The following is a 57,671-nucleotide window of genomic DNA, read 5'->3' on the forward strand; positions in this document are numbered from 1 at the left end:
GATCACCCTCTCAGGTCGGCTACGCATCGTCGCCTTGGTGAGCCGTTACCTCACCAACTAGCTAATGCGCCGCGGGCCCATCCTGTAGTGACAGCGAGATGCCGTCTTTTAACATTCCTTCATGTGAAGAAATGGATTATTCGGTATTAGCCCCGGTTTCCCGGAGTTATCCCAATCTACAGGGCAGGTTGCCCACGTGTTACTCACCCGTCCGCCGCTAAATCAGAAGAAGCAAGCTTCTTCATCATTCGCTCGACTTGCATGTATTAGGCACGCCGCCAGCGTTCGTCCTGAGCCAGGATCAAACTCTCCATAATAGAGAACTTAAAAAGCTCATTTTGTTTTGCTGGCATCATCATTAAATGATGTCAAAATTGTTTTGCTGTCGGACTAACTAAAGCTAGTCTTTCAAGCTATATGTCTTAACGTTTTGCATGTTCAGTTTTCAATGTTCATGGTTTTAATTAATGGAGCGGGTGAAGAGAATCGAACTCTCATCATCAGCTTGGAAGGCTGAGGTTTTACCACTAAACTACACCCGCATATATAAAATTCAAATGTTGTTGTTTTTTTGGCGCGCCCGGCAGGAGTCGAACCCACAACCTTCTGATCCGTAGTCAGACGCTCTATCCAATTGAGCTACGGGCGCATTATGTGCTTTGGTGCGGCCGAGAGGACTTGAACCTCCACGGGGTTATCCCCCACTAGGCCCTCAACCTAGCGCGTCTGCCGTTCCGCCACGACCGCGTAGTTATTAATTAGGACAAGACTTAGTATACTCTCATCAACAAAGTTTGTCAACAACAAATTGATGAGCCATGAAGGACTCGAACCTTCGACCCTCTGATTAAAAGTCAGATGCTCTACCAACTGAGCTAATGGCTCGCAATAAAAGTGGCTGGGGTACCTGGATTCGAACCAGGGCATGACGGAATCAAAATCCGTTGCCTTACCGCTTGGCTATACCCCAACATGGCGGTCCCGACCGGGATCGAACCGGCGATCTCCTGCGTGACAGGCAGGCATGTTAACCGCTACACCACGGGACCTTGGAAATATAAAATTGAAATGACCCCTACGGGATTCGAACCCGTGTTACCGCCGTGAAAGGGCGGTGTCTTAACCGCTTGACCAAGGGGCCATATAAATGGCTCCGAAGGTAGGACTCGAACCTACGACCAATCGGTTAACAGCCGATTGCTCTACCACTGAGCTACTTCGGAATAATTTTTGTCGTTTTGTTCTTCTCGACTTTTTCTATTATAAAGAGCCTTTTGCGAAACGTCAACTACTTTTATGAAATTTATTTAAGTTTTTTTGAAGATACTAAAATGAGGTCTCCCAAACACTTGCCACATCTATATTTGCGTGTATTTAAACGAATTTTCCGATTATATAACAAGGAGCATTTTGTACATTGATAAGTATAGTTTTTACTCCTTACGCGCTCATTACGTTCCACAAGAGTGGAGCAAAACCTTGGAGAATTAGTCCTTTTTAAAAGCTCTCTAAAATCTGCATCTCGATGTTTGTAACCTTTTCCTTCTATATGTAAATGATAATGACAAAGCTCATGCTTGATTACCCCGATTAATTCATCCATTCCGTGCTTTTCAAAGACAAGGGGATTAATTTCTATATGGTGTGTTCTTAACATATATCTCCCACCTGTAGTGCGAAGACGTTTATTGAAATAAGCTTCATGGCGAAAGCCTTTCCTAAAAACTTCTTTTGATACACTACAAACTAATTCAGTCAATTTTTCATCTGTCATTCTACTCACTCCCATTAAAAAGAAGTTGTCCAACGACTTAGCACTGGACAACTTTTCATTTATCACACCTGTTGCTCTGGAGGAAGCATTGTAAGTGCGATTCTTCCTTTATTTGCATCAAACTGATCTACCCATACTGTTACTATATCTCCTAATGAGACAACATCTAGTGGGTGTTTCACAAAACCTTTTTTCAATTTGGAAATATGAACAAGTCCATCTTGTTTGACACCGACATCGACGAAGGCCCCAAAGTCAACTACGTTACGAACAGTTCCTTGGAGCTCCATTCCTGCTTTTAGATCTTCCAATTTAAGTACGTCCGTTTTCAAAATAGGTTGTGGGAAAGCTTCTCGCGGATCACGTGCTGGTTTGACCAATGTGTCGACGATATCTTTTAAAGTGATTTCGCCAATTTCTAATTCTTTACTTACTTCTCCTAGAGAAATGCTCTTTAAAGCCTCTTCCGCTTCCTTTGAACCGATCTGTTCTTTTTTTAGCCCTGCTATCGCTAAAACTTGTTCTGCTGCCTTATAACTTTCCGGGTGAATTCCTGTTGCGTCGAATGGATTTTTTGCATCTGGTACTCGTAAAAATCCGATTGCTTGTTCATATGTTTTCGCACCTAGACGTGGGATTTTCTTTAACTGTGCTCTTGATGTAAATCTTCCTTGTTCGTTTCGTAAATTCACTACGTTTTCTGCAACAGTTTTGGATAACCCCGAAACATATTGCAAAAGGGATGCAGATGCAGTATTTACGTTTACTCCTACTTGGTTAACGGCAGTTTCTACTATAAAAGAGAGCGACTCGGATAATTTTTTCTGCGATACGTCATGTTGGTATTGGCCTACCCCTACCGCTTTTGGATCTATTTTTACTAGTTCTGCTAGTGGGTCTTGTAATCTTCTTGCAATCGATACTGCACTTCGTTGCTCTACTTGTAAATCAGGAAACTCATGTCTTGCTGTTTCAGATGCAGAATATACACTTGCCCCTGCTTCATTGACAATAACGTATGCAATGTCACCATCTACTTCTTTCAGACAATCTACTATAAATTGCTCTGTTTCACGAGAGGCAGTACCGTTCCCAATAGCGATTAACGAAATTGGATACTTCTTAATATAAGAAAGAACTTTCTTTTTCGATCCTTCTACATCCATTTTTGGTGCATGTGGATATATTGCAGAAACCTCTAGCAGTTTACCTGTGTCATCAACTACCGCTAATTTACATCCTGTGCGGTACGCAGGATCGACTCCAAGAACTACTTTTCCTTTTAAAGGTTGTTGCAATAAAAGGTTTCGTAAGTTTTCCGAGAAAATATGAATTGCTTGTGCTTCTGCTTTTTCTGTAAGTTCCGTTCGGATTTCACGCTCTACAGAAGGTTGTATTAAGCGTTTGTACGAGTCCTCTATTGCTAGCTTTACATGTTCTATCGCATCACTTGATGAATGAGTAGGTATCCATTCTGTTTGCATGACGGTCGTTACCTTATTTATTGGAACTTGAATACTTACTTTTAGTACATCCTCTTTTTCTCCACGGTTAAGCGCTAAAATACGATGAGGCACGATCTTTTTCACTGGTTCCTGGTATTCGTAATACATTTCGAACACGTCTTTCTCGTCTAGTTCAGCTTTTTTCACCGCACTATGAACCATTCCATCTGCTCTTGAGATATTACGGATTTGCTCTCGTATTTTTGCGTCATCCGCAAATTGCTCTGCTAGAATGTCTCTTGCCCCTTGTAAGGCTTCTTCTATTGTAAGCACTTCTAGTTCTTCATTCAAAAATCCTTCTGCTAAAACAGCTAGAGACTCTTTTGGAAAAGTCATCAATAAGCTTGCAAGCGGTTCTAGTCCTTTTTCTTTGGCAATCGTCGCTTTTGTTCTACGTTTTTGCTTGAAAGGACGATATAAATCTTCTACTCGTTGCAGAACCGTTGCATTTTGGATAGCTACACTCAACTCTTCTGTCAGTTTCCCTTGTTCCTCAATAAGTCGAGTCACTTCTTCTTTTCGCTGTTCTAACTGTTGTATGTAATTGTAGCGATCTTCAATTGCTTTTATTTGAACTTCATCTAACGATCCTGTTTGTTCTTTTCGATAACGTGCGATAAAAGGAACTGTATTTCCTTCTTCTAATAATTTGATAACTTGTTCCGCTTGTGATGATTTTACGCCTGTTTCTTTAGAAACGAGCTGGAGCATTTTCTTATTTTCCAAAAACAAACACACCCTTTCCTTATAAAGTTCATTTTAACATAAAAAGCTTACTCTAATGCTTTCTAGAGTAAGCTTCCTACTATAAATGTAGCGTCATCGCCATGTTCAATTGTTTTCAATACAGAATGATAAAGACATTTAGCATTAGGTGCGTTTTTAATTATGTTTTTGGGACTTTTCATATTCACGCCATCAGAATGTAATAAGAATAAATCATTCTTCTTACATGCATAAGTTTGTGTTTTTACCTTTTGTTTCCTCCCTGATAAATAGCCCATTACTGGTAGGGGATATAACATTTTATCCGTTTCCTTTTGGTACATATAAAATTTGATGTTCCCTATACAGCTGTAGGAGATAGTTTGGAGTTTGTAATCTATTTTTACGATTGCGACAGCTGCGCCTCTCTTCTGGACCATTCGTTCGTTACATCGTAATAATAATTCATCTAACGTTTCTTCGGGATATTTCTCCAATATTTCTGGAATGATATCCGCAGATTCTTTAGCAATAGGTCCATTTCCTAAGCCATCTGCAATGGCGCACAGCATGAAGTTCTCATTTTTAGATACATAGTAAGCATCTCCAGACTCTAAATTACCCGGCTTGGCTTCTTGAAATACTAACAAATCTACTTTTTCATCTGAAAGATTTTTCACTTTACTACTCCACCTGACGCTAATATTGCCTCTTGCAATTTTTTAATCGCTTTTCGCTGTATTCTCGAAACGTGCATTTGAGAAATCCCAAGTCGATCTCCTGCTTCTTTTTGGCTCAGTTGCTCCATGTATGTAAGTTGAATTACTTCCTTTTCACGTTCAGATAACACGCCAAGAGCGTTAGCTACAAGTAAACGCTGATCGGTCTTTTCAAATTCCCTATCCGCTTTTCCAATTACATCAAATAACGTAATCGTACTTCCGTCTGAATCTGATTCAAGTGAGTGATCCATTGATAATGCTTGATAACTTTTTCCCATTTCCATTGCTTCTAATACATCTTCTACTTCTACATTTAAGTATTCGGCAATTTCCGGAACTAAAGGAGAGCGTTGGAATTCGATTGTTAATGTTTCCACTGCAACCCTAATTCGAGGTCCAAGTTCTTTTATTCTCCTTGGTACGTGCACTGCCCACGTTTTGTCTCGAAGAAAACGTTTAATCTCCCCTATGATTGTTGGAATAGCGAATGCTTCAAAATTTTTGCCGAATGCCGGATCATATCTACGTATTGCACCAAGCAGCCCTACCATCCCAACTTGCACAATATCCTCATGATGGGATTTTCCATTTGAATACTTTCTCGAGATAGACTCAACCAATCTCGTATAATTTAAGACTAAATTGGTCTGGGCTTCTTCACTCTCAGTCTTTTGGTATTCACTTATCCATTCAAGAATTTTTTCCTTGGATTCTTTTTTAGGAAGAGATGTGTTTGACATTACCATCCACCTGCTCTATTCCGACATACTTCGTCATAAATACAGTTACGCCTTCCTGTTGGTGGACTTTTACTTCGTCCATTAATGTCTCGATTAAGTATAATCCAAGGCCACCTTCTCTTAAAAAGGATACTTCCTCCAATTCATTATAAGGTCCAACTTGCGCTTTTGTTTCTTCGAAATCAAAGCTCTTTCCATGATCCGCTACCATGATTTCCATTTTTCCTTCGTACAATGCGCACCCAATTACAACCTCGCCGTCTTCACCCTCTGCATAAGCATGTTGGACTGCATTTGTGATTGCTTCGCTCGCAGCTATTTTTAGGTCTTCTATATCGTCATATGTAAATCCAATACGATTTGCTAAACCAGAAATTGTTAAACGAGCTACACTTACATATTGCGGCTTCGCAGGTATACGAATTTCAACATAATCAAACGGTTTCATCTATTTTCACCTCTCCATTGCTCGCTTGAATATCCATTATTTCCCCTAACCCAGTAATATCAAACAATCGTTTCAAACGAGATGAAAGCCCAACTAACTCCATATGACCATTTGATGCATTTATACTTTTATAAAAACCAACAAATACTCCTAAACCTGTACTATCCATATAAGATACATCCGTTAAGTCTATGATTACTTGAAGATTTTCTTTTAAGTCAATCTCTGTTAGTTTTTCTCTTAAAAATGGTGCTGTAAAGGCATCAATTTCTCCTTTTATGATTCCGTTAATTTTTAGTAAGTCATTTTGTTGTAGTTCAACTGAAATATTCATGTATTTTATCCCCCGTTTATCTATATAGTGTTTTAATACCACAATTCAACTAAAGTTAAACATTTTTACGTAAAAAGACTATACTTTCTTGAAAATCACAAGGGTGAAATCGTCGCGTTGTTCAAAGTCTTGTAATTCCTCTAACTTATGAAACACATACTCTACCATTTCTTGAGCAGATTGATCTCTAACACTTTCAATAATATTCATGATGGTTTTTTGTTCAATAAAGCCCTCTTTTGAACGACATTCTGTTACTCCGTCCGTCATCATTACAACAAAATCACCTTTGTTTAGTATGATGGAATGTTGTTCATATTTTACATTTGGAACAACGCCTAATAGTAAACCTTTTGCTTGTAACTCGGAAAAACTAGATGATTCCGAGCAGTAAAAAAGTGGCGGTTCATGTCCAGCCGAAGCATACGTAAATTCACTTTTCGATGTATCATATTTCCCGTAAAACATGGAAATAAACATAGAGTCGCTTACACTTTTCTCCACGATACGGTTGATCACATCTAAAACAATTACTGGATTTGTTTCTGCACCGTCCAAACTGTCCATTCCATATTTGATCATGGACATACATAGTGCAGCAGGAATACCTTTTCCAATAACATCTGCTACTGCTATACCTACATGTGTGTTATCATGCAAAAAATGTGTATAATCTCCGTTCATTTCTTTTGCCGGAACTGTAATAATACCGATGTCCAAATCTGTTACTGCCGGTACTTTTGTTTTTAACAATGTTTGTTGCACATTCGCAGCAAGTTCCATTTCCATCTTCATATTTTGCTGTTTTTGAATCAAAGTCTGATGCTCTTTAAGTGCCAATCCATAACGAACCATCACTTCAATGAGTAAATCAAAAGAATGCCGTACATCGCCATCTAAATCAGACATAATCTCTTCTAACGATGCCTTATGTATACTAATTACTTCCTCAGGAGAGATATTCTTCTGAATAAGTTGCCTACTAATATTTTGACCTTCATACAAATTATGTTCCGTCTGTTTTAATATATACTGTTCTAAAATTCGTTTATATTGCTTTTTAAATTCCTGCATTATTTACCCTCCTTACCTCATCCACTTTGTTGCACTTATCACCGTACCTTCTCCTAAACTTGTTTCAATCTTAAAGTCATCCATGAGCCGCTTTACGCCAGGGAGTCCAGCTCCTAATCCACCAGATGTTGTAAATCCATCTTCCATCACTTTCCGAACATCTGCTATCCCCGGTCCTTTGTCAGATGCAATAACTATTAATCCTTTAAGATTGCCTTCTGTAATTTGTTTTATTTCTATGGTTCCTTTTCCTGCATATAAATAAATATTACGAGCAAGTTCACTAATCGCTGTTGTAATTCTAGCTTGGTCAACTGTACCGAAACCCACATCCCTAGCTTCGTTTCTTCCAAGCTGCCTAGCAGCAACGATGTCCCACTCCGTGATAATATCAACAGAAGACCTTAAGTTCATAATGGATTAGTCCTCCAATTCTCGTTCTAATTTTTCCAATCCATTTTCTAAATCTAGTGCTGTTACAACGTTTTCTAGTCTAATACCAAGTTCGATCAATGTGATAGCAACAGCAGGCTGAATACCTGTAATCACTACTTTTGCCCCCATCAAACCGGACATATTAATGACATCTCCAAGTACTTTTGCGATGAACGAATCAATAAAGTCAATTGGAGTCAAATCAAGTACTACTCCCCTTGCTGCAGTTGTATGCAATTTCGCCAGTAAATCCTCTTGAAATGCTAGCGCTGTTTGATCATCTAATTCCCATTGGATGGAGACGATTAAACAATCTCTTAGTTTTAAAATCGGAATTCTTGTTATCATTTTACGTTCACCTCTACAATCGCTCGATTTGTTAAGGCTAGAGCTTGCTCCATTCCTCTTTGTAACGTACTTGTCGTCGTAAAATCAGTCAAATTTATACCGAGGGTTACTATTGTTTGGGCTATTTCTGGACGAATTCCGACTAGCATACATTTAGCACCTACTAAACGAACAGCGTCCGCCGCTTGAATAATATGATGAGCAACCATTGTATCTACAACCGGAACACCAGTAATATCAAGCAATACAACCTCTGCACGATGCTTCACAACACCTTGAAGTAAGTTTTCCATAATGAGCTTTGCACGTTCCGTGTCAATCGTACCTACTAATGGCATGACCGAAATTTTATCAAATATAGGAATAAGGGATGCTGACAATTCTTGCAAAGCAATCTTTTGTAGGCTCACAGTCTTCTCCCATACTTTTGAATATGCATCTACCACACTATGATTAAGCGGTGTAATCCAATTTGTCAATATTTCTCTAAATGATTTATAATTACTTTCATTTAACGATCCCGCTTCTTCCATTTCCTCATAGATTACTTCCGTGAAATTGGTAAGTGCTCTTAATACAAAAGTAACCGACCAGCCATAACGAACAATTTGTACAGAAAAATCCTTCAGCTTCTCATCGTAGGTTTCTTCACTTGCGGTCAAACTAGAAACCATCAGTTCTCCAAATTCGCGAACGGTAGTATCAATTACTTGATCAGACATGATTTGAAAGAATCGATCGTCCTGATCGTCCTCCATTCTCACTTTCCATCTTTCTAAAATTTTATCAATATTTGCTTGGATGTAACTTGCAATTTGTTTATCCATATTGTATATTACCTCTCTTATTTTAAATATTCGTAATTATATTCTAACGAAAAGTGGGTTATTTTACATCTTTTAAACGAAAAATAAAAAACACAATGCGTATTTGTCGGCTACACATTGCGTTTTGTCTATGTATTAAAATTTTACAATTCCTAAGCTAATACCTAATGCATGATCAACTTCACACATGACGTCTTCATCCAAATGTGTGATTTTATCTGTAAGCCTAGATTTGTCTATCGTACGCAATTGTTCTAGCAATATAACCGAATCTCGTTCAAAATCATACTGTTTCGCATTGATTTCCACATGTGTTGGTAATTTTGCTTTTTGAATCTGCGCGGTAATTGCTGCAATGATAACAGTAGGACTGAATCGATTTCCTATATCATTTTGTATCACCAAAACGGGTCTGGTTCCACCTTGCTCAGACCCGATTACAGGTGATAAATCTGCAAAAAAAACGTCCCCACGTTTTACGATCAAGTTTTCATCCTCCACTTACGAGTCGCTCTGTCGTATGTTGCGCTTCATATTCTGCATGTAAACATTCCGAACTTATGGATAAATTTATATGAGACATTTCAACATAACCTTTCATCATCGCTTCTCTTATAAGATTTGCCTGGCCTTTCTTAATGTATTCATTTGCTTGGACACGAACAATATTTTCACTAGTAGCTAATGATTGTTTAACAATCTTTACTCCTTCATTAACTATTTGCTTTGGAAGCTCTATAACTGCTTCCTTTTTCTTTTTTCCACTTACCACAGCAAACACCTCCGACAAAACATTTCCCTTTATGACAATATACTTAATCTTACCATTACTAGAGGCATAATAAAAGACATTATAAGAAATGGTTAGACAAATCATGCATTAAGTTCGAGTTTTGTCGAAGAGTTATTCACTATATAATCTAGGGATTCTATTGGAAAATGTGCAGCAAATTTCATATGGTATTGTCTGCAAAGCGTTTGCCCATTCTTCAATTCTAATCTCTTCATTCATTTGTTTCCCTAGCAACACTACTTTTTCACCAATATTCACTTGTTCATCAAGTCGGACCATACACTGATCCATGCAAATCTTTCCTACGATCGGCATTCTTTTTCCCTTTATTAAAACGAATTGGTTATGCAACTTTCGCAACAATCCATCTGCATAACCAATCGGAAGCGTTGCAATCCATTCATCCGATAGAGCTGTATATGCTGCACCGTAGCCAATCGTAGCACCTTTTTTCACTTTCTTCACATGCACTACTTCGGTATGTAGCGATAGTGCTCTTTCCAATGGAAATGGAAGATTTTCTTCTATCCAAGGGGATGGTGCAATTCCATACATCGAGATTCCAAAACGCACAGCATCCCAATGTTGACTAGGAATTCTTAGTGTAGCAGCACTATTGGAAGTGTGTATAATTGCTGGTCGTTGTTCAAATAAATGAAGCATCCGCTCGAATTCTGTAATTTGTTTCTTTAAATGATTCTCGTCTTTTTCGTCTGCTGTCGAAAAGTGGGTATACACACCTGTTACTTCTATCCACTTTCTTTCTCGAATAAAAGCAAGGGCTTTAAGTAATTCTTCCTCTTCTACAATGCCAATTCGGCCCATCCCACTGTCAATTTTCAAATGGACTTTAAAAGGTTTTGTAAAATGATGTGTAGCAAATAACCACTCAAACGAATATGCTGTTAAAGTAATGTTGCGTTCTGATGCAATTGGTAAAAAGGAAACCGGAGAAGCTCCGAGAACAAGTATATCAGCAGTAATTCCTGCATCTCTTAACTGCAAAGCTTCCTCCGGAGAAGCAACGGCTAATTGAGTAGCACCTGCTTGTAATGCAGCTTTTGTGACTTCAATGGCACCGTGCCCGTATGCATTTGCTTTTACAACAGCTATTATATTCGTATGTTGTGGAAGTCTTTCTTTTAAGCGCTTAATATTAGAATGGATTGCTTGTAAATTTACTTGGATAGTTGTTGGACGGTAGTATGGCTGATGCATTGGACTTCCCTCTTTTTCCGTTTGTTTCTCTAATTATCCTACTAGTGAGAAGAAGTCGTCAAATATCAATTACTTCATTCCAGCTATCGTCATAGATGAGGCTACTTCAATCATTTCTTCTTTAGTTAAAGACGTGGATGCGATGAAGAATGACATACCATCTTGTTCCCAAGTAAGGGATTGAGCCGTTATCGCCCCAACAGCTACCCCTAAATCTACAGGGTCACCTGGTGCAAATACTGGGATTGTAGAAGATATACTTGGATCACTAAGTTGCTGAATAATCGTAAATTCTTTTTCACCACTAAATGTTAAGATAACTCGTTTATCGTCTTCCACTTTCATCTCTTTTTCATCGATTAAGTGAACACCATCCCATTTAATCATTGGATAATGTGTTTCAAATTCTTTATTTTCCATTTCTGCCGACGCTTCTACTGTACCCGCTTCCACTTTCCCTGTTGGTGTTTGATCAATTTTATATTCTCCTGCTGCATGCGTTTTACCAAGAGAAACTTGTTTGAACTTAATATGAATTTGTTCTTCCTTATTTTCATTTAATATCGCAACGTCTTTTGGTAATAAAGTCTTTTTGTCAATGTAAATTCTTTGAGTTGGCAGCATGTTTTTATGATTGTTCGAAGTTTTCGTTTCAAATACATAGTTATTTCCTTCTTCTTTAAATGTAGAAGATTTATCTTTTTTAATATCTTGCGCTAGAGAACCTATTAAATAAGCTTGGCTATTTTCCGCTGGCCAGTTACTTTGAAACTTATACGTTTTGTTAAGCGCTGGTGTTACAACAAAAACTCCCTCTGTATTGCGTACAATCATTTGCGTATTTTCAGCATTCTTATCTGATACTTTAACTCGGTAAAAATCAGGCTTTGTATGCCAAACTACCACGTCATACACTCTAGGCTCTTGACCAGTCAGAATACTCATCTCCGCAGTTAACTCATATCCTTTTGCGTCCACCCACTTATTAGTCAGTTTTTTCAATACATCTTCTTTTGACGCTGTCCCACATGCAGATAGTACCAAGATCATCATTACTAATACAAACATCGCTTTAGCCACTCGGCTTTTCAATCAGTCCATCCTTTCTATTATCACTGCGTTCGTTCATTGTATGTAGTTGGACGACCGGTTATGATTGTAGAATTACTTGAGCAGCTGCATATTCTTTTGTGTGAGTAATGGAGACGAAGCCATTTACTTGGTTTCCTTTAAAATATAGACTTGGTTTCCCGTTATTTTCTTTGATAATTTCAATATCATGAAAGCTACATTCTTTTCCTATTCCAGTTCCTAACGCTTTAGAAAATGCTTCTTTTGCTGCAAATCGACCCGCTAAAAATTCTATTTGTCGTGAAGTCGATAACTTCTGCATCTGCGATATTTCTTTGGTCGTTAAAATACGCGCTTCAAATTTACTTGTTTTTTCTTTGATTTTTTTTATTCTTACTAATTCAGTTATATCTAAACCTATTCCAGTAATCATGAGCGTTTCTCCTTTTCAAATGTAGAGTATACAGGCTATACTAATAGTAGAAAACTTGAGGTGAAATAATGTTTACAAGAACAGAAAATTTTAAACAATACATGCAATTCTATCCGGTCGTTTCTACTTTACTTGCTTTAAACATTGCTATTTATATTTTAACAAATATCCCTATTCTCGGAGATGCAATATACTCCCGGGGCGTTCATTTTAACTTACTTATTAGCGAAGGTGAATATTGGCGTTTGGTTACCCCGATGTTTTTACACGCGACTTTTTTTCATCTGTTATTCAATATGTTTTCTCTCTTTCTATTCGGACCCGAACTGGAACAAATTGCAGGTAAGGCTCGTTTCTTAACCATTTATTTGTTATCTGGTTTAGTCGGCAATATTGCTACGTATTTAATACATGATTGGAATTATGTAAGTGTAGGTGCTAGTGGAGCAATTTACGGTATACTTGGTGCCTTTGGAGCTTTAGTTTATTATACGAGAAATTTCATGCCACAGCTAAAGCAAATCATTGTTCCTATTATCGTTATAGGCGTTATTATGACATTTCTTCAACCGCATATTAATGCTACTGCTCATATCGCAGGTCTCATCACCGGTTTTGTCTTCGGGATTATTTATTTTCACCCTAAAAGAATTGCTGCGTGGAGAAAACGTAAAAGTAGGCTTAAATCAGTGAAGTAAGAAACATAAATGTTCTTTATGTATAATCTGCCTTTTATGAGGCTCTTTTAAGTGTTCGCAAGGAATTTACGCTCCAAGCGGACACTTTGTTCAACTTGCTAAAACGCATTATCCCTAATACTTAATAATTTCCCGAAGTGTAAAAAAGAACAGCCTTAACCTATGGGCTGTTCTTTTTCTATAGTCGTTTTTCGTTGTGGTTCGTACCAATTTAATAACATCTCTGCATCTGCTTTTTCGATATGCGGGATTGTCGTAGATGCTCCCGTCACACCAGATTTAATCGTTGTAATTATAGACGAAACGTTTGCCCTTTTTTGAAAAAGAGTAGTGCGTTGCGTCATGGATTGAATTCTTCTTTTCTCCATCCATACCGTCACTTTACTAAACAGGCGATATTGTATAACTAGCTGACTTTCATTCAAATAATAGCCTGCTGTTTTTTGTTGCCACACACCAAGACCATAACTTAATGGGAATAATAGTAGCGAGAATAATCCAAAAGGATAAAAAAAGTAGCTAACTGCTAACGCAACTGGAATCATCCATACATAATCTAAACGATAAAAAAACTTTCTTGACCTTTTCGGTATTTTTGTAAGCTCTGGATTAAATGGAAGTTCAGGAAATATTTGATGTAAAATTGGCGTTATCTCTGTCTTTTTTATAAGTGGAAGTATGCGGATCTTTTCATCTTTCTCCGCTAAAGAACCTCCAGCACTATCAACAATTACGGTTGCATAACCTATTAGCTGGCGTAGTGGATTTTCAACTACTTGTACCCCTTGGATTCGGGATAGTGGAATCGTTATTTTTTTCTTTTCTAATAATCCCCTCGTAATAATAATCTCTTCGTCTTCTACTGTAATCGTAAATTCGTAGTAATTAATAAACGTAAGTACGACGGAAACGATCCAAGCGATTAACAATACAACAAAAACAGCTAACACCACAATAAGTGCTCCAAAACGAATGAACACAACTATTTCTTCATAAATCGCTCCATACGGAATTACATTTGAAAATTGAGAAGCAAAAACAGCTAGCCCTGAGAAAAACACGCCTACTCCTCCGGAAGTACTTGCAAGCACAAACAAGTCTTTTCCGGACATTTTAAAAATTGCTCTTCTTTCCTCTTTTACTAGTGGTTGTACTTCGATCGACTCATCTAATTCCTCTGAAAGTTTATTTTTCGCTCTTAGCATTTCTTGTTTAATCTGTTCCGCTGCCGCTTTTGTAATGGCCGTCAACTCTGCGTCCGCTTCCTTTGTCGCCCCACCGCCAGCTGTTTCCACCTTCACTTTTACTAATCCAAATGGTCTGTGGAAGATGCCTTCCGTATAATTCAAGCTTTGTATTCGTTCAAAAGGGATATATCTCTTTTTCTTTACGAACAAACCGTATTCAATCCGAAGCTCCTCTTCTTCAAACCAATATCTGAACCGTTTCCATTTAATAATGCCACTAATCAATAAAAAGATTAGAATAATTCCGTAAATGCCATTGATAATATAAGAGGACCAATCTCCAGAACCCTCACTTCCTCCAAAACCATTCACTACAATTACAACAATAAATGGGATAATCATTTCTTTTAATACTTTGACAAAATTTATAACTGCAGAAATAGGATGTAGTTTGTATTTTTCTTTAGACATCATCTTCCGCCACCCTTGCAAGTACGGAAATTCTACCACGTAGTTCATCCGCTTCTGCGGTAATTAGTGCGGGTATCGTGTGATTCGTAGCTGCTGTAGAGATTGTAATAGATGCTAAATCATATTTTCGTAGTATGGGTCCTTGTTCCGTGTCTACATGTTGTACACGAACCATTGGTACTAATGTCCGTTTTACAACGAATAAACCGTGCTGAAGTTCTATTTCTTGTTCTCTTACTTCATATCTCCATCTCATCCACCTAACTTTTGGAAACAAATAAATTAATAAATACGCAATTATTAGTACAATTACTACATCTACTATGTACAGCCAAATGAACTCGCCGGTAAACAGGTTTATTATCCACACTCCTATACCGAGTAGCAATGCAATGAGTGTTTGGAAAATACCATAGATTTGCCATACACGTAGTCCTTTTTTAGATATTCGATTAGTTGGCTCTGCTCTCATTTTCAACACCTCTTTCCTTGTATTGTATACGATTTTAGAGGGAAAATGTTTCAAAATTCCAAGAAAGAAAAAAAAGATGAATCCGCATCGAAATGCGAGATTCATCTTATAAACAAATATTGTTTTAACCTTCGTTACGTGGTGAACGAGTTCTAGTACTACGTTGTGTAGAGCCATCACGTGGACCACTGCTACGACGTCCAGCACTTGGACGGGAACCGCCGCCTGAACGTGAAGATCCGCGATCGCTTCCTCCACGACTAGATGAGCTACGTCCGCCGCTACGGTTACCTTTGTAACCACCGCCGGAACGAGATCCACCGCCGCTACGCTCTCTGCGAGCAGGTAGTGGACGCTCTTCAGATAGTGCGATTGGTGTAGCATCTGGTTCTTTTGTCATCGATTTAATAGCTGCAGCAATTACGTCTATTGCTTCAAATTTTTCAAGCATTTCTGAAGCTAATGTACGGTAATCGCCTAAATCATTCTTTTTCACGATTTCTGATAAATTTTCAATCGCAACACGTTGCTGACCGATTAACGCTTCATCAGAACTTGGTGGAGTAAGAGCTGTCATACGTTTTTTCGTAGTGTCTTCTACAATACGTAAGTAACCCATTTCTCTTGGTGTTACGAATGTTACAGCGACACCATTTTTCCCTGCACGGCCTGTACGACCGATACGGTGAACATAGCTTTCAGGATCTTGTGGTATATCAAAGTTATATACATGAGTTACACCAGAAATATCTAATCCACGTGCTGCCACATCTGTTGCAACAAGGATATCGATTTTATTTGATTTGAATTGTTTCAATACAGACATACGTTTCGCTTGGCTTAAATCTCCGTGAATTCCTTCCGCTAAGTAACCACGAATGCTTAGTGCTTGAGCTAATTCGTCAACACGACGTTTTGTACGACCGAAGACAATTGCAAGCTCAGGTTGGTGTACGTTTAAGATTCTTGATAAAACATCGAATTTCTCACGCTCATGCGCTTTTACGTAAAACTGTTCAATGTTTTCAACAGTCATTTCTTTAGACTTGATTTTTACTTCTACTGGATCTTTCATGAATTTTTCAGCAATTTTACGAATTGGTCCCGGCATTGTAGCTGAGAACAATAATGTTTGACGCTCTGGAGGAACGCTTTCTAAAATTTTGTTGATATCTTCAATGAATCCCATGTTAAGCATTTCATCAGCTTCGTCTAGAATAAGTGTTTGAACTTGATCAAGTTTTAACGTACGACGATTGATGTGGTCAAGAATACGACCAGGTGTACCAACGATTACTTGAGGTTTGTTTTTAAGTGCACGGATTTGACGACCAATTTCTTGACCACCATATACAGATAAAAGACGAACCTTTTTGTCGTAACCTAATTTATAAAGCTCTTCCGAAACTTGGATTGCAAGTTCACGAGTTGGAGCGATAATAAGTGATTGGATATTAGGGTTTTTTGTATCGATTTTCTCAATCATAGGGATACCAAAAGCAGCAGTTTTACCAGTACCAGTCTGTGCTTGACCGATAACGTCACGTCCACCCATAGCATGTGTAATAGTACCTTCTTGGATTGGGGTAGCTTCTTCAAATCCCATACGTTGAACGGATTTTAATGTAGAAGCGCTAATATTTAATTCTGAAAAATTTGTCAAAATTTTAATCTCCTTTTTCTTGTGTTTTGACAAATGGTTACATTTTCAGATGAAATTGCGGCAAATTCGAGCCTATACGAGGAACGTTTCCGTTACTTAAAATTCTCTGTGGTTTTTACAGTTCAGAGGGGTCTTTTATAAAGGGAAAGCCCGGTCTTTTGCCGAGCGGTTTGTTAATGAGTGATCTTATCCTACTACTTCAACAAACCGTTATGTTCAAAAAAAAGTACTCTTCATCAAATACTGAAGAGTCTTCACACAAAATGTATCCATTGCTCTAAACGTAGTATAGCATGCCTTATTATTAGTTGCAACGAAATAGCTACTGTTATAATTATTAGTTTAATCATCCGCTCCTTTTTCGCATAAAAATCTTAACGCTCGATCAAACCAGTCTTCGCAATCCTCACAATAACAAATATGGTGTTTTCCTGTTTCAGAAAAGATAAGCTCTTTTTGTTCTGAGCCAATTTGGTCGAATAAAAATTCAGCAGTTGTATAAGGAACAATACCATCTTTTTTACCTTGGACTAAACAGACTGGTATTTTAATGTGGCCGTAATATGGTTCGACTATACGTACTAATCGGACAAATTCGAGCGTTGCACGAATCGGTGTTTTTTTCAATTTAGAACTGTATCGCTTGTACAATATATTATCCTCTAGTTTTCCTTCCACTGCTTCTTTTGCCATTTCTTTAATATCTTGCAAGAGCTGTGTAGGATAAATATATTTAGCTGCTGCACTCAATAAAATAAGCTTGGAAATTGGATACCGCATTGCTAAGTACATCGCAATGATCCCACCCATTGAAAATCCAACTATGTAAACCTTGTCCACTTCTTTTAGAAGTTCTCTTAGCGCTAGTTCTGCTGCCATCAACCAATTTTCCGCAGTTACGTTTTTGAGGCTTAAGCGTTCTCCATGGCCAGGAAGTGTAGGGACAATAATTGTCCAGTCTGTCCTTTCCTGTAAAAATTCCACGAATGGCTGCACCTCATATGGTCCACCAGTAAAACCGTGAATACAAAGGACGCCTGTTTTCATATTGCCCTACCCCTTTCTGTTTTTATTTTTGGAAAGGTTCAATGATTCGTTCTAACTGCATTCCACGTGAGCCTTTTACTAATACAATGGACTCTTCATTTATTTTTTCATTTAAAAAAGAAATGATTTGTTCATGCTCATTTTCAACCCAAATTAGTTGTTCATCGTTAAATTGAGCTACTAGTTGTTTGTAAAGCCATTCCATTCTCGGTCCGAATAAACAAACACCTGTAAACACTTTATCCGAGATACATGCGCTCATATCTTCATGATATTGCTTTTCGTTTACACCGAGTTCCAACATATCTCCAAGTACGAGCCATTTTTCTGATTTAATCGTCGACTTTTCTACAAAAGAAATGGCTGCTTTCATTGATGTCGGTGCCGCATTATAAGCATCATTGATGAAAATCGCCCCATTTTTCGATTCCATTACTTGCATACGCATGTCAGTTAAAACGATTTCGTTTAAAGCCACACGCATTTGCTCAGCTGTCAGCCCCACTTCTTTAGCGATCAATAAAGCAGCCAACGTGTTTTTCACTTGATGCTCTCCAAGTATTGGAATAGACATCTCTTCAGTTATCAAGCCTTCTGTAAGGAACTTACTACCTTGTTCGGTAAATGACACTTCTGCAATACGCAGATCATTAGCTTCCTCTGTACCAAAAGATATTGATTGTAGGGAAGGGACATTTTCTACAAACGGGCGAAGTAAAGGCTCATCGCCATCATAAAAAAGTTTCCCTTTCTCCTGTAAGCCTGCAATAATTTCAAATTTTGCTTTTGCAATTCCTTCGCGTGAGCCAAGATCTTGCATATGCGCTTCGCCAATATTTGTAATTACTGCATACATTGGTTTTGCGAGCTTTGATAGAAACTCTATTTCGCCAAATGAACTCATACCCATTTCTAATACAGCAAATTCCGTATCTTCTTCGAGGGCAAGAATGGTTAAAGGCAATCCAAGTTCATTGTTAAAATTACCTTCCGTCTTTTTCACACGGAAATACGGAGAAAGGATGCCAGCTACTAAATCCTTCGTAGACGTTTTTCCATTCGACCCTGTAATTCCGATAAATGTAGCGTTCAATTCTTCGCGGTACGCTACCGCCATTTGCTGAAGTGCTTTTTCGCCACTGTCAACAAATAAAAGCGGAACGTCCTTTGGTGGATTCGGTTCATCTTTTAACCAAAGGGACGCAGCTGCTCCTTTATCAAAAGCATCTTGCACAAAGCGGTGCCCATTTACATTTTCCCCACGGAATGGGATAAATAAATCGCCGGGCTGCAACGTTCTAGTATTAATCGAAACACCTGTTACAAGTGGATTATTTTCAAGGGATACATCTTCCCCTAACCAGTTTGCGATTTCTGCTAAACTTTTCTTCAACTTGCTCACTCTCCGTCCTTTGAATGCTCAAGCTGTTGCTTTTCTTCGAAACGTTCTAGTGCAAGTGTGATTAGTTCCTCGATTAATCCAGGATAAGTCAAACCGGATTCCATCCAAAGCTTCGGATACATACTAATCGGCGTGAAACCTGGCATTGTATTTACTTCATTGATAATGACCTCTTCTTTATCTGTCACAAAAAAGTCTGCGCGAACAAGCCCGGAACAATCAAGTACTTTAAATGCACGAATCGCTGCGTCTTCCATTTTCTTCAATAACTCAGCAGAGACTACTGCAGGAATCGCATAGTTCGTCGTACCGTCTTCGTATTTTGCTTCGTAATCATAAAAGTCTTTCGTCGGCAATACTTCCCCCGCTATAGAGCATCTCGGATTATCATTGCCCAGCACACTCATCTCTAATTCGCGCGCGACGATTCCTTGTTCTACAATAATTTTACGATCGTATTTGAAAGCTAATTCTACTGCTTTAATTAGGTCTTCTCTGTTCGCTGCTTTTGTAATCCCTACACTCGATCCAAGATTAGCTGGCTTGACAAATAATGGCCATTTTAAGCTTTCTTCCATTTGTTGAAGAAGAGCTTCTTGATTACTTCTCCATACTTTACGAATGAAGTGTACGTATGGAACTTGGGATAATCCTGCTACTTCAAAAAGTTGCTTCATCACTACTTTATCCATCCCTGCAGCAGACGCGAGCACTCCATTTCCGACATACGGTAAATTCAACACTTCTAGTAGACCTTGCACCGTACCATCTTCTCCATTTGGTCCATGTAGAAGTGGAAAAATAACATCCAAGTCATTTCCTTCTATTGGTAAGAAACTTGAAATATTATTTGGTTTGCTAGCTGCTTCTCCAAACTTAAGTGTTTCAACGGTTTCAGCTGGACCTGCCAAAACACTCCCTTTTCTCCATTCACCAGTTTTTGTAATATATATTGGATATACTTCATATTTATCAAAATTTATCGCTTGTGTTACTGCTCTTGCTGTAAGTAAAGACACTTCATGCTCAGCAGATTTACCACCGTAAAGTAAGCCTAATTTTATTTTCATTTGTAAATAACCTCCACGTTTTGGGATAATACTATTTTATCACGGACAGCATAATTAGATGAATATTTATCCGAATAATTTCAAGCCTACCACACCAAAAATAATACAACTTAAAAACAATAATTTTTTCCAACTTTTCTTCTCATGAAAAAAGTACATGCCTATTAAGACACTTCCAGCTGCTCCAATTCCCGTCCACACTGCATAACCAGTTCCTACCGAAATATCCTTCAAAGCTAGTGATAATAGGAAAAAGCTTAAACAAGCCGAAATAATGGTGAAAATTGTGTATTTCATATTTTGAAACCCATCCGAAAGCTTCATATTGACCACGAATGCTACTTCAAATATACCTGCAACTATTAATACAATCCACGCCATTACGCACCCTCCTCTTCATCATCCACTAACTTTAACCCAATGATGCCAAAGAGTAATACACATAAAAAGAATAACTTACCAAAGCTAACCGCTTCCTGAAACCAAACAATTCCTACAATCACAGTACCAGCAGCACCGATCCCCGTAAAAATAGCATATGCCGTTCCTATCGGAATCGTCTTCATTGCTTTAGCAAATAAGAAAAAACTCACGATTAAAAAGATAATCGTAATGATTGAAGGTACTAGCTCAGTGAAACCATTTGCTTCCTTAAGGCCGATTGCCCAGACGACTTCAGTCAATCCTGCGATGATTAAAAATAACCAAGCCACTTATAAACACCTCTGTTCTTTTACATTCACCCATTTTAGCACAAGGAGGTTTAAAAAATAATTAAAACCAAATGGTCTAACGAGATTAAAGATGCAGGGTTAGCATAATAGGGACATTGCATCTTCATGATAGGATCTTCGGGTTTGTCGTGTTGAGCGGTCTTTTTGTCGCGCTCGGGTAGTCTTTGTCGTGTTCGAAGGCTAGTTTGTCGCGTTCGCAGTAGATTTGTCTCGTTCAGCCATTTATTGGATTTTATTTTCAGGAAATAGTGGATTGGAGCGGAAGGGCGGCGACTCCAGCGGGATGAGTGAGACAGATGAACCATCACAACGTACGCGTATGCGGCGGTGATGGTTCATCGCTCACCCCGCGGAAAGCGTCCGCCCTGCAGCGGAAATCCTAGCGGTAACCTAATAAAACTTTTTAGACGCATTATATCTAAATAGTGGCGTACCTTATAATTTCCTATAAGAAAATAAACGCCTTTGCAACTGAACGTTGCAAAAGCGGTTAAATAAACATTAAAGTTCTATTAAAGATTCAACTGGCTTTTCTAAATGATGTTTTAAATCGCTTAGTACCTCATCTGGAAAGATGTTCTCAGGCAAACTTCGAATTTCAATTCCATAATTGGTTTTGCCCATTTTACATAAAGACATTAACACGCCGTCCTCGTAATAGTCGGCATATGCTCCAACTTTCTCCTTCGTCAATTCAGGCAAATCAATGTTGTTCTTTTTTCTCCAAAAAGCGGTAGATTTTGCTTTTTCACTTATTTGTTGATTGAAAACACTAGCTACTAGCTGTTTAAAGTCTTCTGTATCGCGGAAATAAATTTTCGTTATTTGTTCTCCCTCATCCGTTAAATAAACAAACCTATTTTGAAGATGATGATAAAACGGCAAACGCAATGTCTCTTTCTTATGTGCGATATACAACAACTCCGCTTGCTCTTGAGGGGATAACATGTTTAACTTACGTTCGTCGGTAAAATCTAATAAACATAAAGCAGTTGGTCTTTCTGTAAAATCCTTTAAAAAGCGATTATATTGACCGTGCACAACAAACTCTAATTGGGTATGAATATTAAACGAGGCTTCTTCGTATTGATGTTTTAGCAATAAAAGAGCGGACAAATCCGAGAACTGTCGTAAAAACTGGTGAACAGAAATACCACTAAACAACACAAAATGCTCTATATCATTTACATGGACATATAAATGCGTTATATAATCTTCTACTTCTTTCACTTTTTTCGCCACTAAATCCACCCCTCTATTCTCCATAATATAATAGCATGATTTTTCCAATGAAACATATTTATTTCAATCTTCGTCACTTATACCTACAAGCCAAAAACATCTTTTTAGGCTATAATGAATAAGTGAAATTAGAAAGAAATTTAGGTGACTCTTATGGAAAACAAAAAAGGCTTTGCCGATCGCTTCGATTGGACCCTTGCTTTTATTATATTATTATTTTTAATTGTTAGTTTACTAGCAATTTCTTCTGCAGTAACGACTGGTCAATATGCCGCTTATAACTTTGTATCTAAACAAGTTTTTTGGTACGGAGTCGGCGCTTTTATTATTGGTTTAGTCATGTTTTTAGAGCCGGAGCAATATAAAAAAATGTCCTGGTATATATATGGTATCGGTGTGCTTCTTCTTATTGTTCTTTATATTTTGCCGGATAGTATGGCTTTTGTAAAACCTAAAAATGGGGCCAAAAGCTGGTTCCACTTACCTATAGGGGATATTCAACCTGCTGAGTTTATGAAAACCTTTTATATTTTGGCTCTTGCCAGATTAATTACAAATCATCATGAAAAGTATTTAATCAAAGATTTAAAAACTGATTTAGTTTTATTAGGAAAAATTGCCGTTACAATGCTGTTACCACTATCCTTTATTCTTCTTCAGCCCGACCTTGGTACGGCTCTTGTATTTTTCGCTATTACCGCAGCATTAATCATAGTTGCGGGGATTACTTGGAAAATTATTTTGCCACTATTTGTAGGTGGTGCTAGTGTTGGTGTCTTACTTTTATGGATGGCCCTTTATATGCAAGACTTTTTAGAAGCAAAGTTCGGCTTACAAGCCTACCAATTTGCCCGAATATATTCTTGGTTAGATCCATATTCCTATGCTTCCGATGAAGGGATGCACTTAATCACTTCTTTAAACGCAATTGGTTCAGGTGAAATTTTCGGAAAAGGTTATGGTGGACGAGTAGTATATGTCCCCGAAAACCATACAGACTTTATATTTGCCGTTATCGGTGAAGAATATGGTTTTATCGGAACGAGTATTGTCATCAGTATTTTCTTTTTACTCATTTTTCATTTGACGAAAATTACGCTTCAGCTGAAGGATGCTTATAGCACATATGTGTGTGCCGGAATCATTGCTATGATCACATTCCATGTATTCGAGAACATCGGTATGACAATTCAATTACTACCGATTACTGGAATTCCACTTCCGTTTATAAGTTACGGTGGTAGTTCGCTTATGGGTAATATGCTCGCACTCGGCTTAGTGTTTAGTATGAAGTTCCATCACAAAACGTATATGTTTGCAAAAAATGAAGATGACTAAGAAAAGCGCAAGCGCCTATGTCTGCCCCGACAGGCAAATGGGGAAAAGCGAGGAGGCAGCTCCTCAGCCACCGCAGCTTTTTCACATTTGACCCCGAGGGGCAAGGCGCTGGAGTCTGGACAATTACCTAAAAAAAGCAATAGTACCTAAAAAGAGTGACTCTAAAGTTCATGTTTATACGAACTTTTCGAGCCACTCTTTTTAACTTTGCGTGTGTGGAGTTTGTGCTGGTGGTGCTAACGCTTTAAGTATGTCAAGTCTCGATTTTGTCATTGTAACAGTAACACCCAGCTTTGAAAGATTACTTACAATTTTCTTTAAATCAACTTCCTTTGCCATTCTATCCACCTCGTCCTCTCCAGTTATTATTACGATTTATTGTGAAAAAAGTTTCTTCTTTTAATTTTGTTTTTATCATACCACTTTTTTATTCATTTTAAACTTTCTTTTATATTACATATTTTAAACTTTTGTAAACCAAGCTAGTAATGAAAAATGTAATCAAAAAGGAGTGGTTTTCAATGAATGTCAAAGATGTGATGAGTAAAGAAGTCGTGACATGCAATCCACAAGATTATGTAAATGAAGTTGCAGACCAAATGCGAACACTTGATATTGGTTGTTTGCCAGTTGTCAGTAACAAAAAACTAGTCGGCATGATTACTGATCGAGATATCGTGACACGTTCTGTTGCAAAAGATGTGCGAAGTAAAGTAGAAGATGTCATGACGAAGTCTGTTATTTCCGTCTCCCCTAACGATACGACAGCAGATGCTTCCATTGTGATGGCTCGCAATCAAGTTCGCAGACTCCCGGTAATAGAAGATGGATTACTTGTTGGATTTGTATCATTAGCTGATTTAGCATTTCCTTTTCCACATGTACAGGAAATTTCCAACGCTATGGAAAGCATATCCGAACCACGTAATTATTAAACATATGAGCTATCCCCAAATTTTAGTGGGATGGCTTTTTATTCTACTTCATTTTTTTTGCTGTATACATTAAATAGGGACTTCATTTCCTATGTGCCAAACTGTATGGAAACGTGTAATATAAAGAGTAGAAGATTGTCAGAAGGCAGGTTTATGCATGAAAAAAACTCTTTTTATATTAATGTCCATACAGTTTTTAGTTTATCTTGGATTCGGAATTATCATTCCAGTGTTACCGGAAGTAATTTTACAGCAAAATTATCATGAGGTTCATGTTGGTGGTTTACTAACTGTTTACTCACTAGCTTCGTTTTTCACCGCTCCTCTTTGGGGAATGCTATCGGATCGTGTTGGTCGAAAAACACTTATTTTAGTTGGGCTAGTTGGATTTAGCTTAAGCTTCTGGCTATTTTCTTTATTTTTCGATTCGCTGTTTATGCTTTATTTGTCTCGTGTAGTGGGAGGATTATTCTCTGGTGCACTTTACGCAGCTGTAACGGGATTTGCGGCCGATTTATCGGATGAAGAAAATCGTAATAAGTATATGGGCTTTCTTGGGATGTCGATTGGTTTAGGCTTTATTTTTGGACCTGCAATTGGTGGCGTATTAGGACATGTGAATTTAGCATTGCCTTTTACAGTTTCTGCTCTATTATTACTTATCATTTTTGTGTATGCGTTTATTGTTTTGAAAGAGCCAGAACGTATTGGGAAAGCTAACAAACGTGCACTTCTTCCGAAAGGCGCTGCAAGTCTTTGGAGTTATCGTATTAAGTATTTGTTCTTGTTTTCATTTATGGTAACGTTTTTACTTGCTGGTTTAGAGGCTACATTCCAATTGTTCCAAATTGAAAAGATTGAAATTACACCGCTCCAAATTGGATACTTGTTTATGTTTAGTGGGTTTGTCGATGCAGCTATCCAAGGCGGAGTAGTGCGACGGATTAAAAATGGTACGGAAACGAAATGGCTATTATATGCACAAATTATTACTGCTATCGGTCTGTTTCTAACCGTATTTACGAATAGTATTTTCTGGGCAGGTTTGTCTTTATGTGTGTTTACTGCTGGTAATGCACTTGCAAGAACGACTATTGTTTCACTTACTTCGAAAGAGTCAGGTGGACGCTACGGGACGGCAGCCGGGATGGCGTATTCGATGGACAATCTTGGACGTATCATCGGTCCGCTATTATTCGCATGGTTATTTACCGTTGAACCAGATAATATTTATGTAGTGTCGGGTGTGCTTGCAGTACTATCTATTGGATTGATTTTTACATTCCGTAATTCAGCAAGATCACTAAAAAATGTGGAGTAAGATTTCATCTTACGTATATTGATTATATAAATTTATAGAGGCTATAATTAACTGAAGGAGTTGATTATTAATGGAAAAAGTTAGACCATTCCTAATGTTTCAAGATGGCAAGGCAGAGGAAGCAATGAATTACTACACTTCAATCATTGAAGACTCAGAAATTACAAGTATTGTTCGCTATGAAGCGAATGAACCTGGTGATGAAGGAACTGTAAAGCAAGCTACTTTTACGTTAAAAGGGCAAGAATTTATGTGCATTGACAGTAATGTAAAGCATCAGTTTTCCTTTACTCCTTCTTTCTCAATTTTTGTTACTTGTGATACTGAAGAAGAAATTAACAATCTGTTTCAAAAACTGATCGAGGATGGGCAAGCACTAATGCCAATTGGTGATTATGGTTTTAGTCAGAGGTTTGGTTGGCTAAATGATCGGTTTGGAGTATCATGGCAACTAAATCTTCCTAATTAAAAAATACTATATTAAAAGCAACACGGTATTACCTCATTAGGGGTAATACCTACTTTTATATTATTATGAAATAAACCCATATATTTTATATAACTCTTTTCCCTAACCAATGAGCAAATAAAACAAGAGGAATTATAAGAAAACATAAAGGTAGACTTATAATAATAATCTTCCACGTTATGACTTCATTTACTAACAAAGCTTTCTATAACACTAAACTGTATGGAAGTATGATTATTAAAGATGTTATCGCTCCTGGAGTTATCGAACGGAAAAATATTGCTTGACCAATATGGGTAAATGCATGGATGAAAAAAGTTAATGTTACTGCTGTAAAAAAATAGATATTAGCAAATGCTCCGTGAGTTAAGTATTGGTTAGCCATAATTGTAGAACTGCTAACAAACAAAAATATAATTAATACTGCAAAAGCAAATTGTGCTGTGGACATGGAAAATTGTTTAACTACTCGATCAGCTAACTTTTGGGGTAATCTTTTATATACTTCGTGTCTATTCTTATTTAGCCAATTTTCGACCATAATAATTTCTTCGAAGTCATGAAAAATAAATAAAATAGGAAACAACCATATAAGAGTTTGAACATTTATCCATAGATCCATACCTCTACCTCTCTCAATTCATATTTGGCTCACTTTAAAATATGAAATTTTATAACTATTATACCAATCTTTAATTATGTAGTTATATACAAAAGGTGCAATTGAAAAAACTCCATAATCAAGTGTAAAGGGCTGTTTTTTTTCGACCAATTTTTTCATCTATTTTGCAGGTATCTTTTGTGAAATGTAGAACTGTTAAACTGACGTTTCTAATAATTTTTTCGGGAAAGAAGGTTAGTTGAATGGGAAGAGTAATTGGATTCGAACTAAATAGTCAAGAACCTGAAAAAGCAGCGGAATTTTATTCTAAAGTTTTCGATTGGGAAATTTCCGAACCTCACTGGGATTATCGGGCTGTTATTACTGGGATATCTGAAAAAGCTGGAATTGACGGGGGAATCGGAAAAGGGCCAAATGATTATCCCCATGGAACTCGTATTCAAATTGAAGTAAATTCAATTGATGAGGCAATTTCTAAAGCTAAAAACAATGGTGCGATGATTGTTCGAGAAAAAATGGAGTTTGATGATTTTTATCTTGCATACTTGATAGACCCTGTTGGAATTGGTTTTGGTCTTATTCAAAAAAGAGAAAACAAAGCCTAAATAAAATGCCAAGGAGACGAAATTGGCTCCTTGGCATTTTGCTATTCCATTTCAGGATGCGCTGTGCGAATAACGGATGGCCTTGCAAGTATTAATACGACTATTATTAATAACAGGCTCGATACGATGAGAATGCTTTCTGCGGGTAGCAGATCATATAAAAATCCATATATCACCGTTCCCAAAGGCATCAACGCCATCGCCATCGTTTCTATAATGGAAAATACGCGCCCTTTATAATCATCGTCAATCATTTTTTGCATCATGACCTGCATTGGGGTATTCGTAATAATCATTGCAGCCCCTAAACAAAACATTAATACAACATAATAACCGAACGTGACAAAGTAAGACATGCTTATGATTAATGGCATTGCTACTGCTCCCATAAGGATACCCATTATGATTATGCTTCTTTTAGAAAGCAATAAAGGATACTTCACTTCATTTCTAGTAGAGAAATAAATAGACAAGATCAACATTCCTACTGCGAAAGCACCTTCTGTGAGCCCGAAATGTTGGGAAGCGATTTTCAGCTTTTCGATTAATATAAAGGAATATCCTACCATATAAGCTCCAAATAAAAAATTGATAAAAAGGGAGATCCATATAATTGACTTCAAAATGGGTTGGTTTTTCAAATAACGCAAACCTTCTTTCATACTTTGAAGCATTGGTTCTTTTTCTTCTCCCTCTACTATTTCTTTGCGCTTGGCAAATAAAGTAAAATTCATCGTCGACTCCAAAATAATAGCAATAATGGATGCTACCATGTACATAATAAGGAATACTGGCATTGAAACTACTCCATATAGTAAACCACCTAATGCAGGACCTCCAATTGCAGCAAACGATATCGACATTTGGTTCAACGACATTGCTTTTTGAATTCTTCCCTCATCCACTAATCCAGTAATAGACGAACTAAATGTCACACTAGAAAACGTAGATGTTAAAGATAAAATAACGGTCGTAGTATAAATCGCCATTAATGATAAGCCTGCAGTTTTACTAACAATAAATAAACCAATTATCGCTAAAGTCGTCGCGATTTGCGAAACAATAACAATCATTTTCCTCGAATATCTATCTGCAGCGTATCCAGCAAACGGGGCAATTAATGTCCTTGGTAAAATACTGCAAATTAAATTCAACGCAAAATTTGAAGCGGATCCCGTCAATTGCAAAATATAAAAACTAATTGCAAATGCATACACTTGCGCCCCAAAACTAGAAATCATCTTACTAATGGTAAATGTCCACAAATGATAAGTAGCCCTTTTCAGCTTAAACGCTTCTTCCATTTTCAAATCCCCTTTGAAAAGTTTAATTTTATTAAACAAATAATAGCATATTGCACCTTTCATTTCAACAAAAAGTTTAATATAATTAAACTAATATAATGAGGTGAAAAATAGTGACACTTGGAGAACGAATTCGCAAACTAAGAAAACAACAAAAGCTAACATTAGAAGTACTTGCTGGTAGTGAGCTCACCAAAGGAATGCTCAGTTTAATCGAAAACAACAAAGCAAACCCTTCCATGGAAAGCTTAAATTATATAGCAGGCCGGCTAAGTGTGGATGTAGCTGATCTTTTAGAAGAGATTAGCAGCATCGAGTTAAGGGAGCTACTTGAAAAAGCAGAAATCCTCTTTAGCACAAAGTATGAGGATCTAACAAATGAGCATGAGCAATTGATTGAATTAGTAAAACCATATGTACCTAGGCTTACACAAGGATATGAAGCTGCACGTTTACTCGAAATGTATAGTCGCTGTTTATCTTTTAATAATGACAGTGACTCTGAACAGCTACTAAAACAAGTTGCAGTGATGTATGAGCAATTAAATTTAATTTCAAAACAAGGGGATATCGGGACATCCCTTGCATTAATTCCATATTTGAAGCACAAATATCAAGAATCGCTAGATGTACTTCTTAAAGAACGTGCAAAACTAGAAGCAAATCCGTTATGGATAGACCCCCTATCTCGGTTACACTACGACTATTTAGAAGCTACTTTATATTTTGCTGTAGGTAAATATGAAGATGCTATTCATGTAATGGAAAAGGCAATTGAGTATTCCAATAAACATAAAATATTTAAACAAGTGGATAATTTGTATAGATTAGCAGCTGCTCAAGCGATGATGGCTGAGGATGAGGAAAAAAAGGAGTATTATTTAAATAAACTTCTTGCATATAGTGAATTTGCCGAGGATGAGGATTCCAAGGTTTTCACCTATTACGCTGAAATACATTACTTAAATTCTTATAAAAAAATGTACGAAGATGCCGATCATTTATACAACAACTTTTTAAACAAAAAATTAATGCCCAAATTATTCGTTCCTTTCTTCCATCTTGAAAGAGGGAAAACCTTATACGGTTTACAACAATATGAGCAAGCAATTGAAAAGTTAAAAGAAGTTGTTATTCCCGACATTCTTCATCATCCAATCGATTTATCAATCTTCTATGAAAAAGATGCGTATATCGCATTATGTTACTTAGAGCTGAACGAAAAAGAAAAAGCACTCGAATTTGCAACAACCGCATTAAATAATATTAGTGAAATGCCATACACTCCTTATAAAAAGTTTATCGAAGAAACATATGAAAAAGTATCGTCTCTCCATCATTTCTGACTGGAGGACGACTCTTTTTATCCTATGTGGACGCAATAATTTTTATCCGGTAATGACGCCATTTTCTATTCATTTTGTATGGTATGTACGGTAATTATCCATCCAGTTTGTAAACTTCAACCAAGCATCTTCAAAATCTGGTTGAATACAGGAAACCTGAAGCAGTCCCCTTTCTACCAAATAATCACTTTTATAATGAAGATCAAAACCGGACATACGAGCATCTTCCGCTAAATAGGGAAAGACTTTTTCCTGCCAAGTAATAATCATTGGGTAAGGATTATTTGCTAGTAATTCTATTTGATGCTTTTCCACTTCTTTCTTCATAAACTTCATACGGTTTTGTAAAAGTTTATATCTCTTCCCTTTTTCATACGCTTTCAGGGCATATTCTAAACTTTGCACAAGTTGGGATGACATCGTAAACGGGATCATATGACTAGCAGTCAAACCTATATCTAAATAAGCAGGAATTTGATTACTCGTCACTATTTCCGTGTTAGAAAAGACGAATGCTAAACCACTCATGGTCCCAATAGCTTTCCCACTCACTCCGGTTGCTAAATAGACGCCATCCATTGAAAATGGAAGTGCACCAAAAGAACTTACACAATCTGCACATAGTAACACATTATATTTTTTACATATTTTAACTAATGATTCCAACTCGTTTAGCATTCCTGTCGAAGTTTCTCCGTGTGCTATGAGCAACCAACTATATTTACCAGTTGCAAGTTCGTGTTCAATCGCCGCCAGATCAAATGACGTCCCCCACCCATAAGCTTGTACCTCGTAGGCAAGTCCCCATCTTTCCGCTTGTTTTTCCAGACGTTCTCCAAAAGCTCCGTTCGTGAGGATCATTCCCCTCTCTCCTAGTACGTGTAGCTGCGCGATCATCGCTTCGTTCGCAAGCGTTCCACTTCCAGCTAAAAGATGTACATAAGCTGCTCCACTCATAGTCAAAAGGCTATTTTTTACACGTTCTAGCATCGCTTTAAAGGCATGCGCCCGATGAGAGATCGGACTTTCTAGAAATGCCTGTTGAATTATTTCCGAGTGTTGTACAGGTCCTGGATAAAACGAATATCTTTTTTGCTTAAAACGAGCAGCAACGGAACGATCAAATCGTTCTCTTGTTAGCACCATTGGGACGAAAAGGGCATCCCCCGTGCCAACAGTTTCTGCAAAAGGCTCAAAACCTAGCTGATTATATAATTTTTGTTCTCGGATTGTCCCAGATATAACTGCGGCCCCGTACCCATTCTCATACGCATAATCAGATAATGCACGCGCTAAATAGTAAAATACACGTCCATTTCGATGTGCTTTATCAACTGCCAGCAACCGTACCTCGCATAGCAGTCCTTCAAGTGCATCTTCCGGAAGCAAATCCTCCACTGGTCCTAGCTTTAAATCTAAGGAAAAAGGACGAACTGCACGAAATGCAACCATCCCTGCGAGCTCCTGATCCTTCAGCACAATCACATACACGTTTTCATGATGAAACGGATCAACTCGCATACCACTCGGATCCGTCTCATGTTGTGGGATTTCTTCCACAAATGTTTGATAGTTTAATCTCGCAATCGCTTCAAATTCTTCATCCGTCCTCGCAATTTTACACCAGTACATAAGAAACACTCCTATCTACTCACTAGAATGGTATCGTTCTGTTCTTTTTTCTAGTAAAGTAATACCTACTGCTATTAGCAATATCGCCAAAAGCATCATCATGCTTATATACGTAATGACCCCGCCTAAAGTTTCCCCATAAATCGTCACTCTTTTTAAAGCTTCCATTCCATAATAAATAGGTGATATCCACTTCATCGCAAGCAAACCTTCTGACTGTACAATTTCCAACGGCCAGTATGCTCCACCGATCATGGCAAAAGCTACCGCTAACAAAGAAATAATCACACCACTTTGACTCACTGTTTTCACAAGGGAGATGACAAATAATGAGAATGCCAGCACGAGCAATACGTAAAAACTACAAATAATAACGACTTTCCAGAAACCAACGTACATATTCGTGCCTATGAGAAATCGAAACACTAAAATGACTAATAGCATTTGAATAAGTCCGATTACATAACTAAACGATAAATGACCGAAATACAATTGGAATCTACTAATAGATGCGAGTTTTAGCCGGTTCCAAACACCAGAACGTTTATCTTCTAATATAAATTGCACGTTAATCGAAATGGTATAAAATACGAAATAGAGCATAAATCCAAATAAACTTTGTAACGCACCATCATATCTAAATACTTGTGATTCATCCATTGCAGATTTATTTATTTGAAAAGCATGGTCTTCCACTAGATCTTTCTCTACTTCCTCCCACTTATTCTCTCCACCTAATGCAATTACTTGATTCCGGAAACTAAGCTCATTGTATATTGTTTCAATTTCAAGAGATAGCATTCTTACTGTGTCTGATTCTATATTAGCAAGGACCGAGTACGTTTTTTCAGTTAACAACACACCAATTTTGTCACTATTTTCCTTTATCGTTTCTTTTAATTCTTCTTCGGTTAAAACGGTGATCGTATAATCATTATTGTTTTGCAGTTTTTCCAAAACATCTTCACTAATATTCGTTTCATCTGTAGCAACTAATAAAGTGAAACTACTACCGACGCCACCGCTTAGTATATACGCAAAAACAACGGTCATCACAGTCATCGAAATAAGAACGAACGGTTTTCTTTTTAAGTTTTGAAGTCTTGCAAGCCATATTCCCTTCATGATGTCACCCCTCTTTTCGGAAATAAAATAATGGCAAGCAACACACAAAGAATTAGCCAAGCATATAAAACAGGAAGATATGACCAAATTACCTCTAGCTCTCTACCTCTCTGAATCGATAAAATAGCGGTCATCATCGCCCCATTCGGCGTGAAATTACCAATATTAGCAAGTAAACTAGAAACATCTCCTATATTGAAGAATGAGCCCCCTAAAAAAGAAAATACAGAAACGACGAACCCAGTAAATACCGTAGATGCTCCTTCTGATTTCGTTCGCAATTGGATTGTTGTTAAGAAAGCAGAAAGCCCACCTACAAATAAGCTATAGCTTAAAACGATTACTAGCATAGCTTCTAGCCCGACCCAATCTATTCCCAAAACAAATTTACCAAATATTAATAGAATAGCTTGCTGTATAAAAGCGACCAAAGTTCCCATAAGGAAAATGGAGATAGCATACAACTTTGCGGATACCCCCGCTAAAATAAGCCGGTCATACACTTTCCACTGCACTTCCTGCAATGCAAACCCAGATAAAAATGATGGAATATAAAGTGCAAACATAACTAGCATTCCAACTGTGTAATAAATGGAAGCAGGAATTTTACGCTCTTTTTCTTCCAATACTTGCTCTATTTTTTCAACGGCTTGATTGTTTTGTATTATCTCATCAGGGGCAATCCCTGCTTTTGATAAGGCAAGTGATTTCGTATAACCAGTTTGCCAACTATCGATAATGGATTGAATTATCGACGCTCTTATTTCATTTTTTTGGCTTAAAAATAAATCTATTTCGGGTGTTTGGCTATCCTCAAAATAAGCTGATTTTATATAATTTATACGAAAGTTCGCTGGAATAGTTAGGATTCCATCGATTTCCTTATCTTCTCGTATCTTTTTTAAATCCACCGATTGTTTCTTCTCCAAAGCAATATAGTTGCTTACATCTTCAGAAGCTAATATAGCGTTTTCTAAAATATAAATAGGATCATTGCGTTTAAGCTCATTTCTAACAGCTTCCAGTGCAGGTCCAGTAATACCCTGATTCTCTAGAAAGCTGTGGATAGATGCTTCTTCTTGTTCCCAAGTCGATTCATCGACTAATACTAGTCTTGCTTGTATAGCCATTTCTTCGTCATTATTCATTACACTAGCAAGCGCAGTGGATAGAATAGTGATAAGTACGACTGGCATAACTAGTAAAATGATAAGCGGTTGCTTATTGCGCAAGAGCATTTTCATTTGTTTTCCGATTAGACTACTTAACATAACAAGTCCCCCTAGTCTCTTAATGCTCTTCCTGTTAAATGTAAAAATACATCTTCGAGTGAAGGAATTTTGACAACTGCAGAAGTAATTGTTACGTCATTTGAAGCTGCTAGCGCAAAAATGGTAGCAAGCGGTTTATCACTTTTAGGCAACGAAATCGAAAATGTCTCTTCTTCTTTCCTTATAGTTGCAGTCTTAAATTGTTTTTTGAGCGCTTCTTCAAATTCCGCAGAGAGGAGATTTGCTTGGAGCTCAATCGTTTGATTGTCTGAAACGAGGGATTTTAGCGCTTCTTTCGTTCCATGTGCGATAATTTCTCCTTGGTCCATAATATAGATTTTGTCGCAAAGCAGTTCTACTTCTTCCATATAATGACTTGTGTATAATAACGTCATTCCTTCTTCTACTAATTGTTTAACTGTATCCAAAATGTACGCTCTCGATTGAGGATCGATCCCTACTGTTGGTTCATCCATAATTAATATAGAAGGTTCGTGTAAAAGAGCTGCTCCAATATTTAACCTTCGCTTCATTCCACCAGAAAACGTTTTGACTATATCGTTTTGGCGATCGGTCAAGCCGATTTTCTGCAGTACTTCTTCCGTGCGTTTAGCGAGTAATTGCCCTTTTAGTCCATAAACACGTCCGAAAAAGTGGAGATTTTCTTTTGCAGATAGCTCTGGATACAATGCAATTTCTTGCGGTACTACACCGAGTACTTTTCGAAGCGATTCCGGATTTTTATTAATAGATTGTTCGTTCCAGATTACTTCTCCGCTAGTCGGCATGATCAGTGAAGAAAGCATGGAAATTGTTGTGGATTTACCTGCACCATTTGGACCAAGTAAACCTACGGACTCCCCTGCCTCTAGTTGCATATTAATATGCCGTACTACTTCCTTGTTTTTATATTTTTTATGTAAGTTAATTGCTTGTAGCATCCATCCAACTCCTTGTTAGCATAGTTGTATAAATTATATCAAACTATTCCCATAATTCCCGTACATCTAACCGTTAAGTTTATGTAAAAAGCACGAAAGATATTTTAGATCATAATAACTAAAAAGCCGCCCTCGAAAGGACGGCTTTTCTAGTTCTATTTTACGCTTCTGCTGTTTGCGTTTTTAGTGGAGTATCGTATACCTCTTTGTCTAATTCTCCTGTGATTTTCGCTGTTGCCACACCTGCTGTCATGGAACCACTTACGTTTACAGCTGTACGTCCCATATCGATTAATGGTTCTACTGAAACTAGTAAACCAGCTAATGCAACTGGTAAGTTTAAAGCTGATAGTACGAGAATCGCAGCAAATGTTGCTCCTCCACCAACTCCCGCTACACCAAATGAACTGATCGCTACAACCGCTACAACGGTTAAGATGAACATTGGATCAAGTGGATTAATCCCTTGAGACGGTGCAATCATAAATGCCAACATCGCCGGGTACACACCAGCACATCCATTTTGACCAATCGAAAGACCAAATGAGCCTGAGAAGTTCGCAATCCCTTCTGATACGCCTAGTTTCGATGTTTGCGTATTAATATTAATCGGTAACGTTCCTGCACTTGAACGAGAAGTAAACGCAAAGAGTAATGGCTCTGCTGCTTTTTTCAAATAAGTTATTGGATTTAGTCCAGATAACGAAATAATTAGTAAGTGCATACCAAACACAATTGCAAGTGCTACATAGGAAGCTACAACGAACTTTCCTAAGTTAAAGATCGCTCCAAAATCAGAGGTTGCTACAGTTCTAGCCATAATCGCTAAAATACCAAAAGGCGTTAATCGTAATACAATCTTCACTACGCTCATGACCAGTGCATAGCCTGCATCAATACCTTTCTTAATAATGGTTGCATTATCTTTGTCTCTACGCGAAACCCCTAAATAGGCGAATCCTAAAAATGCTGCAAAAATAACGACAGCGATCGTGGAGGTAGAACGTGCCCCTGTGAAATCTAAAAATGGATTTGCAGGAACTAAATCAAGTATTTGTTGAGGAAGTGCTTTGTCTGCTACTTCTGCAGAACGTCCTTCATAATACTCGGCACGCGCAGACTCGGCATCTCCTTGCACAATCTGATCCGAATTCAAATCAAAAATTGCCGCGGAACCAATACCTACAACTGCTGCAACTGCTGTTGTTCCGATAAGGAAACTTAAAATAATCGCTGCCATTTTACCGAAGTTTTTTCCGATCGTAATTTTCGTAAATGCTCCTAAAATGGAGATGAATACTAATGGCATTACGATCATCTGAAGAAGCTTCACATAACCTGTTCCAATCAAGTTATACCATTGCACAGATTCAGCTAATACTTCCGATGTTGCTCCATAAATAAAGTTAAGTGCTAAACCTAGTGCAATTCCTAGCCCTAACGCTGTAAATACTCTTTTTGAAAAAGATACATGTTTCTTTTGCATTATGATTAAAATCCCAACGAATAGCAACAAGGCTACTACATTAAGAAGAATAAATAATATATCCATCTAAAATACCTCCTTTTAACTCTTAAACTATAATAATTCTTTTAATCCTATTGGTCAAGTAGGTTTTATAGATTTTTGCTTTTCTTCTTTCTTTTCTTTAAATCAGCTATACTGAAGATAAACTCAAACTAAATTAGGGGGTGTTATTATGGCAGCAAGTGTTTATAGTTTACTCGTTTCCGGCATACTTATTTTAAATATTTTCCTCGCTATTGCATTAATATTCTTGGAGCGGCGAGACGCTTCTTCTACATGGGCTTGGATTATGATTCTGTTTTTTATCCCTATTGTAGGATTCGGTATTTACTTATTATTTGGAAGAAAGTTACGTAAAAAGCATTTGTTTCGATGGGAAGGAAAAAACAAGATTGGGATTGATAAACTAATCGAATTCCAAATGGAAGCTATAGAAGATGATTCATTCGATTTTCGCCTAGACGATGCTAGCCTCTATAAAGAGCTTATTATTATGCATTTGCACAATAACCACGCAGTTTTAACACAAGACAACGATGTGGAGATTTTCACGGATGGCCGTAAAAAATTCGATGCCCTCTTACATGATTTAGAAAATGCGAAAGATCATATTCATTTTCAATATTATATTTTTCGTTTAGACAACCTTGGGCAGCAGATTTACCAAGTGCTTTTAGCAAAAGCAAAACAAGGAGTAAAAGTTCGAATTTTATACGATGATACAGGCTCCCGTTCCTTAAGTAAAAGACATTTTAAAGAATTAATTGATTTAGGTGGAAGAGTGGAAGCTTTCTTTCCTGCCATTTTGCCTCTCATTAATCCTCGAATGAATTACCGTAATCACCGAAAAATTGTCGTAATTGATGGACGTATAGGCTATATAGGTGGCTTTAATGTAGGGGATGAATATTTGGGATTAAACAAAAAATTTGGGTACTGGCGAGATACACATTTACGTATTGAAGGGAGCTCCGTCCATCCTCTCCAAACACGTTTTATACTTGATTGGAACCAGGCTTCTGCAGAGCATGATATTGAATACTCCGATATTTTTTTCCCGGCTATTCCTTTAAAAGGTTCCGTTGGTTTACAAATTGTTTCGAGTGGTCCGGATTCTGAGTGGGAGCAAATAAAAAATGGTTACTTAAAGTTAATCATGATGGCCAAAAAGTATATTTATATACAAACCCCGTACTTCATTCCAGACGCTAGTTTTATGGACACATTGCGCATTGCCTGTTTATCAGGTATTGATGTGCGGATTATGATTCCAAACAAACCAGACCATATCTTTGTTTATTGGGCTACTTACTCTTACGTTGGGGAGCTAATAAAAGCCGGGGCGAAAATATATATTTACGAAAATGGATTTTTGCATACAAAAATGATTGTGATCGATGACGAAGCCTCAACGGTAGGTACAGCTAATATTGATGTACGTAGTTTCAAATTGAATTTCGAAGTAAATGCATTTATTTATGATCAAGAAACCTCTCATCAACTAGCTGAGATTTTCGAAGAAGATATGAAAGTTTCGACCGAGATGACGTGGGAGATTTACGAAGAACGAACGAAAATGATTAAATTTAAAGAATCGCTTGCACGATTATTATCACCAATATTATAGGAAAGAGGTTTCCATTAGTCGGAAACCTCTTTCTGTTATAAGTTCAAATATTCTTCTAATGTTGTTCCTGCTTCATAAACTTTTGGTGCAAGCTCTTTACCAACATACCTGAAATGCCATGGTTCGTACATATATCCGGTTATTTTTTCTTTTCCATTTGGATAGCGCATGATAAAACCGTATTTATGAGCATTGGCTGCCACCCATTTACCAGCTTCTGTTTCCCCGAAGCTCTCTCTCGCAAAATGCTGTTCGAAATGCTGTTCTCCTATATCAAAAGCGAGTCCTGATTGATGTTCAGAGTATCCCGGTCTTGCACTATAACGATCCGCTGCTTCTTGACCATCGTTACTCATATATTTTCCATATAAAGTTGTTTGATAATCAAATGAACGATACGTACTGAATGCAACTAGCTCATATCCAGAAAGCGTAGCTTCCGCTGCCATTTCCTCGAATGCTGCTCTTGCTTCCTTACTTTCACCAGGGGCAAAAGTAGATGGCAATGGATATTTTTTACTTACAATCAATACACCCTCCACATAAGTCGGTTCTTCCGGCAATGTTTCGTTACCCACATAACCTTTTGCTCCTGACATATCTATCTCGGGTTCTACTTCAGGTGGTGTTTCCACAACCGGTTCTTCCTCTACAGGTTTTTCTTCCACTTCTTCTGCGGGTACAGACTCTTCTGCATTATTCGAAAGACCTAAAGGAGCCATACTTTTATCTATATCCCAGTCATTCCACCAAATCCATCCGACAATTCCTACGATTAATACTACTAAAATCGATCCCGAAACAATATAGGGCCATTTTCTTTTTTTCTTCTGTAACAAACTATATCTTGACTGCATATTCTAGTCTTCCTTCTTTCCACTAACGATAATTCTAGTTTACCATTTTTTCACGAATAATTCGCTAGACTATCTTCTCATAATAAAAACAAAAACTACCCTACTAAAAGATAGTTTGCGCAAGTTAGGAATAATGCGTCTTGGCAAGTTGAATAAAGTGTCCGCAATTATTTTCGCTACAGGGCGGACGCTTTCCGTGGGGTGAGCGATGAACCTTCACCGACGCTACGCGTGCGCTGTGAAGTTTCATCTGTCTCACTTCATCCCACTGGAGTCGCCGCCCTTCCGCGAAAATCAAAGGAGCTTGCCGAATAATTAGTTTCTTGCTTAATAAACCAAAAATTTTAATTGAATCGAAGAGGAAAATCTATTATTAATAAGTATCTCGTGAAAATTTATCCAGTAAATGGATAATAGCAACCAATCAGTTATTGAAAACAATCAGTTCTATTCGGAGAGCAACCAAATTGCTGGTGAAAGCAACTAATTCTTAAAATAACAAGTTTACTTGAGATGAGACGACGATGATTACAAGGTGTTATTTCAAAATAAATGGTTGAATGATTCGTTCTTTATCCTAGAAAATGCTTCACATATTTTAAGACAGCATTTTCTAAATAGGTTTAATAAATATTGCGTAGTAGACCTGATCAATTTCAATCTCTGATAACTGCAGACACCAAATTAGCAAGAAATTCCTATTGATTGAAGCGGAAAGCGTCCGCCTGGAGCGGAAATCATAGCGGTAAATTCTTTAAGACGCATTGTCCTTACAATGCGCTTAATATAAAAAAAGTTGCATAACTTCTGTTGCTTAGAGATAGTTATCCACATAACATTTCTTTTATAATTATCTAAGCCGTAAAAAAATACGTCTACCTTTTTCAGGTAAACGCATTTTTTAAAATAATATTAAACCTAAAACAACGAAAAATAGGACAGTAAAGATGATCGCCATCGTTCTCATCCACTTCGCCTCACGTGGAAACCCTTTTTCTTTAAAACTTATCGCACGGTAACCATTACTCATTGCAAAAATGGCAGTCATAAATAGAACCGCCAAGTTTAAATTTCCTAGTACAATAAATACTAATGCGGTAATTGCAGCTGCAACAATTAAAACAGTAAAAATCCAATTTTTTTTCATTTCCTACACCTCACAAGAAAAAAACGAAGCTAGAACAGCTTCGTTTCATGATCAATTACGCCTCGGCGTAATTGCCGTCCAGATTTTGAATTGCGCTTGAGGCCAACATGATGTTGGTCATGCAGTCGTTGCGACAAAAGCACTTTTGCGACGAGCTTTGCGCAGGAGCAGGACGTCGCGAACTTAGACTGCCTTCAAAATCTGTGACATCCGCCTGAGCCTTAACTTGACTCACCAGTTATTATTTGCTGAGTCAAGTTATACTGATTCTTCTGCTTTCTCTGGATGATTCGAATAGAATTTTCGACCTAAGTATGTTTGGAATATTAATAATATCCCACCAACTGTCCAGTAAAGCGGCAATGCAGCCATTGAACTAAACGAGATGAACATAATCATAATAGGCGAAATATAAATCATCATTTTCATTTGTTGCTTTTGTTGTTCAGGGACTGTCCACAACGATACTTTCGCTTGGATGAAATACACAGCCCCAGCTACAAGCGTCATCGCAATATCAGGTGAACCTAAGTTAAACCATAAAAATGGATGTGCTTTAATCTCATCTGAGTGTGAAATAGCAAAGTATAATCCCATGACAATTGGCATTTGAATAAGCATTGGTAAACAACCCATATTCAATGGATTTACGCCATGTTTACGATATAAGCCCATCATTTCTTGCTGTAAAGCCATTTGTTCCTCTTTAGATTTTGTTTCTTTCAATTTCTTTTGAATTTCGTCCATTTCTGGTTTCAGCTTGTCCATTTTTACTTTCATGCCTTGTTGGTGCTTATAGTTTCTAAGCATTAACGGCATAAGAGCAAAACGGATGATAACTGTGATTGCAATAATTGCTAGGCCATAGCTACCATTGAACATTTCACCAAAGAAATGTATTAAAAATTCAAAAGGTCGAACAAATATATTGTAAAAAGTACCTTCTTTGTTTTCTACTCCCGAGCACCCGCTAAGAACTACTGCTGCGAATACAAGAATAGAAAGTAAACTAATCTTCTTTTTCAATTCATTCACCTACAATTATCAAACTATAACGAGTATACATCACTATGAAGCTATTTATCAAATCTAAAGCGATTTAGGCTCATTTGGGAAAATATATTTGAAATTTGGATGTTCCAAATGATTTCTAAATTGTTTTGGTGTTACACCTGTATATTTTTTAAATATACGGGTGAAATAACTTTGGTTACAAAAATGGAAAGTATCTGAAATATCCAAAATAGCTTTATTCGTATGGCGTAAAAAAAACTGGCATTCTTCGACTTTACGAATGTTTAAATATTCTACTAAAGTTACTCCAGTATGTTCCCTGAAAATACGCGACAAATGGCTAGTACTAATATTGAAATGGTTTGCAATATCCTCCACCGTTAAATTTGTCTCAATTCTATCGTTTATGAATAAGATTACTTTATTAACAGTTTGATGACCAAAGGAAGGTTTTTTTCTTTCCGTAATTACCAAAACAAAAAACTCTACTAGCTCATCTGCACATTGAAGGAATTGTGCATCATTCATTTGTGTATCAATAATATCAACACTAGCAATATTAAATGCCATAACTTTATCAGTAGGCACTTGGTTTTCGTATAGTCTTCTCGCCATAATGGCAGTTAATTGTATATAGTAATTTTTTACATTTAAAATCATTTCTTTCCCAGTTCTAGCAATGATTAGATCGATCATTTTTCTTAATACTTTTTTTGCTTCTTCAATTTCATATGAAAACATATGTAAAAATAGCTTCTTCTCTAATTCGAAAAACTGATCTAAACCCTCAATTCTATTTGTGACACCCATTTCTTTGTTATAAGACTTGGAGAAATACTCTAAGAATATTTTATCTTTACTATACATATAAACCTCATCTTTCTTTTTTCTAGTACTTTCGGAACCCAGACTTTAGGAACACTGAATCATTTTGTATCATTATACTGGAAATTAGAATTATTATCACTTAAAATAGGGAAAGTTTTTCACATATATTTTTCCAAATGCTATACCAGAATTTTTTAACTACTATTAATAAATTTATCGTTTGCTATATTTTATTTCGACATTTACCACTACTTTTTAAATAGCTTATATGAATTTTTTGGTTATTGTTCACATATTCCTTCCTCTAATCCCCCGCATTTCTAGTGCGAAAATTTTTTTTACACAGTTGCCAATTATGAGTCCGGCTGCTAATCACTTGGTGCAAATCCATTGTAACCGGCTTAGTTGTAGGTATGTATTCATTTTCGAATACAATTGAAAATGTAATTTCTAGATTGTTAACGGATAAAAAGGACCTTTTTATATTTTGCTATTTGGTCTGTTTGCAACGAGTGGAACGTTATTTTTGTATCAGTTGGTTTCGATCGAGCAAAACCGTAAAAACGTTAGCTTTTGGAATGGCTCTTAGTATGTTGGGCAAACGGAGATATTATCGTTTATGTATATTTGGATGGGGTTTTATGGGGTTGGCTTTGTGTTATTTCCTTCCATTAAGTCGCTATTAACTGATTCCACTGATTCTTCTTAATAAAATGAAAAAGTGCCCGTGATAGGCACTTTTTACTTTGTTTCTTCAGACTTTTTAGTTTTGTCTTGCACTTCTTCGTTATAGTACTGGACGCTTGTCATTGCCCCTTCGGATACCATTTTGTTATCTGGAATATCCTGGGGATCCGGATTGCCCGTTGCAGTTAAATCCGAATTATTATGCTTTTGTGCTTCCATATACGAATTTATTTTTGCTTTTGTATTATTAAAAGCTACAACCGCTTTGTCACGATTTTCTTTTTTTCTAAAATAGGCATATGCCCCCGCAGCGAGACCTGCTAATAATAACGATTTATTCTTTGCCATTTAAATTACCTCCGAGTTTCCTTAATGTATTACCTGTTAATATACATACCCTTATTTGCACTATATAAACTTATGTTCTGTCATTTTGCAAGTATTGTTTGTATTTTTATTCTGCTTATCTGTAGAAGATTGTTCGTATTTTTGATATGATAACAAAAAGAATTTAGAGGTGATTTCAAATGATTAGGGCGACGACGTTAGAAGATATTTCAACTGTACAACAAATCGCGAAGATCAGTTGGAACGAAACATATAAGGATATTATTCCGGATAATATACAAACACTGTTTTTAGAAAGAGCATATTCGAATACGATGCTTGCGAAACGAATGGAAAAAACAATCTTTTTAGTCGCCGAATATAAAGGGCAACCAGTTGGATTTGCCAGCTTTACCTACGTAGATGAAGACGGTGATGCAGAACTTACAGCTATTTACATACTGCCTGAGTATCAGCTACTTGGTTACGGTAAAAAGCTACTGCTAGCAGGATTGGAAGAGATGCACACTGGCCGCCAATTATTTGTTTATGTAGAAAGCAAAAATAAAAAAGCACGTGATTTTTATGAAAAATTTGGATTTGAGTGCTTAGAAGAATTTGACGAATATTTTGAAGGTCATCCTCTATCCACTGCAAAATATATGTATTTATTAAAAACACCAGCATTCTAAGCTAGTGTTTTTTTCTGTTTATAACGTTTTGTAGTATTCTTACCTAAAACAATGATTTTCCGTATTACTCCACTTTATTTAGTGTTTAGTATTCTTGCTCCGCAATCTGCACTGGCGACTTACGAACAAAACACATAATTGCAGCGATATACAATAAAATCGAAGTTATAGAAATAATTCCGGCAAATAGCCCAGCCAATATGAACATAACACCTGCAAGCTTTGGTTTATTATTTTTCGTTACAGCGACAATTCCAATAATATTTAACACGAGGCTAATCACAAGGACAATGATGAATCCCCATCCAAATGCACTGAACGCATTTGGTAGTACTTCAAACGCCTGTGCCAACATTTCCGCATCCTGCCCCGATAAGTTTGGATTATTTAATATTTCTTGTTGTAATTCAGCATTTACCGCTGGATCTTGAAGTGCAGCACTTCCACTCATTACAATAAAAGCTAAGGCTACAATTGCAACAACTGTAAAAACCGCACTTATAGCACCTAAAACAATTTCTCCTGTACGTGACATAAATAATACAACCTCCATTAAAAAAAAATTTACTATAATTATACTACGAACAGAGTTAATAAAAGTTTCGACTTTTTTAATCTTCCCTTCCTATTTTGAATTAAACCTGTTTATAAAACTCTTAAATTGGGTAATTATAAACTAACTCTGATACTAGAAAGGATGATTAGATGGAGAAAAAATTGATTTTTAACCAGTCTGATTTCTTTTACACATTGGCAGGTGCTTCTGTATTAACAGGTATTTTAGTATTGTTTACACAGTTTTAGTATATAAACGATAAAAAGGCAACCCACTTATTTAAAAGCGGATTGCCTTTTTATTTTTAGGCTTTTATATCATTATATTCATCTGATTTATTGAAGACTGCTACAACGTAGGAGCATACGGCTTCCATTTTCAAATTATTTTCGCGTGCATAGGAAGCGGCAGTATCGAGTAGTTTTTTTGCTACACCTTGGCCTCTTAACTTATCAGAAACGTAAGTGTGATCCATTACCATGATGTCTCCAAGTAATGTCCACGTTATTTCACCAAGTTTTTCTCCCTCTTGTATATACTCATATGCAAAAACGTCATTACCTAATTCTTTGTATTGAAAATCCATAGTCTACCACTCCTTTTCTGAATTTTAACACATTTATTTGTTAATTGACAACGGACGCAACTTGGCTTCAATTTGAGCTCTTTTCGGTTCTAAAAAAGGAGGTAATGCCAGTTTTTCACCAAGTGATTCCATCGGTTCATCGGAATCAAATCCTGGTTCATCTGTTGCCAATTCATATAAAATGCCGTTCGGCTCTCTAAAGTAAATCGATTTAAAATAATAACGATCCACTAATCCAGAAGTGGTAAATCCTTGCGAGCGTAATAATTCTTCCCATTTCGGATAATCTTCCATTGTTGGTACTCGGAATGCCACATGATGCACACTTCCCCTGCCCGGTCTCTCAACAGGCAAGTCCGTACGGGTTTCGATATGCACTTCTCCTGCTGGTCCACCTTCCCCTGTTGTATATACAAGAATATCCGGCATATTTTCTATTTGGGATGGGTAGGAGCCTGCTAACGTAAACCCAAGTATATCTTGAAGCACTTTTTCAGTTGGCGCCGATTTTCTTACTGTTAATGTAACTGGTCCTAAACCAACAATTGCGTTTTCAGCAGAAATTTCATCTTTTACCCATGCTTCCCCGTAAGGAATCCCTTTTCCATCATCTACAACGAGCTTCAATCTTGAGCCTTCAAAATCTTCAAAGTAAAGCGTGTTTCTACCATATCTTTCTACGATTTGATCATGAGGTACTTCGTATTGCTCAAATCTTGCTTTCCAAAATGCTAATGCATCATCGCTTTTTACACGAAACGCGGTGTTGCTAATACTAGATACTCCAGGATATGTTTTTCCTGCCATTGGAATGTCAAAGTACGTCATATCCGTTCCTGGTGTTCCAACTGCGTCTGCGTAGAATAAATGATACGAAGAGGTACTATCCTGATTGACACTTTTTTTCACTAAACGCATTCCTAATACTCTTGTGAAAAAATCATGATTTTTATCTGCATCTCCAGTAATTGCTGATACATGGTGTATACCTGCTAATTTCATCTTAATCTCCTCCTAAATTATTTATCTTGAATTCGAGATATATTAATTATATATTAACAAAGATTTATTTTGCATGCAAATAAAAAGGATAGTTCGCAATATAGGGGTAATGCGTCGTAGTGACCGCAGGGATTTTCGCTGCAGGGCGGACGCTTTCCGCTACAATCCATGAGAATTTCTTTCTAATTTAGTTCTGCAGTTCGGAGATGTAAATTGCTCAGGTTCACTGCGTACTATTTAGTAAACCTAATTAGAAAATGCTTTCTCTACATAAAAGGAATTGGATAAAGCCTAATTAACTCGGGATAAACCACCTTATTTATCGGCGTCTCATTCCAAGTAAACTTGTTATTTCAAGAATTGGTTGCTTTCCATGACTGATTTATTACCCTAAGTCATTGTCTGGATGCACGCATGTGAAAAACTGCTTAATATTTAGTTTTAGCAAGTCGGTACTGATAAATAAGCAATTCCTTTTGGATTGGAGCGAAAGGGCGGTGACTCCGGCGGAGGCCAACAGGATGTTGGTCACGAAGGCGTTGCCACACGATGTGGCGCTCCTAGCCTTTGTTCCTAAGTGAGTCAGGTGAGACTTCACAACGTACGCGCAAGCGGCTGTGAAGGCTCATCGCTCATCGCTCACCCCACGGAAAGCATCCGCCCTGAAGCGGAAATCCCAGAGGACACTTAATAGAGCTTTCTTACGACGCATTATATCTATACTGCGCTCACCTTAAAAAGTGCACACTCTATGCTGTATGAAATAAAAACATCCTAATCGTCACGTATGGACAATTAGGATGCTCCGTTTAGCCGAATATAGAATGAATAGAATCAATTAAACTCTTAAAGAAGTCTTTAACACTTTGCCAAAAACCTTCGTTGTCTACAATATTACCAATCTTGTCTTCGATTGTTTTACTTAAATCATTTAACTGATCAGACCATTTACTAAAATCGATATCTAGTTGTCGAATACGATCCATAATATCGATTAATAACTGACGATCTTTTTCTGAAAGCTCAATTTGCAATTTTGCGAGTTGTTCCGATACAATTTTTTCTACCTCTTCGCGATTAACTGGGTTTTTTTCAGCAATTTGCTTTTTAATTTCTGTTAATAATTCACTTACTTTCGCTTCATCAATACCGGCTTCTTTTGAAAGTATTGTTGCTACGGATAGCTCATCGCTTGCTACATCTGTCCGTTCAGTATCAAGCTTTCCACCTGTTACTTCATACGCTTTGTAAATACCTACTAATGCCGAATGACCAGTAACTGGTTTAGGAGCTGCAATTTCAACGACTGCATCTTGAATACCAGCTGTTAGCATCGCATTAGCATACATTTCAGCCGTTACTTCTGTAATATTCTTTGGTGTAACGATATTAATAACTAGCCCTTTTCCAGCATCTTTTCTAGTAATCTTAGCAGAAGAAAACATTCTAGCAGATGCATCTCCGTCTTTCAAATAGGTAACTAGATCTTTCCCTGTTACTTCAATTTCTTGAATATCAGAGCTATCTGTTATTTTTAAACTTTCTTTTACACTATTCTTTTGTTCTTCTGATAGATTGCCACCGTATACAACGATGGGTGCACCAAACTTCTCATTTACTACTTCTTCTGTTGTCGATCCATCTGAATCTGCTAGGGCAATAGATGGGGCAATAAATGCGCCTATTACTAATATTATAGCCATCATGGTTTGCAAAAACTTTTTCATTTCATCAAACTCCTTTCCAGTTGGCTCTCCCATTAGTACGTAAAAAGGAGCAAAAAGTTCCGAATGAATCGATTCTTTTTACCCCTTTTTTCCTTACTCTTTTACTTGTGTCCAACCATCGTTTTGTACGATTTTGCCTTCTTTCATAAGTTTACCAAGTGCTCTTTTAAATGCAGCTTTGCTCATTGTGAACATCTCTTGGATTTCTTCAGGTGTTGATTTGTCTGTGAATGGCATTTTTCCACCAACATCATTTAAATAACGAAAGATTGACTCTGCATCGTCGCCTAAACGCTCGTGTTTACGTGGTAGCAAGGAGCCGTTTAAAGAACCGTCTTCTTTCGTATCAATAATACGAACGGTTAGATCTTGTCCAAGTCTTGGTTCTTCTACACGTTCTGATTGATGTACGAAAATGCGATAGTTTTCTGGTACGCTTAGTAAAAACGTTCCAATAGGAAGTAATCGATATGGTCTAGCTTGTACATTTTGGTTAAATAATGTCGTTGGTGCATCAATATATAGCTCTTCTACTCGATCCTCTGTTGCCAAACGACCAAATAGTTCTCCGTCTTTATCTGTTCGAAGGGTCATATATAGATGGTCGCCATTTTCTGGCCAAAGTTCTTTTATCTTCGGTAAGTCCTCTGCTTTTACTTGCACTTCTTTAGACGTGCCGATATCTACAAAAGCCCCTTCTTTTTCAGAAACTTTAATCACTCTAGCCCATCCATACGTTCCTTTTTGAATAGTAGGAAGCCCAGTCGTTGCGGATAAATTGCCTCTTCGGTCTACAAATAGAAATACCTCAATCGTATCTTCTACTTGTAAATTTTCCGGTGCTTCTGATGCGTTTAATGGAATTTCCATCGCATTATGCGCAAGGATCCATTTTGATCCTTCTTGTGACTTTACTTGTAATTTTACAATTTCTCCTGATGCTAGTTCTGTCAAAAATATCGCTCTCCTTCTTACCATATAAATGGTTCTGTTCTTATTCTTTTGTTTCTTCTTTTAATGCAAGAAGTTTTGATTGCAACTCTGGATTTTCTTCCAAAAATAAAACTAAATCGGCAATTCGATCGATCGAATTCCAACTCAAATGATGTTCTATACCTTCCACATCTCCATAAATATTTTCTTCCTCTACTCCGATTAATCGCAAAAAGTCTTCAAGTAAATCATGTCGCTTCACTAGTTTTTTACCAAGTTTCATGCCTTTTGTTGTAAGAGTTAAACCACGATACTTTTCGTATATTAAGAAACCATCTTTATCTAGTTTTTGTACCATTTTTGTAACGGAAGATGGTAAGACTGATAATGCTTCTGCTATGTCAGACACACGAGCATATCCTTTCTGCTCGATTAATATGTATATTTGTTCAATATGGTCTTCCATGCTTGGTGTTGGCATATACATCTTCCTTTCATCACTTCTTTGTTCATTTTACTACATCCTGTGCACCTTCACAATTCTCGACATCTTTTCCTACTGTTACTTTCTGTTCCAGGCGGATGCTTTACGCAAGCATTTCAATTATTTACCAAATTCATATAATGTTTAATACTCTATCTTTAAGGGTAACTTTTTAATAACAACATGTTCAATGGAAAGGATGTTCTAGATGGGTAAAATATTATGGACGATTATCGTCATATTAATCGTACTTTGGTTGTTAGGTTTAGTATTAAAAATAGGCGGTGGACTTATCCACGGACTATTAATTATTGCCGGTATTATTTTCGTCATTCAGCTTGTAGCGGGAAGACGATCGCTTTAAAAAAAGGTGTTGCCAATTGGCAGCACCTTTTTTTATGCAGTATAGATCCAGCTCCAGCGCCTTGCCCCTCGGGGTCAAATGGAAAAAAGCTGCTCCTGCGCACAGCTCGTCGCAAACAAAATCGCTTGTGGCGGCTGTGGAGCTGCCTCCTTTGGCCCGCACGATGCTGGTTATGTCTGCTTTGCCACACGATGTGGCGTACTTTGCAGACCTAGACCTTCCACGTCCCCATTTGCCTGTCGGAGGCCTGCAGGATGCAGGTCATGCAGTCGTTGCGACACGATGTCGCGAACTTAGACTGTATTCCTCTAACATAGGCGCTTGCACTTTTCTAGCTTATCCTCTTGTTTTAGCGTAAATGCAAGTATCTCTTAACTTTTTACCATCTGCAGATAAAGAATCATGGTGAAGGGTTCCTTCTAACGTGTACGCTAATCTTTCCGCAACGGAGCGGCTTCGTACATTTTCGCTATCACAACGAATTTCTACACGATTTGCTTGTAACTCTTCAAAAGCAAATTTGGTAATACGCTCGACAGCCTCCGTCATCAGCCCCTTCCCTTCAAACTTACTATCGATCCAGTATCCAATTTCAAATTTACGTACTTTCCAATCGATTCGATGTAAACCCGAAGAGCCGACTAATTCTCCCGTCTCTTTTAAGAACAAATGCAGTCTTAAATCTTTTCTTGTAATAAAATCAGCAACCGCTTGTCGCAAATTAGTAGTAGTCTGCTCCAATGTTTGTTTTGTTTGCGCCCAAGGCATCCATTCTTTTAATGCATCATGGGAGCTTATAATCGCTTTCCATAATGCTTCTGCATCCTCTACTTTAGGTGCCTTAATGATTAATCGTTCCGTATGAAGTTCTTCCGAAAAAGAATAGTCTTCCTTTTTACTCACTTCTGGGTGAGAATCATCATCCCATTTTACCGGAGTTGCAGTTCCTTTTAAAAAGTCTTCTCTCGTCATACCATATGTAACTGCATCGTAATAAGATTCTTCTTTCGGAGAAAACCATGCTTGACGGAGCTGGGCTTCTTTTACAAAGCCGGCACGTTCAAACGTCTTACGCATGGCAAAGTTATCTTGCCTTGTATGACCTTCTAAACGAATTTTAGCCTCCGGTAATTGGAAAACATACTCTGCAACCATCTTTAATGCACGAGGACCGTATCCTCTGCCTCGTGCTTCATCTGCAATACGTAAATCAAACAAAGGAATCTCGTCTTGCAAATCGTAAATTTTAACAATTCCCACCTGTTTATTATCTTCATTTTCTACCCAAAATGTTTTTACTTCGTCGGATTGATATCCGCCTTCTTCAATTGTCTTTTCAATTAATTCCCTAGCCGGATGTGCGTTTCCATGATATGGCCAAGTATTAGTCGTCATGAAATGAATGAGCTGTTCTTGCTCTTCCATCGTCCATTCTGTAAGCTTCATTTTATTTCCCTCCGAACGTACTCTATTTATGCACTTTTAATAGTCGCAATGAATTCAGCACTACTAGTAAGGTTGCACCCATATCCGCGAAAATGGCAATCCATAATGTTAACCATCCTGGAATGATAAGTAAAAGCGCAATTATCTTTAACCCTAAAGCAAACATAATATTTTCTTTAATAATATGCAATGCTTTTCGACTTAATCGAATCGTATACGGTAGTTTTTCTAAGTCATCTGCCATCAGTGCAACATCAGCAGTTTCGAGTGCCGCATCCGTACCGGCACCACCCATTGCAATTCCAACAGATGCTGCCGCAAGTGCTGGTGCATCATTTACTCCGTCCCCAACCATTGCAACTGCTCCATATTTTTCTTTTAATGCTTTAATAGCTATCAGTTTTTGTTCTGGCATAAGTCCCGCTTCGATGTCTGTCATGCCAAGTCTAGTAGCAATAGCATTTGCTGTCCGTGCGTCGTCTCCAGTTAGCATGACCATATGTTTTATACCTGCACTTTTAAGAACTTGGAGCACTTTCTTGCTAGTTGTGCGAACTGGGTCGGCAACTGCGATAAATCCTTTGTATATTCCGTCTTCTGCTGCAAGCATTACCGTATTTCCTTCTAATTGCAATTGTTTAACCCGTTCAATTACTTCAGCTGAAACGGTACTAGTTGAAAGAATCCATGACACACTACCTACTGACCACTTCTTCCCACCGACGACTCCTTCAGCTCCTTTACCAGTAATGGACCCGAAATCATCTACATCAACAGCATGAATATGTTCCGCTTTGCCATATCTCACAATCGCTTGTGCAAGTGGATGCCCTGAATACGCTTCAATCGACATTACTTTTTGCATGAAATCATGTGGATTTTCGGACTCGACAACTGTTACTTCTGGATATCCTTTTGTTAAAGTGCCTGTCTTATCGAAAGCAATTGCTCGTATACGTCCTATTTCTTCCAAGTGAATTCCACCTTTTATAAGCACACCTTGCTTCGCAGCATTTCCGATAGCCGTCACGATTGCTACTGGAGTAGATACAACTAAAGCACATGGACACCCTACTACTAATACCGCAAGTCCTTGGTAAATCCATGTTTGCCAGTCTGCGCCGAATAATGGTGGAACAATAGCTACTAAAAAAGCAATTGCTATAATTACAGGCGTATAATATTTAGCAAATTTATCTACAAATTTTTGGGAAGGTGCTTTTTCTGCTTGCGCTTCTTCCACTAAATGAATAATCTTCGCAATCGTTGTATCTTCGACTCTTTTCGTTACTTTTACTTCCAAGGAACCTTCTTCATTTAACGTACCAGCAAACACTTCGTCGCCAGTCGTTTTATAAACAGGTACTGCTTCACCTGTAATCGATGCTTGGTTGACTGATGAAGCTCCTTTTTGCACCAGTCCATCCATCGCAATTTTTTGTCCTGGTTTTACGATTAATAAATCATTAATTTGAATGAACTCCGTATTGACCTCTACTATTTGATCGCCTCGCCGAATGGTTGCAGATGGCGGTGCTATGTCCATTAACTGGCTGATCGATTGACGTGCTTTATTCATCGAGTATGCTTCTAACGCTTCACTTACTGCGAATAAAAGGACAACAACTGCTCCTTCGCGCCATTCACCAATAACAACCGCTCCAATAATAGCAATCGTCATAAGTGTTTTCATATCAAAATAAAAGCGTGATAAATTCAACACTCCACTCTTAAACATATCGTATCCACCGACTATAATGGCGATTCCAAATAAGCTGATTGCAACCGGATGTGTTTCCTCATACATAAAAGAGACGATAATCCCAATTACTAAAAAAACTAAAGAGGTGGCCGTTACGACATTTTCTTTTCGTTTGAGAAAGGTTTTTTTCTCATCTTTTCGCTGTTTAATAGGAGCCACTTTAATACCATCAAAAGCCCCAGCTTTTTCAATATCTTCTACCGTGACATTCCCGATCACAGCAACTTTAGATGCTCCAAAATTAACCATTGCTTGTTCCACATTTGGAAGGCTTTTTATATTATTTTCAAATTTCATCGCACAGTTGGCGCATGAAAGATTCTCTAGGCGATACTCTTTTTTAGTTGCTTTCTCCAATCTTCTCACCCTCTTCTATCGCGTGTTCGTAGGCGATTTTAACTAACTTGTTCACATGATGATCCGCTAATGCATAATAAACTAATTTTCCTTTACGGTTTGATTTCGCCAATGATAAATCACGCAAATATCGTAAGTGATGCGATGCAGTAGCTGTAGAGGAACCAATTATTTCACTCACATCACATACACAAAGTTCTTCTTCTATTGTTAGTGCATACGCTATTTTCAAACGTGTTTCATCTGCTAATGCTTTGAAAATTTTCGCAACGTTCGTTACATCTGGAAGTTGCTGTTTGACGGAAAATACTATATTTTCATTTACTTTTGTTACCTCACACATATCTTTTGTTTGCATCTGCTCACCTCATTCAAATGTCTGTTTGATTGTTATCACTATTATATGTTCAAACTATTCAAAAATCAAGGTCATTCAAACATATATTTGAATGACTTGTATTGATTGTTGGAGTAGTCCTTTTTTATATTAATAGAAGAACTACTCTCTCAATATAGGGATAAAGCGTCGTAATGACCGCAGGGATTTTCGCTGCAGGGCGGACGCTTTCCGCCGGGTGAGCGATGAACCATCGCCGACGCTGCGCGTTCGCCTGCGATGGTTCATCTGTCTCACTCATCCGGCAGGAGTCGCCGCCCTTACGCTACAATCCATGAGAATTTCTTTCTAATTTAGTTCTGCAGTTCGGAGATGTAAATTGCTCAGGTTCACTGCGTGCTATTTAGTAGACCTAATTAGAAAATGCTTTCTCTACATAAAAGGAATTGGATAAAGCCTAATTAACTCGGGATAAACCACCTTATTCATCGGCGTCTCATTCCAAGTAAACTTGTTATTTCAAGAATTGGTTGCTTTCCATGACTGATTTATTACCCTAAGTCATTCTCTAGATGCACGCATGTGAAAAACTGCTTAATATTTAGTTTTAGCAAGTCGGTACTGATAAATAAGCAATTCCTTTTGGATTGGAGCGAAAGGGCGGTGACTCCAGTGGGATAAAGTGAGTCAGGTGAGACTTCACAACGTACGCGCAAGCGGCGGTGAAGGCTCATCGCTCACCCCACGGAAAGCATCCGCCCTGAAGCGGAAATCCCAGAGGACACTTAATAGAGCTTTCTTACGACACATTATATCTATACTGCGTTTAATAATTAAAGTGACATACTTTATTGATAATTTCCTTAGCCATAAAAAAAGAACCTGTGAATATATATATTCACAGGTCCGCATTTTCTCCGACAATTTTCACTTCAAGTTCAAGTTCCACGTCAAAGTTTTTCTTTACTTCTGATTTTACCATTTCGATCGTGCTAATATAATCGGTTGCAGTTGCATTGTTTTTATTGACTATAAATCCTGCATGCTTCGTTGATACTTCCGCTCCACCATAGCCTTTTCCTTGCAGACCGCTGTCTTGAATAAGTTTTCCAGCAAAATAACCAGGTGGACGTTTAAACACACTTCCTGCTGAAGGATATTCGAGAGGTTGTTTGGATTCCCGCTGGAACGTCAAGTCTGCAATTTTTGCATCGATCTCTTCCTGTATACCCGGTGCCAATTCAAATTCAGCAGATAATACATAATATCCTTTTTTCGTAATGATACTTCTACGGTAGCCAAGTTCTAGTTCTTCTTTTGATAGAACAAGTTTTTCACCACTTGGCGTGAGGACGGTCGATTGGACGATTACATCTTGAATCTCCCCACCATATGCACCGGCATTCATTGCCATCGCACCACCGATTGACCCAGGGATACCACAGGCGAACTCTAATCCGGTTAGTGTCTCCCTTGCAACCGCTCTTGAAACATCGATAATGTCTGCTCCACTTTCTGCGATTACTCTGTTTCCGTTTATCGTGATTTTGTTCAGTTTTTCCAAACGAAGTACAATACCACGAACCCCACCATCTCGAACGACCATGTTAGAACCGTTACCTAGTAGCAATAAGGGAATATTGTTTTTATACGCATATTGAACTGTATACGCTGCTTCGTCCTCCGTGTCAGGTGTCACAAATATATCTGCAACGCCACCCATTCGTGTCATCGTATGCAAGTTCAATGCTTCATCTATTTTTACGTTCTTCGGATCTAGATGTTTAATTAAATCTTGAAACCATTGTTGTTTAGCCAAAAATAGCCAATCCTTTCTTCATTAACCTAATACCTTTCCATAGTATGCGTGCTTGCACCTAATTTTTCAAGCAAAACTGTTAGAACCATTCTTTAGACCAAGATTCAATTCCATCCACTACATCTTTTAGGGCATAACCTTTGTCGGTTAAATTATATTCTACACGTACAGGAACTTCCGAGAAGACAGTTCTTTCTACTAAGCCCTCTTTTTCGAGTTCTTTTAGACGCTCTGAAAGCAATCGACCACTTATAGGAAGAGACGACTCGATTTCATTAAACCGTTTCGCTCCATCAATTAACTGAAAAATAATTAACGCAGTCCATCTTTTTCCGAGCAACTCCATTGCCTTCGCTAAACGTGGACATAATAACGTTTCTTTCATCTGATTCACCTCTATTACTACGTATTATACGCCTATATTATTTTTTTGTAAAATAACAGTAATTTAATTACTTGACGTAAGTTTAGTATTAATCTAAAGTTAGTTACATAAAGTAAGTTATGGTTTATTCAGTTAACGAAATGGGTAAATAAAACTGTTTAGGTAATTAATTTATTTCGAAATAAAACATCTTGATTTCAAAATTAATATGTTTTATACTAAAAATATCAAAAAACATTCTTAGGAGGAAATAAAAAATGACAAAATTTAATCTTGACGCTGCACACTCTAGTATCGATTTTTCTGTAAAACACATGATGGTTTCAAAAGTAAAAGGTTCTTTCACTAACTTCACTGCTGATTTAGATGGTAATGCAGAAGATTTGAATGGTGCAGCAATTAGTTTTGACATCGATGTTAAATCAATTACTACAAACAACGAAGATCGTGATAACCATTTACGTTCTGCTGATTTCTTTGATACAGAAACTTACCCAAATATCAAATTCGTTGCAACAGACATCAAAAAAACAGATGATGGTGAATACGATGTAACTGGCGATATGACGATTAAAGACGTTACTAAACCAGTAACTTTTGAAGTAGAATATGGCGGAAAAGGAACGAACCCATGGGGTCAAGAAGTTGTAGCATTCTCTGCTGAAACTAAAATTAACCGTAAAGAATTTGGTCTAGTATGGAACCAAGCCCTTGAAACTGGTGGCGTACTTGTTGGAGAAGATATCAAAATTTCTGTAGAACTTGAATTAAACCCAGCTCAATAATGAATATTCACTTAAAGCTACTCTGGTTATTCAGAGTAGCTTTTTTGCATTTCAGGAAAGTATCCAACTCTTTCCAAGCAAGAAATCACTTACATTCTAATATTAAAATCTAACTTTTCTGAAATATACTATATACTTCGTAAACGTGATATTATGTTGACTATTCTATATTGTCAGAAAGGAATTACTATTATGTCTCAAATGCTTGCTCTAGTTATCGTTATCGCGATTTTATTCATAGGAGATCTTGTTTCTACTCGTACGAAGGCTTGGATTCCTTCTGTGTTCGTTTCCGCCGTTCTTTTCCTTATCGGGTATTGGACATTTTTCCCACAAGATATTGTACCAATCGCTGGGGTTCCACCAGTTGTTGCTACAATGATGATTTACTTACTCATCACGAACATGGGTACTTTACTTTCTATTCAGCAATTAAAAGAACAATGGAAAACCATTTTAATTTCCCTCGCAGGAATTTTAGGTATTATTGCAGCACTATTTGGAATAGGCACATTTCTATTTGGTGTTGAAACAGTCATTGTTGCTATACCACCTCTAGTTGGAGGAATTGTATCTGCTTTAATCATGTCAGAGGGCGCTGCAAACGCAGGTTTAACTACTCTTTCAGTTTTCGCCATTGTTATTTATGTGATGCAAGGGTTTGCTGGTTATCCATTAACATCCATTGCACTTAAAAAAGAAGGGAAAGTGCTTCTTGAAAAGTTCCGCAAAGGCGAGTTAGCTTCAACAGAACAAACGTCCACTTCTTCTACTGAATCGGAAGATGAGCTGAAAATGTTCCGTAAGCTACCTAAACAATATAATACGGATTATTTTAAATTTTTCCGTTTAGCGCTTGTCGGCTTTCTTGCTTATCTTGTCTCTACATTATTAGCACCAATTGTGGACGTAAGTCCGTATGTACTTTGTTTGTTATTTGGTATTATTGCAAAAAGTGTTGGTTTTTTGGAGCGTCATGTATTACAAAAAGCAAATGGGTTTGGTTTATGTGTAATGGTACTAATGCTGTTCGTATTTGATGGGCTAAAAACCGCTACACCATCTATGATTGTTGATATTCTTTATCCACTAATCGGAA

60 protein-coding genes, 8 tRNA genes and 1 rRNA gene (1 of these 69 running past the window's edge) are annotated in these 57,671 nt (G+C 37.5%); 12 read left to right on the plus strand and 57 right to left on the minus strand.

Annotation, left to right across the window (positions count from 1 at the left end; genetic code table 11):
- The 24 genes from ACIQYS_RS01955 to acpS form a co-directional block, all read right to left on the minus strand.
- A 16S ribosomal RNA gene (locus tag ACIQYS_RS01955) occupies positions 1-317 on the minus strand; the annotation flags it as partial.
- A gap of 151 nt (positions 318-468) precedes the next feature.
- Positions 469-542, minus strand: a tRNA-Gly gene (locus ACIQYS_RS01960).
- Between the two features lie 30 nt (positions 543-572).
- Positions 573-649 (minus strand) — tRNA-Arg (locus ACIQYS_RS01965).
- An 11-nt stretch (positions 650-660) separates the two neighbouring features.
- A tRNA-Leu gene (locus ACIQYS_RS01970) sits at positions 661-747 on the minus strand.
- 65 nt (positions 748-812) lie between these two features.
- Positions 813-885: transfer RNA gene (locus tag ACIQYS_RS01975), tRNA-Lys, on the minus strand.
- Positions 886-895: 10 nt separating this feature from the next.
- Positions 896-970 (minus strand) — tRNA-Gln (locus ACIQYS_RS01980).
- 3 nt (positions 971-973) lie between these two features.
- Positions 974-1,049: transfer RNA gene (locus ACIQYS_RS01985), tRNA-Asp, on the minus strand.
- Between the two features lie 20 nt (positions 1,050-1,069).
- Positions 1,070-1,141 (minus strand) — tRNA-Glu (locus ACIQYS_RS01990).
- Positions 1,142-1,148: 7 nt separating this feature from the next.
- Positions 1,149-1,223 (minus strand) — tRNA-Asn (locus ACIQYS_RS01995).
- An 80-nt stretch (positions 1,224-1,303) separates the two neighbouring features.
- Positions 1,304-1,774, minus strand: coding sequence for a SprT family protein (locus ACIQYS_RS02000; RefSeq protein WP_402974098.1), 471 nt, complete (start codon positions 1,772-1,774; stop codon positions 1,304-1,306).
- Positions 1,775-1,836: 62 nt separating this feature from the next.
- Complete coding sequence (locus ACIQYS_RS02005) at positions 1,837-4,005, minus strand: Tex family protein (protein WP_402974101.1); 2,169 nt, start codon at positions 4,003-4,005, stop codon at positions 1,837-1,839.
- A gap of 62 nt (positions 4,006-4,067) precedes the next feature.
- The gene (locus ACIQYS_RS02010; RefSeq protein WP_402974104.1) at positions 4,068-4,664 is read right to left on the minus strand and encodes a PP2C family serine/threonine-protein phosphatase; all 597 of its coding nucleotides are present in this window, start codon (positions 4,662-4,664) and stop codon (positions 4,068-4,070) included.
- Complete coding sequence (gene sigB / locus ACIQYS_RS02015) at positions 4,661-5,446, minus strand: RNA polymerase sigma factor SigB (RefSeq protein ID WP_402974107.1); 786 nt, start codon at positions 5,444-5,446, stop codon at positions 4,661-4,663. Before sigB ends, ACIQYS_RS02010 begins: the two co-directional genes overlap by 4 nt.
- Entirely contained in the window at positions 5,424-5,894 is a 471-nt protein-coding gene (rsbW, locus tag ACIQYS_RS02020) for an anti-sigma B factor RsbW (protein ID WP_402974110.1), read from the minus strand. The genes sigB and rsbW overlap by 23 nt, the downstream gene beginning before the upstream one ends.
- Entirely contained in the window at positions 5,881-6,228 is a 348-nt protein-coding gene (locus ACIQYS_RS02025) for an anti-sigma factor antagonist (protein ID WP_402974113.1), read from the minus strand. Before ACIQYS_RS02025 ends, rsbW begins: the two co-directional genes overlap by 14 nt.
- Positions 6,229-6,306: 78 nt before the next feature.
- A complete protein-coding gene (locus ACIQYS_RS02030) occupies positions 6,307-7,305 on the minus strand; it encodes a PP2C family protein-serine/threonine phosphatase (protein WP_402974860.1) in 999 nt (332 codons plus the stop codon).
- 9 nt (positions 7,306-7,314) lie between these two features.
- Positions 7,315-7,716 carry an anti-sigma regulatory factor gene (locus ACIQYS_RS02035; RefSeq protein WP_402974116.1) on the minus strand — a complete coding sequence of 134 codons (402 nt, stop codon included), beginning with the start codon at positions 7,714-7,716 and terminating at the stop codon, positions 7,315-7,317.
- Between the two features lie 6 nt (positions 7,717-7,722).
- Positions 7,723-8,085, minus strand: coding sequence for an STAS domain-containing protein (locus tag ACIQYS_RS02040; protein ID WP_402974119.1), 363 nt, complete (start codon positions 8,083-8,085; stop codon positions 7,723-7,725).
- On the minus strand, positions 8,082-8,912 hold the full coding sequence (locus ACIQYS_RS02045) for an STAS domain-containing protein (protein ID WP_402974121.1): 831 nt from the start codon (positions 8,910-8,912) through the stop codon (positions 8,082-8,084). The genes ACIQYS_RS02040 and ACIQYS_RS02045 overlap by 4 nt, the downstream gene beginning before the upstream one ends.
- A gap of 135 nt (positions 8,913-9,047) precedes the next feature.
- On the minus strand, positions 9,048-9,398 hold the full coding sequence (locus ACIQYS_RS02050) for a type II toxin-antitoxin system PemK/MazF family toxin (protein ID WP_093271851.1): 351 nt from the start codon (positions 9,396-9,398) through the stop codon (positions 9,048-9,050).
- Between the two features lie 4 nt (positions 9,399-9,402).
- A complete protein-coding gene (locus ACIQYS_RS02055) occupies positions 9,403-9,684 on the minus strand; it encodes a transcriptional regulator (RefSeq protein ID WP_402974124.1) in 282 nt (93 codons plus the stop codon).
- A gap of 132 nt (positions 9,685-9,816) precedes the next feature.
- Positions 9,817-10,923, minus strand: coding sequence for an alanine racemase (gene alr / locus ACIQYS_RS02060; RefSeq protein WP_402974126.1), 1,107 nt, complete (start codon positions 10,921-10,923; stop codon positions 9,817-9,819).
- A 69-nt stretch (positions 10,924-10,992) separates the two neighbouring features.
- Positions 10,993-12,015, minus strand: a complete 1,023-nt coding sequence (locus tag ACIQYS_RS02065; protein ID WP_402974129.1) for a LolA family protein — start codon at positions 12,013-12,015, stop codon at positions 10,993-10,995.
- Positions 12,016-12,073: 58 nt separating this feature from the next.
- The gene (gene acpS, locus ACIQYS_RS02070; protein WP_402974132.1) at positions 12,074-12,427 is read right to left on the minus strand and encodes a holo-ACP synthase; all 354 of its coding nucleotides are present in this window, start codon (positions 12,425-12,427) and stop codon (positions 12,074-12,076) included.
- 68 nt (positions 12,428-12,495) lie between these two features.
- Here acpS and ACIQYS_RS02075 point away from each other — a divergent pair, with 68 nt between their 5' ends.
- Positions 12,496-13,125 carry a rhomboid family intramembrane serine protease gene (locus ACIQYS_RS02075; protein WP_402974134.1) on the plus strand — a complete coding sequence of 210 codons (630 nt, stop codon included), beginning with the start codon at positions 12,496-12,498 and terminating at the stop codon, positions 13,123-13,125.
- 155 nt (positions 13,126-13,280) lie between these two features.
- On the opposite strand, the gene ACIQYS_RS02080 is transcribed toward ACIQYS_RS02075, so the two are convergent.
- The 9 genes from ACIQYS_RS02080 to ACIQYS_RS02120 all read right to left on the minus strand — a co-directional run bounded on the left by ACIQYS_RS02080 (position 13,281) and on the right by ACIQYS_RS02120 (position 22,413).
- Complete coding sequence (locus tag ACIQYS_RS02080) at positions 13,281-14,783, minus strand: PH domain-containing protein (protein WP_402974137.1); 1,503 nt, start codon at positions 14,781-14,783, stop codon at positions 13,281-13,283.
- The gene (locus ACIQYS_RS02085; RefSeq protein WP_402974139.1) at positions 14,776-15,255 is read right to left on the minus strand and encodes a PH domain-containing protein; all 480 of its coding nucleotides are present in this window, start codon (positions 15,253-15,255) and stop codon (positions 14,776-14,778) included. Before ACIQYS_RS02085 ends, ACIQYS_RS02080 begins: the two co-directional genes overlap by 8 nt.
- Positions 15,256-15,379: 124 nt before the next feature.
- Positions 15,380-16,918: a degradosome RNA helicase CshA gene (gene cshA / locus ACIQYS_RS02090; protein ID WP_402974142.1), complete on the minus strand. Its 1,539-nt coding sequence runs from the start codon at positions 16,916-16,918 to the stop codon at positions 15,380-15,382.
- Between the two features lie 342 nt (positions 16,919-17,260).
- Positions 17,261-17,965, minus strand: a complete 705-nt coding sequence (locus ACIQYS_RS02095; RefSeq protein WP_402974145.1) for an alpha/beta hydrolase — start codon at positions 17,963-17,965, stop codon at positions 17,261-17,263.
- 22 nt (positions 17,966-17,987) lie between these two features.
- Complete coding sequence (locus ACIQYS_RS02100) at positions 17,988-19,358, minus strand: UDP-N-acetylmuramoyl-tripeptide--D-alanyl-D-alanine ligase (protein ID WP_402974148.1); 1,371 nt, start codon at positions 19,356-19,358, stop codon at positions 17,988-17,990.
- A gap of 5 nt (positions 19,359-19,363) precedes the next feature.
- Positions 19,364-20,437 carry a D-alanine--D-alanine ligase gene (locus ACIQYS_RS02105; protein WP_402974151.1) on the minus strand — a complete coding sequence of 358 codons (1,074 nt, stop codon included), beginning with the start codon at positions 20,435-20,437 and terminating at the stop codon, positions 19,364-19,366.
- Positions 20,438-20,503: 66 nt separating this feature from the next.
- The gene (locus ACIQYS_RS02110) at positions 20,504-20,818 is read right to left on the minus strand and encodes a DMT family transporter (protein WP_402974153.1); all 315 of its coding nucleotides are present in this window, start codon (positions 20,816-20,818) and stop codon (positions 20,504-20,506) included.
- Positions 20,818-21,150: a DMT family transporter gene (locus ACIQYS_RS02115; protein WP_402974156.1), complete on the minus strand. Its 333-nt coding sequence runs from the start codon at positions 21,148-21,150 to the stop codon at positions 20,818-20,820. The genes ACIQYS_RS02110 and ACIQYS_RS02115 overlap by 1 nt, the downstream gene beginning before the upstream one ends.
- A gap of 522 nt (positions 21,151-21,672) precedes the next feature.
- Positions 21,673-22,413, minus strand: a complete 741-nt coding sequence (locus ACIQYS_RS02120) for a hypothetical protein (RefSeq protein ID WP_402974159.1) — start codon at positions 22,411-22,413, stop codon at positions 21,673-21,675.
- A 153-nt stretch (positions 22,414-22,566) separates the two neighbouring features.
- Here ACIQYS_RS02120 and ACIQYS_RS02125 point away from each other — a divergent pair, with 153 nt between their 5' ends.
- A complete protein-coding gene (locus ACIQYS_RS02125) occupies positions 22,567-23,751 on the plus strand; it encodes an FtsW/RodA/SpoVE family cell cycle protein (protein WP_402974162.1) in 1,185 nt (394 codons plus the stop codon).
- Positions 23,752-23,952: 201 nt separating this feature from the next.
- Here the strand turns inward: ACIQYS_RS02125 and ACIQYS_RS02130 are convergent, their stop codons facing one another.
- A complete protein-coding gene (locus tag ACIQYS_RS02130; RefSeq protein ID WP_170206517.1) occupies positions 23,953-24,090 on the minus strand; it encodes an Lmo0850 family protein in 138 nt (45 codons plus the stop codon).
- Positions 24,091-24,272: 182 nt separating this feature from the next.
- On the opposite strand from ACIQYS_RS02130, the gene ACIQYS_RS02135 reads away from it, so the two are divergent.
- The 3 genes from ACIQYS_RS02135 to ACIQYS_RS02145 all read left to right on the plus strand — a co-directional run bounded on the left by ACIQYS_RS02135 (position 24,273) and on the right by ACIQYS_RS02145 (position 26,476).
- Positions 24,273-24,686 (plus strand): CBS domain-containing protein, encoded by a 414-nt coding sequence (locus tag ACIQYS_RS02135; RefSeq protein WP_402974165.1) that lies wholly within the window; start codon positions 24,273-24,275, stop codon positions 24,684-24,686.
- 157 nt (positions 24,687-24,843) lie between these two features.
- Positions 24,844-26,007 (plus strand): MFS transporter, encoded by a 1,164-nt coding sequence (locus ACIQYS_RS02140; protein WP_402974168.1) that lies wholly within the window; start codon positions 24,844-24,846, stop codon positions 26,005-26,007.
- 70 nt (positions 26,008-26,077) lie between these two features.
- Positions 26,078-26,476, plus strand: coding sequence for a VOC family protein (locus ACIQYS_RS02145; RefSeq protein ID WP_402974171.1), 399 nt, complete (start codon positions 26,078-26,080; stop codon positions 26,474-26,476).
- A 205-nt stretch (positions 26,477-26,681) separates the two neighbouring features.
- On the opposite strand, the gene ACIQYS_RS02150 is transcribed toward ACIQYS_RS02145, so the two are convergent.
- Positions 26,682-27,098, minus strand: a complete 417-nt coding sequence (locus ACIQYS_RS02150) for an HXXEE domain-containing protein (RefSeq protein WP_402974174.1) — start codon at positions 27,096-27,098, stop codon at positions 26,682-26,684.
- Between the two features lie 242 nt (positions 27,099-27,340).
- On the opposite strand from ACIQYS_RS02150, the gene ACIQYS_RS02155 reads away from it, so the two are divergent.
- A complete protein-coding gene (locus tag ACIQYS_RS02155; protein ID WP_402974177.1) occupies positions 27,341-27,703 on the plus strand; it encodes a VOC family protein in 363 nt (120 codons plus the stop codon).
- 41 nt (positions 27,704-27,744) lie between these two features.
- On the opposite strand, the gene ACIQYS_RS02160 is transcribed toward ACIQYS_RS02155, so the two are convergent.
- Positions 27,745-29,007 carry an MFS transporter gene (locus ACIQYS_RS02160; RefSeq protein WP_402974180.1) on the minus strand — a complete coding sequence of 421 codons (1,263 nt, stop codon included), beginning with the start codon at positions 29,005-29,007 and terminating at the stop codon, positions 27,745-27,747.
- Positions 29,008-29,120: 113 nt separating this feature from the next.
- Here ACIQYS_RS02160 and ACIQYS_RS02165 point away from each other — a divergent pair, with 113 nt between their 5' ends.
- Positions 29,121-30,353: an XRE family transcriptional regulator gene (locus tag ACIQYS_RS02165; RefSeq protein ID WP_402974183.1), complete on the plus strand. Its 1,233-nt coding sequence runs from the start codon at positions 29,121-29,123 to the stop codon at positions 30,351-30,353.
- 69 nt (positions 30,354-30,422) lie between these two features.
- Here ACIQYS_RS02165 and ACIQYS_RS02170 read toward each other — a convergent pair whose 3' ends face one another.
- The 5 genes from ACIQYS_RS02170 to ACIQYS_RS02190 form a co-directional block, all read right to left on the minus strand.
- Positions 30,423-31,985: an aminotransferase class V-fold PLP-dependent enzyme gene (locus ACIQYS_RS02170; RefSeq protein ID WP_402974186.1), complete on the minus strand. Its 1,563-nt coding sequence runs from the start codon at positions 31,983-31,985 to the stop codon at positions 30,423-30,425.
- Between the two features lie 15 nt (positions 31,986-32,000).
- Positions 32,001-33,110 carry an ABC transporter permease gene (locus tag ACIQYS_RS02175; RefSeq protein ID WP_402974189.1) on the minus strand — a complete coding sequence of 370 codons (1,110 nt, stop codon included), beginning with the start codon at positions 33,108-33,110 and terminating at the stop codon, positions 32,001-32,003.
- Positions 33,107-34,381, minus strand: coding sequence for an ABC transporter permease (locus tag ACIQYS_RS02180; protein WP_402974192.1), 1,275 nt, complete (start codon positions 34,379-34,381; stop codon positions 33,107-33,109). Before ACIQYS_RS02180 ends, ACIQYS_RS02175 begins: the two co-directional genes overlap by 4 nt.
- Positions 34,382-34,392: 11 nt before the next feature.
- Positions 34,393-35,322: an ABC transporter ATP-binding protein gene (locus ACIQYS_RS02185; protein ID WP_402974195.1), complete on the minus strand. Its 930-nt coding sequence runs from the start codon at positions 35,320-35,322 to the stop codon at positions 34,393-34,395.
- Between the two features lie 160 nt (positions 35,323-35,482).
- Positions 35,483-36,874 carry an L-cystine transporter gene (locus ACIQYS_RS02190; protein ID WP_402974198.1) on the minus strand — a complete coding sequence of 464 codons (1,392 nt, stop codon included), beginning with the start codon at positions 36,872-36,874 and terminating at the stop codon, positions 35,483-35,485.
- 148 nt (positions 36,875-37,022) lie between these two features.
- On the opposite strand from ACIQYS_RS02190, the gene cls reads away from it, so the two are divergent.
- Positions 37,023-38,477, plus strand: a complete 1,455-nt coding sequence (gene cls, locus ACIQYS_RS02195; protein WP_402974201.1) for a cardiolipin synthase — start codon at positions 37,023-37,025, stop codon at positions 38,475-38,477.
- 35 nt (positions 38,478-38,512) lie between these two features.
- On the opposite strand, the gene ACIQYS_RS02200 is transcribed toward cls, so the two are convergent.
- The 5 genes from ACIQYS_RS02200 to ACIQYS_RS02220 form a co-directional block, all read right to left on the minus strand.
- Complete coding sequence (locus tag ACIQYS_RS02200; RefSeq protein WP_402974204.1) at positions 38,513-39,334, minus strand: M15 family metallopeptidase; 822 nt, start codon at positions 39,332-39,334, stop codon at positions 38,513-38,515.
- A 901-nt stretch (positions 39,335-40,235) separates the two neighbouring features.
- On the minus strand, positions 40,236-40,481 hold the full coding sequence (locus ACIQYS_RS02205; protein WP_402974207.1) for a hypothetical protein: 246 nt from the start codon (positions 40,479-40,481) through the stop codon (positions 40,236-40,238).
- Between the two features lie 258 nt (positions 40,482-40,739).
- Positions 40,740-41,507, minus strand: a complete 768-nt coding sequence (gene yidC / locus ACIQYS_RS02210) for a membrane protein insertase YidC (RefSeq protein WP_402974210.1) — start codon at positions 41,505-41,507, stop codon at positions 40,740-40,742.
- Positions 41,508-41,570: 63 nt separating this feature from the next.
- Entirely contained in the window at positions 41,571-42,362 is a 792-nt protein-coding gene (locus ACIQYS_RS02215) for a helix-turn-helix transcriptional regulator (RefSeq protein WP_402974213.1), read from the minus strand.
- 702 nt (positions 42,363-43,064) lie between these two features.
- A complete protein-coding gene (locus ACIQYS_RS02220; protein ID WP_402974216.1) occupies positions 43,065-43,358 on the minus strand; it encodes a hypothetical protein in 294 nt (97 codons plus the stop codon).
- Positions 43,359-43,537: 179 nt separating this feature from the next.
- Here ACIQYS_RS02220 and ACIQYS_RS02225 point away from each other — a divergent pair, with 179 nt between their 5' ends.
- Entirely contained in the window at positions 43,538-44,029 is a 492-nt protein-coding gene (locus ACIQYS_RS02225; protein ID WP_402974219.1) for a GNAT family N-acetyltransferase, read from the plus strand.
- A gap of 85 nt (positions 44,030-44,114) precedes the next feature.
- Here ACIQYS_RS02225 and ACIQYS_RS02230 read toward each other — a convergent pair whose 3' ends face one another.
- From ACIQYS_RS02230 to mntR, 6 genes are all read right to left on the minus strand, one after another.
- The gene (locus tag ACIQYS_RS02230; RefSeq protein WP_402974222.1) at positions 44,115-44,564 is read right to left on the minus strand and encodes a DUF4064 domain-containing protein; all 450 of its coding nucleotides are present in this window, start codon (positions 44,562-44,564) and stop codon (positions 44,115-44,117) included.
- A 325-nt stretch (positions 44,565-44,889) separates the two neighbouring features.
- A complete protein-coding gene (locus ACIQYS_RS02235) occupies positions 44,890-45,171 on the minus strand; it encodes a GNAT family N-acetyltransferase (RefSeq protein ID WP_402974225.1) in 282 nt (93 codons plus the stop codon).
- A 33-nt stretch (positions 45,172-45,204) separates the two neighbouring features.
- Positions 45,205-46,173, minus strand: coding sequence for a ring-cleaving dioxygenase (locus ACIQYS_RS02240; RefSeq protein ID WP_402974227.1), 969 nt, complete (start codon positions 46,171-46,173; stop codon positions 45,205-45,207).
- A gap of 809 nt (positions 46,174-46,982) precedes the next feature.
- Positions 46,983-47,900, minus strand: a complete 918-nt coding sequence (locus ACIQYS_RS02245) for a DUF1002 domain-containing protein (RefSeq protein ID WP_402974230.1) — start codon at positions 47,898-47,900, stop codon at positions 46,983-46,985.
- A 93-nt stretch (positions 47,901-47,993) separates the two neighbouring features.
- On the minus strand, positions 47,994-48,854 hold the full coding sequence (locus tag ACIQYS_RS02250; RefSeq protein ID WP_402974233.1) for a CvfB family protein: 861 nt from the start codon (positions 48,852-48,854) through the stop codon (positions 47,994-47,996).
- A gap of 40 nt (positions 48,855-48,894) precedes the next feature.
- A complete protein-coding gene (gene mntR, locus ACIQYS_RS02255; protein WP_402974235.1) occupies positions 48,895-49,314 on the minus strand; it encodes a transcriptional regulator MntR in 420 nt (139 codons plus the stop codon).
- A gap of 211 nt (positions 49,315-49,525) precedes the next feature.
- On the opposite strand from mntR, the gene ACIQYS_RS02260 reads away from it, so the two are divergent.
- Positions 49,526-49,681 (plus strand): lmo0937 family membrane protein, encoded by a 156-nt coding sequence (locus tag ACIQYS_RS02260; RefSeq protein ID WP_402974238.1) that lies wholly within the window; start codon positions 49,526-49,528, stop codon positions 49,679-49,681.
- Between the two features lie 336 nt (positions 49,682-50,017).
- On the opposite strand, the gene ACIQYS_RS02265 is transcribed toward ACIQYS_RS02260, so the two are convergent.
- From ACIQYS_RS02265 to ACIQYS_RS02285, 5 genes are all read right to left on the minus strand, one after another.
- Complete coding sequence (locus tag ACIQYS_RS02265; protein WP_402974241.1) at positions 50,018-51,127, minus strand: GNAT family N-acetyltransferase; 1,110 nt, start codon at positions 51,125-51,127, stop codon at positions 50,018-50,020.
- Between the two features lie 22 nt (positions 51,128-51,149).
- Complete coding sequence (locus ACIQYS_RS02270; protein WP_402974244.1) at positions 51,150-53,246, minus strand: heavy metal translocating P-type ATPase; 2,097 nt, start codon at positions 53,244-53,246, stop codon at positions 51,150-51,152.
- Complete coding sequence (locus tag ACIQYS_RS02275; RefSeq protein ID WP_402974247.1) at positions 53,230-53,604, minus strand: ArsR/SmtB family transcription factor; 375 nt, start codon at positions 53,602-53,604, stop codon at positions 53,230-53,232. The genes ACIQYS_RS02270 and ACIQYS_RS02275 overlap by 17 nt, the downstream gene beginning before the upstream one ends.
- Before the next feature lie 877 nt (positions 53,605-54,481).
- Positions 54,482-55,402: a UDP-N-acetylmuramate dehydrogenase gene (gene murB / locus ACIQYS_RS02280; protein WP_402974250.1), complete on the minus strand. Its 921-nt coding sequence runs from the start codon at positions 55,400-55,402 to the stop codon at positions 54,482-54,484.
- Positions 55,403-55,481: 79 nt separating this feature from the next.
- Positions 55,482-55,787, minus strand: a complete 306-nt coding sequence (locus ACIQYS_RS02285) for a winged helix-turn-helix transcriptional regulator (RefSeq protein ID WP_142608809.1) — start codon at positions 55,785-55,787, stop codon at positions 55,482-55,484.
- A gap of 257 nt (positions 55,788-56,044) precedes the next feature.
- On the opposite strand from ACIQYS_RS02285, the gene ACIQYS_RS02290 reads away from it, so the two are divergent.
- Both ACIQYS_RS02290 and ACIQYS_RS02295 read left to right on the plus strand, forming a co-directional pair.
- Positions 56,045-56,572 (plus strand): YceI family protein, encoded by a 528-nt coding sequence (locus ACIQYS_RS02290; RefSeq protein ID WP_402974256.1) that lies wholly within the window; start codon positions 56,045-56,047, stop codon positions 56,570-56,572.
- Between the two features lie 192 nt (positions 56,573-56,764).
- Positions 56,765-57,671 carry the 5' portion of a hypothetical protein gene (locus ACIQYS_RS02295; RefSeq protein ID WP_402974261.1) on the plus strand. The gene runs 281 nt beyond the window's last position, so the window shows 907 of its 1,188 coding nt (coding positions 1-907); its start codon is at positions 56,765-56,767; its stop codon lies beyond the right edge, outside the window.

This window comes from Psychrobacillus sp. NPDC096426 (assembly GCF_044762745.1).
Taxonomy (GTDB): Bacteria; Bacillota; Bacilli; order Bacillales_A; family Planococcaceae; genus Psychrobacillus.

What these genes read in the sequence shown, in the direction of transcription:
- ACIQYS_RS02000 (WP_402974098.1), bottom strand. Translation starts at nt 1,774, where the DNA reads ATGACAGATGAAAAATTGACTGAATTAGTTTGTAGTGTATCAAAAGAA.
- sigB (WP_402974107.1), bottom strand. Translation starts at nt 5,446, where the DNA reads ATGTCAAACACATCTCTTCCTAAAAAAGAATCCAAGGAAAAAATTCTT.
- rsbW (WP_402974110.1), bottom strand. Translation starts at nt 5,894, where the DNA reads ATGAAACCGTTTGATTATGTTGAAATTCGTATACCTGCGAAGCCGCAA.
- ACIQYS_RS02025 (WP_402974113.1), bottom strand. Translation starts at nt 6,228, where the DNA reads ATGAATATTTCAGTTGAACTACAACAAAATGACTTACTAAAAATTAAC.
- ACIQYS_RS02035 (WP_402974116.1), bottom strand. Translation starts at nt 7,716, where the DNA reads ATGAACTTAAGGTCTTCTGTTGATATTATCACGGAGTGGGACATCGTT.
- ACIQYS_RS02040 (WP_402974119.1), bottom strand. Translation starts at nt 8,085, where the DNA reads ATGATAACAAGAATTCCGATTTTAAAACTAAGAGATTGTTTAATCGTC.
- ACIQYS_RS02045 (WP_402974121.1), bottom strand. Translation starts at nt 8,912, where the DNA reads ATGGATAAACAAATTGCAAGTTACATCCAAGCAAATATTGATAAAATT.
- alr (WP_402974126.1), bottom strand. Translation starts at nt 10,923, where the DNA reads ATGCATCAGCCATACTACCGTCCAACAACTATCCAAGTAAATTTACAA.
- acpS (WP_402974132.1), bottom strand. Translation starts at nt 12,427, where the DNA reads ATGATTACTGGAATAGGTTTAGATATAACTGAATTAGTAAGAATAAAA.
- ACIQYS_RS02075 (WP_402974134.1), top strand. Translation starts at nt 12,496, where the DNA reads ATGTTTACAAGAACAGAAAATTTTAAACAATACATGCAATTCTATCCG.
- ACIQYS_RS02080 (WP_402974137.1), bottom strand. Translation starts at nt 14,783, where the DNA reads ATGTCTAAAGAAAAATACAAACTACATCCTATTTCTGCAGTTATAAAT.
- ACIQYS_RS02085 (WP_402974139.1), bottom strand. Translation starts at nt 15,255, where the DNA reads ATGAGAGCAGAGCCAACTAATCGAATATCTAAAAAAGGACTACGTGTA.
- ACIQYS_RS02095 (WP_402974145.1), bottom strand. Translation starts at nt 17,965, where the DNA reads ATGAAAACAGGCGTCCTTTGTATTCACGGTTTTACTGGTGGACCATAT.
- ACIQYS_RS02105 (WP_402974151.1), bottom strand. Translation starts at nt 20,437, where the DNA reads ATGAAAATAAAATTAGGCTTACTTTACGGTGGTAAATCTGCTGAGCAT.
- ACIQYS_RS02110 (WP_402974153.1), bottom strand. Translation starts at nt 20,818, where the DNA reads ATGGCGTGGATTGTATTAATAGTTGCAGGTATATTTGAAGTAGCATTC.
- ACIQYS_RS02125 (WP_402974162.1), top strand. Translation starts at nt 22,567, where the DNA reads ATGGAAAACAAAAAAGGCTTTGCCGATCGCTTCGATTGGACCCTTGCT.
- ACIQYS_RS02130 (WP_170206517.1), bottom strand. Translation starts at nt 24,090, where the DNA reads ATGGCAAAGGAAGTTGATTTAAAGAAAATTGTAAGTAATCTTTCAAAG.
- ACIQYS_RS02135 (WP_402974165.1), top strand. Translation starts at nt 24,273, where the DNA reads ATGAATGTCAAAGATGTGATGAGTAAAGAAGTCGTGACATGCAATCCA.
- ACIQYS_RS02140 (WP_402974168.1), top strand. Translation starts at nt 24,844, where the DNA reads ATGAAAAAAACTCTTTTTATATTAATGTCCATACAGTTTTTAGTTTAT.
- ACIQYS_RS02145 (WP_402974171.1), top strand. Translation starts at nt 26,078, where the DNA reads ATGGAAAAAGTTAGACCATTCCTAATGTTTCAAGATGGCAAGGCAGAG.
- ACIQYS_RS02150 (WP_402974174.1), bottom strand. Translation starts at nt 27,098, where the DNA reads ATGGATCTATGGATAAATGTTCAAACTCTTATATGGTTGTTTCCTATT.
- ACIQYS_RS02155 (WP_402974177.1), top strand. Translation starts at nt 27,341, where the DNA reads ATGGGAAGAGTAATTGGATTCGAACTAAATAGTCAAGAACCTGAAAAA.
- ACIQYS_RS02160 (WP_402974180.1), bottom strand. Translation starts at nt 29,007, where the DNA reads ATGGAAGAAGCGTTTAAGCTGAAAAGGGCTACTTATCATTTGTGGACA.
- ACIQYS_RS02170 (WP_402974186.1), bottom strand. Translation starts at nt 31,985, where the DNA reads ATGTACTGGTGTAAAATTGCGAGGACGGATGAAGAATTTGAAGCGATT.
- ACIQYS_RS02175 (WP_402974189.1), bottom strand. Translation starts at nt 33,110, where the DNA reads ATGAAGGGAATATGGCTTGCAAGACTTCAAAACTTAAAAAGAAAACCG.
- ACIQYS_RS02180 (WP_402974192.1), bottom strand. Translation starts at nt 34,381, where the DNA reads ATGTTAAGTAGTCTAATCGGAAAACAAATGAAAATGCTCTTGCGCAAT.
- ACIQYS_RS02185 (WP_402974195.1), bottom strand. Translation starts at nt 35,322, where the DNA reads ATGCTACAAGCAATTAACTTACATAAAAAATATAAAAACAAGGAAGTA.
- ACIQYS_RS02190 (WP_402974198.1), bottom strand. Translation starts at nt 36,874, where the DNA reads ATGGATATATTATTTATTCTTCTTAATGTAGTAGCCTTGTTGCTATTC.
- cls (WP_402974201.1), top strand. Translation starts at nt 37,023, where the DNA reads ATGGCAGCAAGTGTTTATAGTTTACTCGTTTCCGGCATACTTATTTTA.
- ACIQYS_RS02200 (WP_402974204.1), bottom strand. Translation starts at nt 39,334, where the DNA reads ATGCAGTCAAGATATAGTTTGTTACAGAAGAAAAAAAGAAAATGGCCC.
- ACIQYS_RS02205 (WP_402974207.1), bottom strand. Translation starts at nt 40,481, where the DNA reads ATGAAAAAAAATTGGATTTTTACTGTTTTAATTGTTGCAGCTGCAATT.
- ACIQYS_RS02215 (WP_402974213.1), bottom strand. Translation starts at nt 42,362, where the DNA reads ATGTATAGTAAAGATAAAATATTCTTAGAGTATTTCTCCAAGTCTTAT.
- ACIQYS_RS02220 (WP_402974216.1), bottom strand. Translation starts at nt 43,358, where the DNA reads ATGGCAAAGAATAAATCGTTATTATTAGCAGGTCTCGCTGCGGGGGCA.
- ACIQYS_RS02225 (WP_402974219.1), top strand. Translation starts at nt 43,538, where the DNA reads ATGATTAGGGCGACGACGTTAGAAGATATTTCAACTGTACAACAAATC.
- ACIQYS_RS02230 (WP_402974222.1), bottom strand. Translation starts at nt 44,564, where the DNA reads ATGTCACGTACAGGAGAAATTGTTTTAGGTGCTATAAGTGCGGTTTTT.
- ACIQYS_RS02235 (WP_402974225.1), bottom strand. Translation starts at nt 45,171, where the DNA reads ATGGATTTTCAATACAAAGAATTAGGTAATGACGTTTTTGCATATGAG.
- ACIQYS_RS02240 (WP_402974227.1), bottom strand. Translation starts at nt 46,173, where the DNA reads ATGAAATTAGCAGGTATACACCATGTATCAGCAATTACTGGAGATGCA.
- ACIQYS_RS02245 (WP_402974230.1), bottom strand. Translation starts at nt 47,900, where the DNA reads ATGAAAAAGTTTTTGCAAACCATGATGGCTATAATATTAGTAATAGGC.
- mntR (WP_402974235.1), bottom strand. Translation starts at nt 49,314, where the DNA reads ATGCCAACACCAAGCATGGAAGACCATATTGAACAAATATACATATTA.
- ACIQYS_RS02260 (WP_402974238.1), top strand. Translation starts at nt 49,526, where the DNA reads ATGGGTAAAATATTATGGACGATTATCGTCATATTAATCGTACTTTGG.
- ACIQYS_RS02265 (WP_402974241.1), bottom strand. Translation starts at nt 51,127, where the DNA reads ATGAAGCTTACAGAATGGACGATGGAAGAGCAAGAACAGCTCATTCAT.
- ACIQYS_RS02275 (WP_402974247.1), bottom strand. Translation starts at nt 53,604, where the DNA reads ATGCAAACAAAAGATATGTGTGAGGTAACAAAAGTAAATGAAAATATA.
- ACIQYS_RS02285 (WP_142608809.1), bottom strand. Translation starts at nt 55,787, where the DNA reads ATGAAAGAAACGTTATTATGTCCACGTTTAGCGAAGGCAATGGAGTTG.
- ACIQYS_RS02290 (WP_402974256.1), top strand. Translation starts at nt 56,045, where the DNA reads ATGACAAAATTTAATCTTGACGCTGCACACTCTAGTATCGATTTTTCT.